At 41.5% G+C, this 57,671-nt stretch carries 56 protein-coding genes (2 of these 56 cut by a window edge); 15 read left to right on the top strand and 41 right to left on the bottom strand.

Translation table 11 applies throughout. The features are described from left to right. The 7 genes from trmD to rpsP all read right to left on the bottom strand — a co-directional run. Positions 1-326 carry the 5' portion of a tRNA (guanosine(37)-N1)-methyltransferase TrmD gene (gene trmD / locus EGX73_RS09810; protein ID WP_003127691.1) on the bottom strand. 430 nt of this gene lie to the left of the window's left edge, so the window shows 326 of its 756 coding nt (coding positions 1-326); its start codon is at positions 324-326; the stop codon falls past the left edge of the window. Then, on the bottom strand, positions 316-840 hold the full coding sequence (gene rimM / locus EGX73_RS09805; protein WP_003127690.1) for a ribosome maturation factor RimM: 525 nt from the start codon (positions 838-840) through the stop codon (positions 316-318). Before rimM ends, trmD begins: the two co-directional genes overlap by 11 nt. Before the next feature lie 48 nt (positions 841-888). Beyond that, positions 889-1,365 (bottom strand): N-acetyltransferase, encoded by a 477-nt coding sequence (locus tag EGX73_RS09800; protein ID WP_003127689.1) that lies wholly within the window; start codon positions 1,363-1,365, stop codon positions 889-891. Between the two features lie 30 nt (positions 1,366-1,395). Then, on the bottom strand, positions 1,396-2,196 hold the full coding sequence (locus tag EGX73_RS09795) for a hypothetical protein (RefSeq protein ID WP_005471940.1): 801 nt from the start codon (positions 2,194-2,196) through the stop codon (positions 1,396-1,398). A 74-nt stretch (positions 2,197-2,270) separates the two neighbouring features. Beyond that, positions 2,271-2,534 (bottom strand): hypothetical protein, encoded by a 264-nt coding sequence (locus EGX73_RS09790; protein ID WP_003127687.1) that lies wholly within the window; start codon positions 2,532-2,534, stop codon positions 2,271-2,273. 111 nt (positions 2,535-2,645) lie between these two features. Next, positions 2,646-2,891, bottom strand: a complete 246-nt coding sequence (locus EGX73_RS09785) for a KH domain-containing protein (RefSeq protein ID WP_003127686.1) — start codon at positions 2,889-2,891, stop codon at positions 2,646-2,648. 11 nt (positions 2,892-2,902) lie between these two features. Beyond that, complete coding sequence (gene rpsP, locus EGX73_RS09780; protein WP_003127685.1) at positions 2,903-3,178, bottom strand: 30S ribosomal protein S16; 276 nt, start codon at positions 3,176-3,178, stop codon at positions 2,903-2,905. A gap of 278 nt (positions 3,179-3,456) precedes the next feature. Between rpsP and EGX73_RS09770 the strand changes: the two genes are divergently transcribed. Then, complete coding sequence (locus tag EGX73_RS09770) at positions 3,457-4,008, top strand: NADPH-dependent FMN reductase (RefSeq protein WP_003127684.1); 552 nt, start codon at positions 3,457-3,459, stop codon at positions 4,006-4,008. 173 nt (positions 4,009-4,181) lie between these two features. Here the strand turns inward: EGX73_RS09770 and EGX73_RS09765 are convergent, their stop codons facing one another. Both EGX73_RS09765 and EGX73_RS09760 read right to left on the bottom strand, forming a co-directional pair. Beyond that, on the bottom strand, positions 4,182-4,697 hold the full coding sequence (locus EGX73_RS09765) for a dihydrofolate reductase family protein (RefSeq protein WP_123866908.1): 516 nt from the start codon (positions 4,695-4,697) through the stop codon (positions 4,182-4,184). A gap of 31 nt (positions 4,698-4,728) precedes the next feature. Further along, on the bottom strand, positions 4,729-5,286 hold the full coding sequence (locus EGX73_RS09760) for a DNA-3-methyladenine glycosylase I (RefSeq protein ID WP_005471934.1): 558 nt from the start codon (positions 5,284-5,286) through the stop codon (positions 4,729-4,731). Between the two features lie 96 nt (positions 5,287-5,382). Here EGX73_RS09760 and EGX73_RS09755 point away from each other — a divergent pair, with 96 nt between their 5' ends. Genes EGX73_RS09755 through EGX73_RS09745 form a run of 3 tightly spaced genes read left to right on the top strand, consistent with a single transcriptional unit; the run spans position 5,383 to position 7,817 of the window. Then, entirely contained in the window at positions 5,383-5,769 is a 387-nt protein-coding gene (locus EGX73_RS09755; RefSeq protein ID WP_003127681.1) for a GntR family transcriptional regulator, read from the top strand. Then, positions 5,766-6,647 (top strand): ATP-binding cassette domain-containing protein, encoded by an 882-nt coding sequence (locus EGX73_RS09750; protein ID WP_005471930.1) that lies wholly within the window; start codon positions 5,766-5,768, stop codon positions 6,645-6,647. The genes EGX73_RS09755 and EGX73_RS09750 overlap by 4 nt, the downstream gene beginning before the upstream one ends. 12 nt (positions 6,648-6,659) lie before the next feature. Beyond that, complete coding sequence (locus EGX73_RS09745; RefSeq protein WP_003127679.1) at positions 6,660-7,817, top strand: ABC-2 transporter permease; 1,158 nt, start codon at positions 6,660-6,662, stop codon at positions 7,815-7,817. A 76-nt stretch (positions 7,818-7,893) separates the two neighbouring features. On the opposite strand, the gene EGX73_RS09740 is transcribed toward EGX73_RS09745, so the two are convergent. The 4 genes from EGX73_RS09740 to EGX73_RS09725 form a co-directional block, all read right to left on the bottom strand. Continuing rightward, positions 7,894-8,097 carry a CsbD family protein gene (locus EGX73_RS09740; protein WP_096710927.1) on the bottom strand — a complete coding sequence of 68 codons (204 nt, stop codon included), beginning with the start codon at positions 8,095-8,097 and terminating at the stop codon, positions 7,894-7,896. 355 nt (positions 8,098-8,452) lie between these two features. Beyond that, the gene (ffh, locus tag EGX73_RS09735) at positions 8,453-9,871 is read right to left on the bottom strand and encodes a signal recognition particle protein (RefSeq protein ID WP_003127677.1); all 1,419 of its coding nucleotides are present in this window, start codon (positions 9,869-9,871) and stop codon (positions 8,453-8,455) included. Between the two features lie 14 nt (positions 9,872-9,885). Beyond that, complete coding sequence (locus EGX73_RS09730) at positions 9,886-10,224, bottom strand: putative DNA-binding protein (protein WP_003127676.1); 339 nt, start codon at positions 10,222-10,224, stop codon at positions 9,886-9,888. Next, complete coding sequence (locus EGX73_RS09725) at positions 10,214-10,687, bottom strand: DUF523 domain-containing protein (RefSeq protein ID WP_003127675.1); 474 nt, start codon at positions 10,685-10,687, stop codon at positions 10,214-10,216. Before EGX73_RS09725 ends, EGX73_RS09730 begins: the two co-directional genes overlap by 11 nt. A 143-nt stretch (positions 10,688-10,830) precedes the next feature. Between EGX73_RS09725 and EGX73_RS09720 the strand changes: the two genes are divergently transcribed. Next, positions 10,831-11,538 carry a response regulator transcription factor gene (locus tag EGX73_RS09720; protein WP_003127674.1) on the top strand — a complete coding sequence of 236 codons (708 nt, stop codon included), beginning with the start codon at positions 10,831-10,833 and terminating at the stop codon, positions 11,536-11,538. After that, the gene (pnpS, locus tag EGX73_RS09715) at positions 11,535-13,277 is read left to right on the top strand and encodes a two-component system histidine kinase PnpS (RefSeq protein ID WP_003127673.1); all 1,743 of its coding nucleotides are present in this window, start codon (positions 11,535-11,537) and stop codon (positions 13,275-13,277) included. The genes EGX73_RS09720 and pnpS overlap by 4 nt, the downstream gene beginning before the upstream one ends. Positions 13,278-13,474: 197 nt before the next feature. On the opposite strand, the gene EGX73_RS09710 is transcribed toward pnpS, so the two are convergent. The 3 genes from EGX73_RS09710 to EGX73_RS09700 all read right to left on the bottom strand — a co-directional run bounded on the left by EGX73_RS09710 (position 13,475) and on the right by EGX73_RS09700 (position 18,668). Next, positions 13,475-15,925: a GH25 family lysozyme gene (locus EGX73_RS09710; RefSeq protein WP_123866907.1), complete on the bottom strand. Its 2,451-nt coding sequence runs from the start codon at positions 15,923-15,925 to the stop codon at positions 13,475-13,477. A 120-nt stretch (positions 15,926-16,045) separates the two neighbouring features. Next, positions 16,046-16,957, bottom strand: coding sequence for a phosphate ABC transporter substrate-binding protein PstS family protein (locus EGX73_RS09705; RefSeq protein ID WP_005471921.1), 912 nt, complete (start codon positions 16,955-16,957; stop codon positions 16,046-16,048). A gap of 532 nt (positions 16,958-17,489) precedes the next feature. Beyond that, positions 17,490-18,668, bottom strand: a complete 1,179-nt coding sequence (locus EGX73_RS09700) for a pyridoxal phosphate-dependent aminotransferase (RefSeq protein WP_123866906.1) — start codon at positions 18,666-18,668, stop codon at positions 17,490-17,492. Between the two features lie 167 nt (positions 18,669-18,835). Here EGX73_RS09700 and EGX73_RS09695 point away from each other — a divergent pair, with 167 nt between their 5' ends. Continuing rightward, positions 18,836-19,570, top strand: a complete 735-nt coding sequence (locus tag EGX73_RS09695; protein WP_040013708.1) for a DUF2087 domain-containing protein — start codon at positions 18,836-18,838, stop codon at positions 19,568-19,570. 168 nt (positions 19,571-19,738) lie between these two features. On the opposite strand, the gene EGX73_RS09690 is transcribed toward EGX73_RS09695, so the two are convergent. The 5 genes from EGX73_RS09690 to EGX73_RS09670 form a co-directional block, all read right to left on the bottom strand. Then, positions 19,739-20,257: a type II toxin-antitoxin system Phd/YefM family antitoxin gene (locus EGX73_RS09690; protein ID WP_123866905.1), complete on the bottom strand. Its 519-nt coding sequence runs from the start codon at positions 20,255-20,257 to the stop codon at positions 19,739-19,741. Between the two features lie 196 nt (positions 20,258-20,453). Beyond that, the gene (locus EGX73_RS09685) at positions 20,454-22,550 is read right to left on the bottom strand and encodes a heavy metal translocating P-type ATPase (protein ID WP_123866904.1); all 2,097 of its coding nucleotides are present in this window, start codon (positions 22,548-22,550) and stop codon (positions 20,454-20,456) included. Between the two features lie 141 nt (positions 22,551-22,691). Next, positions 22,692-22,901 carry a copper chaperone CopZ gene (copZ, locus tag EGX73_RS09680; RefSeq protein WP_003127666.1) on the bottom strand — a complete coding sequence of 70 codons (210 nt, stop codon included), beginning with the start codon at positions 22,899-22,901 and terminating at the stop codon, positions 22,692-22,694. A 3-nt stretch (positions 22,902-22,904) separates the two neighbouring features. Further along, a complete protein-coding gene (locus EGX73_RS09675) occupies positions 22,905-23,351 on the bottom strand; it encodes a CopY/TcrY family copper transport repressor (protein WP_003127665.1) in 447 nt (148 codons plus the stop codon). A gap of 114 nt (positions 23,352-23,465) precedes the next feature. Then, complete coding sequence (locus tag EGX73_RS09670) at positions 23,466-24,452, bottom strand: aldose epimerase family protein (protein WP_005471910.1); 987 nt, start codon at positions 24,450-24,452, stop codon at positions 23,466-23,468. A 145-nt stretch (positions 24,453-24,597) separates the two neighbouring features. On the opposite strand from EGX73_RS09670, the gene EGX73_RS09665 reads away from it, so the two are divergent. Then, the gene (locus EGX73_RS09665; RefSeq protein WP_003127663.1) at positions 24,598-24,960 is read left to right on the top strand and encodes an iron-sulfur cluster biosynthesis family protein; all 363 of its coding nucleotides are present in this window, start codon (positions 24,598-24,600) and stop codon (positions 24,958-24,960) included. Positions 24,961-25,052: 92 nt separating this feature from the next. Here EGX73_RS09665 and EGX73_RS09660 read toward each other — a convergent pair whose 3' ends face one another. From EGX73_RS09660 to map, 3 genes are read right to left on the bottom strand one after another with little or no spacing between them, the layout of a single operon-like run. Beyond that, positions 25,053-26,264 (bottom strand): glycosyltransferase family 4 protein, encoded by a 1,212-nt coding sequence (locus EGX73_RS09660; protein ID WP_003127662.1) that lies wholly within the window; start codon positions 26,262-26,264, stop codon positions 25,053-25,055. 19 nt (positions 26,265-26,283) lie between these two features. Further along, a complete protein-coding gene (locus tag EGX73_RS09655) occupies positions 26,284-27,207 on the bottom strand; it encodes a YihY/virulence factor BrkB family protein (protein WP_003127661.1) in 924 nt (307 codons plus the stop codon). A gap of 32 nt (positions 27,208-27,239) precedes the next feature. Continuing rightward, positions 27,240-28,004 carry a type I methionyl aminopeptidase gene (gene map, locus EGX73_RS09650; RefSeq protein ID WP_003127660.1) on the bottom strand — a complete coding sequence of 255 codons (765 nt, stop codon included), beginning with the start codon at positions 28,002-28,004 and terminating at the stop codon, positions 27,240-27,242. Positions 28,005-28,175: 171 nt separating this feature from the next. Here map and EGX73_RS09645 point away from each other — a divergent pair, with 171 nt between their 5' ends. Beyond that, the gene (locus tag EGX73_RS09645; protein WP_003127659.1) at positions 28,176-28,616 is read left to right on the top strand and encodes a flavodoxin; all 441 of its coding nucleotides are present in this window, start codon (positions 28,176-28,178) and stop codon (positions 28,614-28,616) included. 68 nt (positions 28,617-28,684) lie between these two features. Here the strand turns inward: EGX73_RS09645 and EGX73_RS09640 are convergent, their stop codons facing one another. Further along, positions 28,685-29,272: a TetR/AcrR family transcriptional regulator gene (locus tag EGX73_RS09640; RefSeq protein WP_003127658.1), complete on the bottom strand. Its 588-nt coding sequence runs from the start codon at positions 29,270-29,272 to the stop codon at positions 28,685-28,687. 231 nt (positions 29,273-29,503) lie between these two features. Here EGX73_RS09640 and EGX73_RS09635 point away from each other — a divergent pair, with 231 nt between their 5' ends. From EGX73_RS09635 to EGX73_RS09610, 6 genes are all read left to right on the top strand, one after another. Next, positions 29,504-30,739 carry an aminopeptidase gene (locus EGX73_RS09635; protein WP_003127656.1) on the top strand — a complete coding sequence of 412 codons (1,236 nt, stop codon included), beginning with the start codon at positions 29,504-29,506 and terminating at the stop codon, positions 30,737-30,739. A gap of 194 nt (positions 30,740-30,933) precedes the next feature. Further along, complete coding sequence (locus EGX73_RS09630) at positions 30,934-31,581, top strand: metal-dependent transcriptional regulator (protein ID WP_005471905.1); 648 nt, start codon at positions 30,934-30,936, stop codon at positions 31,579-31,581. Positions 31,582-31,593: 12 nt separating this feature from the next. Further along, a complete protein-coding gene (zwf, locus tag EGX73_RS09625) occupies positions 31,594-33,117 on the top strand; it encodes a glucose-6-phosphate dehydrogenase (protein ID WP_003127654.1) in 1,524 nt (507 codons plus the stop codon). Positions 33,118-33,215: 98 nt separating this feature from the next. Then, positions 33,216-34,022, top strand: a complete 807-nt coding sequence (thiD, locus tag EGX73_RS09620) for a bifunctional hydroxymethylpyrimidine kinase/phosphomethylpyrimidine kinase (protein WP_005471903.1) — start codon at positions 33,216-33,218, stop codon at positions 34,020-34,022. Next, positions 34,004-34,483, top strand: coding sequence for an ECF transporter S component (locus EGX73_RS09615; RefSeq protein WP_041119487.1), 480 nt, complete (start codon positions 34,004-34,006; stop codon positions 34,481-34,483). The genes thiD and EGX73_RS09615 overlap by 19 nt, the downstream gene beginning before the upstream one ends. Before the next feature lies 1 nt (position 34,484). After that, positions 34,485-35,048: a TIGR01440 family protein gene (locus EGX73_RS09610; RefSeq protein WP_029487175.1), complete on the top strand. Its 564-nt coding sequence runs from the start codon at positions 34,485-34,487 to the stop codon at positions 35,046-35,048. A gap of 137 nt (positions 35,049-35,185) precedes the next feature. Here EGX73_RS09610 and EGX73_RS09605 read toward each other — a convergent pair whose 3' ends face one another. The 16 genes from EGX73_RS09605 to ftsL form a co-directional block, all read right to left on the bottom strand. Continuing rightward, a complete protein-coding gene (locus EGX73_RS09605; RefSeq protein WP_029487176.1) occupies positions 35,186-36,625 on the bottom strand; it encodes a glutamate synthase subunit beta in 1,440 nt (479 codons plus the stop codon). 1 nt (position 36,626) lies between these two features. Then, on the bottom strand, positions 36,627-41,114 hold the full coding sequence (gltB, locus tag EGX73_RS09600) for a glutamate synthase large subunit (RefSeq protein WP_029487177.1): 4,488 nt from the start codon (positions 41,112-41,114) through the stop codon (positions 36,627-36,629). A 371-nt stretch (positions 41,115-41,485) separates the two neighbouring features. Then, on the bottom strand, positions 41,486-44,281 hold the full coding sequence (gene ileS, locus EGX73_RS09595; protein ID WP_005471892.1) for an isoleucine--tRNA ligase: 2,796 nt from the start codon (positions 44,279-44,281) through the stop codon (positions 41,486-41,488). Positions 44,282-44,656: 375 nt separating this feature from the next. Further along, positions 44,657-45,406: a DivIVA domain-containing protein gene (locus tag EGX73_RS09590; protein WP_003127647.1), complete on the bottom strand. Its 750-nt coding sequence runs from the start codon at positions 45,404-45,406 to the stop codon at positions 44,657-44,659. Between the two features lie 19 nt (positions 45,407-45,425). Next, positions 45,426-46,208 (bottom strand): RNA-binding protein, encoded by a 783-nt coding sequence (locus EGX73_RS09585; RefSeq protein WP_003127645.1) that lies wholly within the window; start codon positions 46,206-46,208, stop codon positions 45,426-45,428. A gap of 18 nt (positions 46,209-46,226) precedes the next feature. Then, the gene (locus EGX73_RS09580) at positions 46,227-46,499 is read right to left on the bottom strand and encodes a YggT family protein (protein WP_029487179.1); all 273 of its coding nucleotides are present in this window, start codon (positions 46,497-46,499) and stop codon (positions 46,227-46,229) included. Positions 46,500-46,516: 17 nt separating this feature from the next. Beyond that, complete coding sequence (locus EGX73_RS09575) at positions 46,517-47,131, bottom strand: cell division protein SepF (RefSeq protein WP_005471891.1); 615 nt, start codon at positions 47,129-47,131, stop codon at positions 46,517-46,519. A gap of 13 nt (positions 47,132-47,144) precedes the next feature. Then, positions 47,145-47,819: a YggS family pyridoxal phosphate-dependent enzyme gene (locus EGX73_RS09570; protein ID WP_003127642.1), complete on the bottom strand. Its 675-nt coding sequence runs from the start codon at positions 47,817-47,819 to the stop codon at positions 47,145-47,147. Between the two features lie 12 nt (positions 47,820-47,831). After that, the gene (gene ftsZ, locus EGX73_RS09565) at positions 47,832-49,070 is read right to left on the bottom strand and encodes a cell division protein FtsZ (RefSeq protein ID WP_003127641.1); all 1,239 of its coding nucleotides are present in this window, start codon (positions 49,068-49,070) and stop codon (positions 47,832-47,834) included. Positions 49,071-49,101: 31 nt separating this feature from the next. Further along, on the bottom strand, positions 49,102-50,418 hold the full coding sequence (gene ftsA, locus EGX73_RS09560; protein WP_003127640.1) for a cell division protein FtsA: 1,317 nt from the start codon (positions 50,416-50,418) through the stop codon (positions 49,102-49,104). 154 nt (positions 50,419-50,572) lie between these two features. After that, positions 50,573-51,523 (bottom strand): cell division protein FtsQ/DivIB, encoded by a 951-nt coding sequence (locus tag EGX73_RS09555; RefSeq protein WP_003127639.1) that lies wholly within the window; start codon positions 51,521-51,523, stop codon positions 50,573-50,575. A gap of 86 nt (positions 51,524-51,609) precedes the next feature. Continuing rightward, positions 51,610-52,704, bottom strand: coding sequence for an undecaprenyldiphospho-muramoylpentapeptide beta-N-acetylglucosaminyltransferase (gene murG / locus EGX73_RS09550; RefSeq protein ID WP_003127638.1), 1,095 nt, complete (start codon positions 52,702-52,704; stop codon positions 51,610-51,612). Further along, positions 52,701-54,077 carry a UDP-N-acetylmuramoyl-L-alanine--D-glutamate ligase gene (gene murD / locus EGX73_RS09545; protein ID WP_003127636.1) on the bottom strand — a complete coding sequence of 459 codons (1,377 nt, stop codon included), beginning with the start codon at positions 54,075-54,077 and terminating at the stop codon, positions 52,701-52,703. Before murD ends, murG begins: the two co-directional genes overlap by 4 nt. Before the next feature lie 14 nt (positions 54,078-54,091). Next, the gene (mraY, locus tag EGX73_RS09540; protein ID WP_005471888.1) at positions 54,092-55,054 is read right to left on the bottom strand and encodes a phospho-N-acetylmuramoyl-pentapeptide-transferase; all 963 of its coding nucleotides are present in this window, start codon (positions 55,052-55,054) and stop codon (positions 54,092-54,094) included. A gap of 12 nt (positions 55,055-55,066) precedes the next feature. Continuing rightward, positions 55,067-57,274: a penicillin-binding transpeptidase domain-containing protein gene (locus tag EGX73_RS09535; RefSeq protein WP_005471887.1), complete on the bottom strand. Its 2,208-nt coding sequence runs from the start codon at positions 57,272-57,274 to the stop codon at positions 55,067-55,069. Continuing rightward, positions 57,275-57,671, bottom strand: partial view of a cell division protein FtsL gene (gene ftsL, locus EGX73_RS09530; RefSeq protein ID WP_003127633.1) — the 3' portion only. Its footprint extends 23 nt past the window's final position; 397 of the gene's 420 nt are visible here — the last part of the coding sequence; the start codon falls outside the window, past its right edge; it ends in the stop codon at positions 57,275-57,277.

Below are 57,671 nucleotides of genomic sequence, written 5' to 3'. Positions count from 1 at the left end.
AGATGCTCTTCTTGCGAAAAAGATTCGGCCATTTTTTGATCGAATTTCTTACCGGCAGGGTCTAACAAGATAATACGTTTTTTGGTTTGCGGGGTGGCAGTTTCGATCGCTTTTAAATTATCATAGATCGGCTGAACTTTCAGCAGCATCCCTGCCCCTCCGCCATAAGGGTAGTCATCTACTGTTTGGTGTTTGTTGTCCGAAAATTCGCGAAAGTTTGAGACATTGATTTCTAGAAGCTCTTTTTCCCGAGCTTTTCCAATGATCGATTCCCCCATTGGGCCGTCAAACATTCTTGGGAATAAGGTTAAAACATCAATCCTCATCATCCAACAACCCTTCTGGGATCTCAATATGCACTTCGCCTTTATCCAAATCAATTTGCTTTACCACTGATTCGATGTAGGGAATCAACGCATCTTTTTTGCCTTTGCGTTGGACTACCCAAACATCATTGGCACCGGGAGATAGGATTTCTTTGATTTTTCCTAGTTCTCTGGCTTGCTCATCAATGACGGTCAAGCCGATGATTTCATGATAGTAATACTCATTTTCTGTTAGTTCGCTTAATTCGTCTTTTGAAACTTTTAAGATACCGTCTCGCAAAGGTTCCACATCATTGATCGTGGGGTACCCCTCGAATGTCAATAAATCAAAATTCTTGTGTTTACGATGACCAGCGACGGTTAATTCCAGCGGTGCTTTATTTTCTCGAAACAGTGTTAATCGTTGCCCTTTACGGTAGCGTTCTTCTGGGAAATCGGTTTGCGAGATCACTCGTACTTCTCCCCGGATTCCGTGGGTATTGACAATTTTTCCTACATTTAAAAATTCAGTCACGATTGGTCCTCATTTCCTTTATAATCCTTCTCATTTTAGCATGGGGAGTTAAGGAATTCTAGTGTTTTCCCGAGGTGGAACTGCTTGGATCATCAACAAGCATGGATTTTCCGCTCCCCAAAGGGTGGGAAATGTTTCGACAGGCAAAAAACCCATCGCCTCATAAAAACTTCGTGTACGTTGATAGTGTTGGTCTGGATGCGTCTCTGCCAATGTCTTAACCTGTAAAAAGGCCATACTTTCTCGTTGGCACCAACGGATGGCTTCTTGGATCAATTGGCTGCCGATTCCTTGATGGTGATCGGCTTTCAATACGCCCATAACATAGATCTCAGCAGTCGCTGGACTTGTTTTTACAAGGGTCAAAAAACCTTTGTTCTCTACAACGATCATTTCTTGATAGGCACTTTTTTCAATATAATCGGCAGTGCTTTCAGGCAGGCCGAACCATTCCGGCAAATCAGCCAGAATGGTTTGTGCGATCTGTTTCTTTTCTTGAGGATCAGATAAATACGTAATCTGCATGACTTCCTCCTACACGTTAGATTGGCTCTTTTATTGATTCATTGAGACAGCCATTTTCAATGCGGATAAAGGATCTTGATGTTGCAAGGTATAAGTGATCTTACTGTCTTGCCAAGAAACGCTGTTAGCCGTGTAATCTGATTTTCCCATATCAATGGTGATTTGACCAATTCCTGGAGCGGGCAGCATAGCTTCTTCTAAATAGGCCACGATTTTTTTTGCTACTGGCACGGGATCTTGATTCTCTTGATTGACTGCTCGAACCGTCAAGTTCCAATTGCCTTCTTGCCAACTTAGATAACTGGAACCAGCTGCACCTTGCATATGACCAGTGATGTTATGTCCTAGATCGACCGCCTGTCCGCCTTCATCAAGGTTCGCATGTACAGCCTCCGCCGCTTGGTCTTCATTTTCGTAAGCAGCATTTTTGTAGCTAGCGATTGGTGTCTCATTGTTCAATGATGGATCATTCAATTCTCGTTGATCATTTAACTGATAATAGAGGATAGAGAGTTGATCTGCCCCTTCGTCGGTTGCAGCATTCAAGGTCTTTTGCTCCGTCACCGGCACCTCTGATGGCAAGCGATCCTGCGGAAAAGCAGCTGACAACTGATCCAGTGTTCCTGCTTGGGTAACTGTCTTACTTGAAGTTTGCGCGGCACTGCTGGAGGCTGCCTCACTACTACTGCTACTGCTTTCAGAAGAAATGGTTGTACTAGTATGAGTGCTTGAATGGGTTGACTCAGACTTATCCGTATTATTTTTCGTGTCGCATCCTGCTAATGCCCCAATGGCCAATACTGTCACTAGGAGACCTATTTCTTTTTTCATGATGATTTCCCCCTTTTTATAGAGCATACCTTTTCCAAAATAAAAAGACAAACAACTTTGCTTGTCTCCTGTTCCTAGCTAATCCTATTCGAAATCCAGCTTTGCAAGGCTTGCCAGCCGTCTTTTACCCATTGAATTCCTTGGTCCAAATAAGTTGGTAGTTGATCCCAGCGGAAATCTCGTGTCCATTGACTAACTTGTGTAAAGATGACATCCCGATAGATCCATAGTAAAAATAGCAAAAACAATACGCCTAATATGCGCCAGATAAATGACCCCACTTTATAAATAAAGATCAAAACAAAAATAAATAGGATCCATGCAATCACTTGTGACATACTCCCGCCTCCTTTTTCTTATTATCTCAAAAATCAGCCGATCTGTCATAGGTCTTGAGCATGAACTAACAGGATAGAAAAAAAGCATCACTCAATGAGTGATGCGATCAATTACTTTCCATCAATGATATTTAAACGGACCTTTTTGGGGCCGTTGGTGCGAACCCCGTAAACGATCGTCCGGATTGCTTTAGCCACCCGACCTTGTTTACCAATGATTCGTCCGATATCTTCCGGAGCAACTGTAAGATTATATTCAAAGAAATCTTCTGATTCAACCACATCAAGCTGGATCTCCTCAGGTTTGGTCACTAATGGTGAAACGATCGTTAAGACTAATTCTTGCAAATCATTCATCCGTCGTCACCTTATTTCTTAGTGAATTTAGCTTCGTGGTGTTTTTTCATTACGCCTTCTTTTGAAAGAATATTGCGTACTGTATCAGAAGGTTGCGCACCTTTTGATAACCAATCAAGAATCAAATCTTCTTTGATTGTCACTTCAGCTGGGTCTTGCAAAGGATTGTAAGTACCTACTGTTTCGATGAAACGTCCGTCACGAGGAGAACGTGAATCTGCTACGACAATACGGTAAAAAGGTTTCTTTTTAGAACCCATGCGTTTTAAACGAATTTTTACTGCCATTATTTACACCTCCATTGTTTTAATCACAAGAGCTAGTTTAACAGGTTTTACTGACGGTGTAAAGAGTTTTTTCTTTACAGTCTCTTTTTTTCTGTTTCTTTCTTCTATAGGTTATCTTTTGCCAGATTTTCCTGCAACGCGTATCATTAGAGAGAGACAGTCATTATAGCTGAGACATCGCTTTATGAATGGATTTTCTAGGCAAATGCTTTTTATTTGTCAGTTTTACTTACTTTTGGTAAGATAAAACATGTAAAAGATATGAGGAGGAATTCAACATGACAAAAAAAATTGGTTTTATCGTTGGTAGTTTACGCGAAGGCTCTTATAACAAGCTGGTAGCGAAGAAATTTGCAGAATTATTGCCAGAAGGTTTCGAAGCTGTCTTTTTAGAAATCGGCAATCTCCCATTTTATAATGAAGACTTGGAAGTAGAAGGCAAAGTGCCTACTGAATGGACAACATTCCGTAATGAATTGCAAAGTGTGGACGGTGTATTCTTCTTTACACCAGAGTACAATCGTTCTGTACCAGCAGCATTGAAAAATGCCTTGGATGTCGGTTCACGTCCTTATGGAGCAAGCAGCTGGAGCGGGAAACCTGCTTTAGTCGTAAGTGTTTCACCAGGTGCGATCGCTGGTTTTGGTGCGAACCATCACCTGCGTCAATCATTGGTATTCTTAGATATGCCGACTTTGCAACAACCAGAAGCTTATATCGGTGGAATCATGAACTTGATCGATGAAAACAATACGATCAAAGAAGATACCGTCAACTTCTTCCAAACAATCGTTGACAACTACATCGACTTGTTTAACCGTTACAACTAAAAACCGGTCACGATTTTGTGACAGTCAGATAAGAAACGCACACTCACTGATCTATCCCATAAGGGAAACCAGTGAGTGTGCGTTTTTTTGCTGGATGGTTCAATGTAAACTCTGAGTGAATCATAAGGAAGTATCTGCAACACAGAAAAAGAGAAACTCAGAAAGCAAGCCATCTATTTCCGTTGATAGTGGATCTCTACGAGTTCACCCATTTGCGTCATATCCACGAATTGTAAACGAGTAGTATACTCTCCTGGCTCAAACAAGCGCTTGCCTGTTCCTAATAACACAGGAGCGATCTGTACATACCATTCATCAATCAGATCTGCTTCCAATAAAGGGTGCAATAACTTTCCACCGCCAACCAACCAAACCGTTTTCTTTTTTTTCAATTGTGATAAAAAAGCAACCGGGTCTTGATCCACAACTACTGCGTCCGTTAAATCGGTCTGCATCTGACGGGAAAACACATAATTTTCTTTTTCTGGATAGAGCTTCTCCGTCGCCAACATTTTTTTGGCTTCTTCGTACGTCTTACGGCCCATCGCTGTTGCATCAATCGTTTCAAAAAATTTCTCATACGTAGTACTTGTCCCCGTATCGGTCTCCAACAACCAGTCCAATTGATCCTTTGCTCCAGCTAAATAGCCATCTAAACTGATAGCGCCATAAAAAACCAGTTTTCCCATATAAGACTCCTCCTCGATTTTTCTCTTCTTTCTAACGTTCCTCGTAACAGATACAGCTTGTCAGGTGATCGTTAACCATTCCTACAGCTTCCATGAATGCATAGATTGTCGTCGTTCCTACAAACTTAAAGCCACGGGCTTTCAAATCTTTCGCCAAGCGATCAGAAATTGGTGAATGGGTGGGTACTTCTGATTGTGTTTGAAAATGATTGATGACGGGTCGATGGTCGACATAACGCCATAAAAAATCAGAAAAACTGCCGATTTCTTGCTGAATCGCTAATACGAGTTGTGCATTATGAACTGCCGCTTCTATTTTTCTGCGATTACGAATAATACCGGGATCATCCATCAGTGCTAGAATTTTTTCCTCCGAATAATTGGCTACTGTCTCAATATCAAAGTGATCATATGCTTGATCAAAATTTGACATCTTGTTCAAAATCGTTTGCCAACTCAGCCCTGCTTGATTCATATCTAAAACCAACTTACGAAACAACTGCTGATCATCATACTCCGGTTTCCCCCAGACATGATCATGGTACTCTTGCATTGCGGGACTACTTGTTGCCCAACCACAACGAGTCATAGTCACTCCTCCTTTTTGTCTTATTTTAGCAAAAGTTCTTTACTTTTGATAGCGTACTACGTATACTAGTACACATAAATGAAAGGGGCTGAGTACATGGTCATGATCAACAAGACAAGCAGCAAACCTTATTACGAGCAGCTGATATTGAGCATCAAAGAAGACATCTTGCATGGTGTTTTGAGACCGGGTGATCAAATTCCTTCGGTTCGTGAGATGGCCAAACGCTTGTTGATGAATCCAAATACCGTCAGCAAGGCCTACAAAATATTAGAAAATGAGCAGGTCTTGATCACCATCAAAGGCAAAGGAACGTTTGTCAAAGCACTGGACAGTGTTCCACGCGACGAGCGGCGCATCCAACAATTAAAAGAACGATTGAAAGAATTAGTGATCGAGGCAGGACATTTGCAGATCAGCATCCAAGAAATCACTGCTTGGGTCACTGTTTTTGAAGAAGAACTGGGAGGGATCAATAAATGAACCTAGAAGGCGTTACAAAGAAAATTGAAGGGACTACTATTCTAGAAGATGTTACATTTTCATTGCGCAAAAATGAAATCGTTGGCTTGATTGGGCGCAACGGCTCTGGAAAAACCACGCTTTTCCGTACACTCTCAGGACAGTACGCTTTAGACGGCGGCGAAATCATGATTGATGGTCAATCATTGGCCCAGAAGCCACAACTAAAGGAAAACTTATTTTATATCGATGAAAAAGAGAACTTTTTAGCGGCGTATTCATTGAAAAAAATCAATGCCTTTTATCGTCTCGCTTATTCCCACTTTAATCAAAACCTTTATCTTGAGCTGATGCAGAGCAATGGATTGCCGCTTGGCCATTCGTATCGCCGAATGTCTAAAGGCATGCAAGGATTGTATAAAATGATCTTAGCCATTGCTTCAAATGCCGATTACTTGCTATTGGACGAACCTTTTGACGGTTTAGATATTATTGTACGCAAAAAGGTCATTGGCCTTTTGTTAGAAAACTTGAGTGAATCTAATCGCACAGCCATCATCGCTTCTCATAATCTAAATGAGCTTGAGAACATTATCGACCGAGCCCTTTTAATCAAAGGAAGAACAATCGCTAAAGATTATCGGTTAGAAACGATGCGGGAAAATGCCCGTAAAATTCAATTCGTCTTTCGTGGGAAACAGGTACCGCCAATGATCAAACAGCATTCGAAATTGATCAATCGTCAAGGGCGGGTGATTGTTGCTTTGTTCGAAGAATACGACGCGGCATTAGAAGAACAGATCCGGCAACTAGAGCCGTTGCTCTTTGAAGAACTCCCATTGACCTTGGAAGATTTATTTGAAGCCAATTTGAGTCAAGAATCCTTGTTGAAAGGTTAGAGGTGAAAGAAAATGTTAAAACAAATTTATTGCCAGCGATATGGCAAACTGTTGCTTGGCTTTTGTCTGATCTTGGTTTTGATTTATGCAGGAATGGGCTGGGATACCCAACGTTCTTGGCACAATCAAAAGAACTATTTTGATTCAGAAGAATTCAAGAAAGATTTCCAAGAGCATCCTGATTACTATATTAAGGACTATAACGGAGAAAAACCAGTCTATTACTCATCGATCGATGAATACAAGGATGAAAACTTGCTCATTTATAATAGTCCGGTACCAGAAAGTAATGGACAGGATACGTATATTGCTAATTTCAATACCTCAGGCGCTTATTTTATTCTTCCATTATTGTTTGTTTTTGGTTTTCTTAGTTTTTTCATTGATCAAAAGACAAATTTCAATCGTTTTTTATTCTCATTGCCGTTTAAAAAACGACAGATTTTCCGTCAAAAAGCGGTTTTCTTATTTGCACCGGTCAGTTTCGCTTTAATCATTGGTATTTTGAGCAATATTTGCATTCGCTACTTGATGATTCCCTCCGAATATTTCCAAATTCCGCTATCAGATCTATTCGCATCTGGTGTTGGTACGTTTGTAGGAAATTTGGCAGTGACAGCCATCGGATCCTTCTTAGGGGTGCTTTTGGGCAATCTCTTTTTCGGTCCATTAACGATCGTTTTGATTTTTTTCTTGATGAGCGGTTTTTACAGTTTTTACTATAATCTGCAAGAATTTCTGAGCTTTTTCTTCTATGGAAAAGGGGGGCACTTAGTATTGAACAATCTTTGGAATGACTGGCCCAATGGCTTACCAGTCAATTGGTGGGCAGTCTTCGCCACACTACTCCTATCCTTGTTGTTGATTGCTGCTGCTCAAGAAGTGTTTGCCCGCATCTCCTTAGAAAATGACGGCGACTATCTGACGGTTCCCGCCTTTCGATTGCCCGTCTTTTTAGTGATGGCCATTGGTACTTGGTTCTACTTGATCAATATGAATTGGTTGCTGGTCCAACTCTATTATGATGACTTCTCTCAAACGAGAACTATCGTTTCGATTTGTATTTACTTAGTGGTCTGTCTTGTAGTCAGCTTCCTATTGGTTTATCCGAAAGCAATCAAAAAATGGTGGCATGCTCGTCGCTTTATGAATAGCCGGACTGTCAGCTAGCACTTCTTTGACAGTCTTCCTTTTTAAAAGAAAAAAACAACCGTTAACGAAATCGTTAACGGTTGTTTCAGTTAAATTAGCGGTTAGGCTTATCTTTATCGTCATGTTTATCAAAGAAATGATTCACTTTGCGAGAAACGTCATCTGCAAAGTCTTCTACTTTATCTTTCACTTTACCGTATTCGTTTTGGGTTTTCCCTTTTAATTCTTCGGAGTCATCGCCCGTAACTTTCCCTTTTGTTTCAGTAATTTTACCTTCAACTCGATCTTTGTTTGTCATCGTCACTTGCTCCTTTCAATTACTATAAATAAATAGTAGCATCTATCCGTCTAAAGCACGAATATTTTGCCTTGCAACGCGTTCAAGTATTTAATGAATCTACTTGGATCAGCTAGTTAAACCATCTATCCTTGCTCAGCCGATACATGTTCAAAGGTCGCTATATTACGTTTCAGCTATCGATCCAACTGATAGGTATTCCCTTTCCAAACAAGCAACTGACGAACAGAAGACCGCAAACGAAAAAAGCAACCGTTGTCGACCAAACCATCTTCTAGTATCAGAAATGATCCTGGAATCTTTTCGATACTTTTCATGGTGATCAGCATAACGGCTGCTTGCTTATTTCAGTTAATTATTTACGTTTTTTCTTTTTCTTCTTTTGTTTTTTGACCATTCGGTTCATGGCCATTTTACCTAATTTTCCTTTAACACCGCCGCCAAACATTTGATCCATACCCGGGATATTCATATTCCCTTTGGTCATTTGTTGCATCATTTTTCGGGATTCTTTGAATTGTTTGATCATCCGATTGACTTCGACCACGCTATTTCCAGACCCCGCTGCGATCCGACGACGACGACTTGGATTCAGCAAATCAGGATTCTCCCGTTCTGCAGGCGTCATTGAATAGACCATCGCTTTTTGACGCGCGATTTGTTTCGGATCGACTTTGACGTTTTCGATACCTGGCATTTGACTCATTCCTGGAATCATCTTCAAAAGATCTTCGATAGGTCCCATGCCCATCACTTGGTCGATCTGCTCAACAAAGTCATTGAAGTCGAAGGAATTTTCTTTCATTTTTTGCGCTAATTCTTCTGCTTTTTTCTCGTCGTAATCTTGTTGGGCTTTTTCGATCAGCGTCAACATGTCTCCCATACCTAAAATACGGCTGGACATCCGATCAGGGTGAAAGACTTCTAAGTCTGTCAGTTTTTCCCCTGTACCGGTAAATTTGATTGGCGCACCAGTCACTTGTCGAATGGAAAGCGCAGCACCCCCACGAGTATCCCCGTCTAGTTTCGTAATAACGACCCCAGTAATACCTAATTGTTGATTGAAGCTGTCGGCGACATTCACGGCATCTTGTCCAGTCATCGCATCAACGACTAAGAGGATTTCATTCGGCTGTGCTAACTCTTTGATCTGCTTCAATTCATCCATCAATGTTTCATCGATGTGTAAACGACCGGCAGTATCGATTAGGACATAATCATTTTTCTTTTCTCTTGCCAATGCCATCCCTTGACGAACGATCTCAACAGGACTGACATCGGTTCCCATATCAAAAACTGGTACATCTAATTGTTGGCCTAAAACTTTCAGCTGATCGATCGCTGCTGGACGGTACACGTCCCCTGCGATCATCAAAGGCCGCGCATTTTCTGTCTTGATCAAATGGTTGGCTAATTTCCCAGCAAATGTCGTTTTACCGGCCCCTTGCAGACCAGCCATCATAATAACAGTCGGGATTTTTGGTGATTTCTCAATACCAACTGTTTCAGAACCTAATGTTTTGGTCAGTTCCTCATCAACGATCTTGACGATTTGTTGCGCGGGAGATAAGCTGTCTAAGACTTCTGCTCCAACTGCACGTTCACGAACATTTTTGGTAAATTCCTTGACTACTTGTAAATTAACGTCGGCTTCTAATAAAGCCAAACGAATCTCCCGCATCATTTCTTTTACATCTGCTTCAGAAACTTTCCCTTTCTTACGCAGTTTGCTCATCGCCTGCTGTAGGCGTTCTGTTAAACTTTCAAATGCCATCTTTTTTCATTCCTTTATTCTTCGATTTCTTGGATCTCTTCGATCAACGAGCGCAATGTTTCATCTTTGGGATAGTGCGTCTTGGTGTACTCAGATAATTGCTCCAACAAGTCTTCCCGCATCATATAATCCGAAAACATGTGTAGTTTTTTTTCATAGTCTTCAAGAATTTTTTCCGTTCGTTTGATATTATCATACACTGCTTGCCGACTTACATGGTATTCTTCTGCAATCTCACCTAATGAGAAGTCATCTGCATAATACAATTCCATATAATTCATCTGCTTCTCAGTTAACAGTGTAGAATAAAATTCAAACAACGCGTTCATTCGATTGGTTTTTTCAATCTCCATTATTTTCCTCCTGCTCAGCAAGCCAGTCGACATCCGACAGCACGGTCATTCCTTGTTGTTGAAAATAAGCACTGGCGACACCAACACCTTCTTTTTTGACTCCTGAAAAATTGCCGTCGTAAACAATCCGACTGCCGCAAGAAGGACTTTTTTCTTTTAAGATCAGTTGCGTGATCCCAAGATCGTGTAATTTTTGATAGGCAAGCTTTGCGCCGTTCATAAATTGTTCTGAGACATCTTCTCCAGTGACAGTAATGACTTTGGCTTTTTGTGACCAAACATCTCTACCGTCCCCACCAACAATTTCTGCTGGCTCACGAGGAATTGGCAACCCGCCAAGGACTTCTGGACAGACCATCACTGCTTGACCAGTTTGAACGAGTTCAACCAGTTGAGCAACCGCTTGATGCTGCCCGTCATAGCGGCACATGACCCCACCTAAACATGCACTGATTCCAATCATCGAACACCCTCAGCTTTCTTCTCAAATCGTCCTTTATTATAGCATTTATTTGTGGTAGACAATAGTACCAATTCTTTATTCATGCTAAAATATAGCTAGAACAACGTAAAATGATTGTTCCTTTGTTAAGAAAGGAGTTCATGATGAAAAAAATTCTCGTGGTAGATGATGAACCATCTATCGTTACTTTACTTACATTCAATTTAGAAAAAGAAGGATACCAAGTCGTTTCGGCTGTCGACGGTAAAATGGGGGTTGATCTGGCACTATCTGAAGATTTTGACTTCATTATCTTAGATGTGATGTTGCCGCAAATGGACGGTATCGAAATCACCAAGAAACTACGACAAGAAAAAATCGAGACCCCTATTTTAGTTTTAACCGCTAAAGATGATCCGATTGATCGGATTCTTGGGCTTGAAATCGGAGCAGATGATTATTTGACCAAGCCCTTTAGCCCTAGAGAAGTGCTTGCTCGGATGAAAGCAATCTTTAGACGGTTGGAACCGCGAGGCACTGCAGATCTTTCGGATCAGCCAGCAGAAATGTTGCAAATTGGTGACATTTTAGCAGACTTGACCAATTACCAAGTAAGCGTCAAGGGAGAAAAGATTTTTCTGACTCCAAAAGAGTTTGAACTGCTAATATACTTCATGAAACGGAAAGGCCGTGTGATCGACCGCGATACGCTGCTGAATCGCATTTGGAATTTTGACTTTGATGGCCAAAGCCGAATCGTTGATGTGCATATCAGTCATTTACGCGAAAAGCTGGAACGTGACCCGAAACATCCCGAGTATTTAGTGACAGTTCGCGGATTTGGTTATAAATTTCAGGAGCCTCATTCATGAAACGCTTTGGCTATGGCCTATGGAGTCTGCTATTAGCCGTACTGTTTATCATCTGCTGGCAATTTCTTAGCAGCTTCTATCGCCAGCAAGTGATTGCCCAACAAGTAGACTTCTTGGAAGAAAAAGCGGCGATTTTCTTGAACCTTTCTGATAATCAACCAGCGACATTGCAACAATTTGCTGATGCCTATGTACAGGATAGTTCCAGCCGGATCACTTTATTGGACAAGGATGGGCGGATCATCTACGATACTTACGATTCGTCTTTAAAAGAAAGCAGAGCCAACCGGCCTGAAGTGCAAGCAGTCTTAAAAGGTAGTAATCTAGGCCAGTCTTTGCGAAAAAGTGATACATTGAATGAAGAATTGCTGTATGTTGCGATCCCTGTCAAAGAAGATGGCAACTTGCAGCAAATTTTGCGGATCGCTGAACCAACGGCACCTTTTTTTGCTAAAAGCCAAACCATTCAGCGTTCGATCTTTTTCGTTTATCTCCTATTTTGTTTATTTGTCAGCTTTTTGACGTTTCATGCGTTACGTCAAAGAAATCGTCCTGTGCAGACTATTTTGCCTGTTCTAAAAAAAATGATTTCTTCTCCTGATCAACAGGCGATCATTATGCAAGAAACACCTGAGCATGATGACTTATACCAGACAATCAATCAATTGAGTGAACAAATGAGTCGAACCTATCAAGCTTATGCCGCTTCTGAGCAACAATTGTATGGCCTGTTGAATGAACTGATGATCGGGGTTTTTATCATTGATCAGGATGACCGATTGTTATTGCTGAACCCTACCATGCAAGAGCAGCTAGGGATCGAAGCATTGCCTCAATTGCCACAACCATTCACTGAAGTGATTCATGATACACAGTTGATTCAATTAATTTATCACATGAACGAGCAGACCCCTTCTTTACAAGAAGAAATTGCTTTGAGTGATGATCATCCGCGAGTTCTTGATGTAACATTGCGTCTCTTTAATGAAAATGAGTTGTTAGGGATCTCTTATGATCTGACTCGGGTGCGTCAATTAGAAAAAATGCAAAAAGATTTCGTCGGTAATGTTTCTCATGAATTGAAAACGCCAGTCACTTCTTTGATTGGTTTTACGGAAACATTATTGGATGGTGCCTTAGAAGATCGAGAAACATTGGTTTCGTTCCTTAAAATCATCCAAAAAGATGCCTATCGTCTAGAAAATTTGATTCAAGAGATTATTCTTTTATCCAAAGATAGTCATTCATTTGATTACACCGCACAAGAAATCAACCTTCGAGCATTGATTGAGCAAATCATCCGCTCCTATGAACCAATTGCACGAGAAAAACAGTTGTCCTTTATCATCAATGGTCCCGAAGAGTTGATTTTCATCTCAAAAAGAGAGCTACTGCAACCAATCTTAAAAAATTTGATTGAAAATGCAGTCAATTATTCCAAATCACAAGGGACCATCCAAGTTGACTATTCGTATCGAGCAAAACAATTACAGCTTTCAGTTCGTGACCAAGGGATCGGTATAGATCGAGAAGATCAAGTTCGGATCTTTGAACGTTTTTATCGCGTAGATAAAGCTCGTACGCGTAATTCAGGAGGAACCGGCTTAGGACTAGCCATCGTTAAAGATTATACGAAACTGTTAGGCGGCACTATCACAGTTGACAGTTTCCCAGGGGCTGGCTCAACGTTTACGATCACACTTCCTCTTGAGACCAAAAAAAATTCAGGACCTGCGTAATCTATACGCAAGTCCTGAATTTTTTAGTTTACTTGGCGAGTGGCCGATTCATTAATATAACCTTGCCAAATACCTTTGTTGTCACATAATACATAAAAAATTTATTTGATCTTTTTAATAGCCAACCGGGAACTCTCTTTTATACTGATCGTGACATACTTATTCTTAAATGAGAGTATTACGCTAGCATTTGTTTTCTATTTTACTCCCGTACTATTTATATATCCCTGCCATACTCCACGATTATCATATAAAGAATAGTAAGTACTACCATTAAAATGATTGTAATAACACTTTACTTGATACGTTTTTCCATAAATCTCAGAGCTTTTCATCTTCTCTTTTCCAGAAAAATTTTGCCATATAGAATAATTTTTCGTATTGATCGTTACATACTTATTGCTGGGTATAGCCATCCCTGCAGCACTTGTTCCCTCTTTTACTCCTGTACTATTGATGTACCCTTGCCATACTCCATGGTTATCGTATAAGGAGTAATAGGTACTTCCATTAAAATGATTATAATAGCATTTTACTTGATACGTTTTTCCATACAATTCGGAACTTTTTCTTTTTTCTTTCCATAAAAAGTTCTGCCATATGGAATAATTTTTGCTATTAATTGTTACATATTTGTTGCTAGATATAGCCATTCCTGCAGCACTTGCTCCCTCTTTTACTCCTGTACTGTTAATGTAACCTTGCCATATTCCGTGATTATCGTATAAGGAGTAATAGGTACTTCCATTAAAATGATTATAGTAGCATTTTACTTGATACGTTTTCCCATAAATTTTAGAACTCTTCATCTTTTCTTTTCCAGAAAAATTCTGCCATATGGAATAATTTTTTGTATTGATTGTTACATATTTGTTGCTAGGTATAGCCATTGCTGAAATATTATTACTTATTTTGGTTCCGTTAGCATTAATATATCCTATCCATTTGTCTTTATTATCATAGAGAGATAAATACACACTACCATTCAAATGTTTATAATGACATTTTATTTTAAATGTTCGATTGTAAAGAACGTCAGTATTTGAAAGAAATTTCCAAGAAAAATTTTGCCATATTGAATGATTTGCCCCAGTTATTGTTGCATAACGATTGTCTGCAATCGCTGAACCTTGATCGCCTTGAATCGTCAGTTTACTCTCTTCAACATACCCGATCCAATTACCATTTATATCCTTAATAGAATCATATATTTTTCCATTAAAGTGGTGATACTTTCCCGTAACTTTATAAGTATTTTTCAACATAGCAGCTGTTATCGGTGCGGTCGAATTAAAAGTAAAATCACGATAAACATTTCCAATGGATTGAAATTTTACATATTTTTCTTTTGCTTGCCAAGCGCCTTGCGCGCCATCTACTGTTTTTGCACCTGTGGAATTAAGATACCCAACCCATGTACCTTTCCTGTCATACAATGAATAGTACGTACTACCGTTACTATGTTCGTAACGACATTTTATTTGTAACGTTTGACCCAAATAATCTTTTGAATCTGCTTTTTTCTTCCAAGAAAAATTCTGCCAAATCGTGTAGTTATCTTTCGTAATCGTAGCGTAGCGGTTGTCTGGTATTGCTCCTCCTTGCCCCTGACCAGTAAAGTATTTCTTATAGTCAGAAGACATATCGAAGGTCCCACTGACTCCTGGGAAAGAAAGATTATAGGTCCACTGCCATGCACTATATTCCGTGAATTTTTGTCCTGCAGGAACATACGGATAATTCGCGATCCAGACATTACTATAGCCAAGTGCAGCAGGATCGATCGCTTTTTGAGTGACCCAAAGTACCCCAGTGTAATGATGGGTATTACTATAGCCTAATTCTTTGATACGATTGGCAAATACTTTAGAAAGTGCAGTATGATCTGCTTTTCCCATTATTTGATTGTCCTCGATATCATTAACCATCAAAGCTGAGGTTGGCAGCTTCAATTCTTTGGCATATTTGACAAAATACTCGGCTTCTGCTTTAGCTTGCGCTTCTGTCGTGAACCAACTGTAATGATAAGCATGTACTACCAGTCCTGCCGCTTGAGCATTCGCAATTTGAGATGCTGCTAATGGATTGCGATAAGAAGTAGCTTCTGTCAATTTCACAACCACGGAAGAAATACCATAACTTTTGATAATCTTGTATTGTTCCACGCTAATGATGCCATTGTGAGAAGAGACATCAATAAAATCCTGACTAGGAGTCGATGGGTCTCCGGCTTCAATAAACGCGACGTCTGCTGAACGCAGAGAACGCCGCTGAATGCCCACCTGTTCTTTCAAATCGGAACGATTTCTGCTCGATGGATCAAGTCCACTTTGAACATCATAAATTTTTTCGGGTTCTTCTTGTGTTTCTTGCTGTGATTCATCTGAAGCTTGTGTTTCTTCTTTTGTACTTTCTTGACTACTCTTTTCTGAACTACTGGTATTCGAAGCTCCCTCTGAATCTGATGTCACGGTACTTGTGCTATCCGTCGTTGAGGTGTTAGAGGCACTTGTTTCATTCATTGTTTCTGTAGTAAGTGTTTGACTGCTGCTTTCAATTTCTATAGCTAAAACAGTTCCTGTATCTCCTAAAAACAGTAGCGGCAAAAGTGCACAAATATATACAAAGTATTTTGTCTGTTTTGACATTTTTTTCCCCTTTCAATTTTACTCCTTTTCATTTTATAGGAAAAAAGCATAAAAATACAGAAAAAAAGGGCATTTATTTGCCCTTTTCGTCTCTGACTATTCATTGATAACTATAGTTTCTTAGTTTATATTCGTAACTTCCCCTTCAACACTACGTTCAACTTTCATTTCTGTGATTGGTAAGTATCCTAATTCTTTCACGACACCTTGTTGAATATCGTCACTCAACATGTAATCAAGAAATGTTTTGACGTTTGCATCTGGTTCGCCATTTGTATACATATGCTCGTAAGACCAAATTTTCCAGTCATTTGTAGCAATATTTTCTGGAGTTGCTTCAACACCATCAATCGTTAATGCTTGTAAAGAATCATCCAGATAAGATAGAGCAAGATAGCTGATTGCTCCTGGTGTTTCTGCAACGATTTTGCGAACCGTTCCAGAAGAGTCTTGTTCTTGGGTTTGAATTGTTTCGGCCCCGTCAAGTCCCCATTTTTCAAATGTTGCCCGTGTACCACTACCAGATGCACGGTTGATCACTGCGATCTCTTGGTCTTTTCCACCAAGTTCAGACCAATTTTTGGTTTTACCAGTGAAGATATCAATCAAGTCCTGTTTGCTGATATCTTTAACACCAACTTCTTTATTCACTACAGGAGCCATTCCAACTACGGCGACTTTATGGTCTACCAATTTGCTAGCATCTACTCCGTCTTTTTCTTCAGCAAAAACATCAGAATTACCGATTGTTACAGCACCAGCTTCTACTTGGCTCAGTCCTGTGCCGCTACCGCCGCCTTGAACAGTAATCATATAGTTTGGATTTTCAGAGGTGAAACTTTCTTGTGCAGCTTGAACTAATGGTTGTAGTGCAGTTGATCCAACAGCCAAAATTTCTACATTTCCAGACGCTGCTCCTGAAGCACTTGATTCATTTGATGCTTGACCGCTATCAGCAGCATTTGATCCGCTATTTCCACAGCCAGCTAGTAATAGTCCTGTTGCTAAAATTAAGAATCCCAGTTTTTTCATTTGTTAAATCTCCTTTCGTTATATGCTTAGTTTAGCAACCCCTTGTAAACCCATGATTGATTTAAAGTAAAGAATAGATAAACCCATGTAAATCTTTTGTAAACATTAAAATGTATCGCTCGTCATTGTTCCTCTCTTTTCATTGAAGTGAAAAGAGCTTGCCTGGTTCCTTCTTAAAAAGCAAAAGGTACAAGTGCCGCTGTGTGTTGTTCTTTATGACTCCATATTGGGGCTACACTTACTTTGCTTCGCACTGGCTTCTAGCGTGTTTGCGCTAAGACGAACTTACATGCCACTCTTCGAGTGTCAATCGCAGTGATTCATTTGAATGTGACTACGCTCTCTTTGATCGCCTAGTACTGCTCATCATCTGCTCTGCCACTCTTCGAGTGTCAATCGCAGTGATTCATTTGAATGTGACTACGCTCTCTTTGATCGCCTAGTACTGCTCATCATCTGCTCTGTCACTCTTCGAGTGTCAATCGCAGTGATTCGCAGCAAAAGAGCGTCCCATTGGGACGCTCTGATGTGTTTATTGATTTGGTTGTTTCTTCATATAATTACTTAGTCGCTTCATGGCTTCTTGCAGGTTCTCTTGGCTGGCTGCGTAGCTTAGGCGTACATATCCTTCGGCTTCGGGTCCGAATGCAATCCCTGGTATGATTGCTAATTGATTTTTTTCTGCTAAATCAACACAGAATGCCATCGAATCTTGTTCATAACCGGTTGGGATTTTTGCAAATAAATAGAAAGCTCCTGACGGCTTGGCGATTTCAAAACCTAATGCTGTCATTTTTTCATAGAGATAATCACGTCGCTGACGGTACTCGGCTTTCATAACTGCAGCATCATTGATTCCTTCAACTAACGCTCTTACAGCTGCTTTTTGTGAAATCGTTGAGGCTGCCGTTACTAAATATTGATGAACTTTGATAATTTGGGCAGTTAAGGCAACGGGAGCAAAGATAAAACCAATCCGCCAGCCAGTCATTGCATGTGATTTTGATAACCCATTGATCAAAATGGTCTGTTCCGGTAAATATTCTGCGATCGATACATGAGGTGCGTCGTAAGAAAGTTCACTATAAATTTCATCACTAACGACAAACACAGGATATTTTTTCAGAACTTCCGCAAGTGCTTGAACTTCTTCACGAGAATAAACCACGCCGGTTGGATTACTAGGATAATTTAAGATAACCGCCTTGACCTGATCCCCATGCTCAATCAAAGCCCCTTCCAACATCTCCGGTGACAATACAAAATCGTTCGCTGTGGTATCTAAATAAATGGGGGTAGCGTGAGCTAGTTGAATCACGGGCTCATATCCGGGATAAATAGGTGCTGGCAAAAGGACTTTATCTCCTGGTTCCAGAATTGCTAATAAAGAAGCAGAGATTGCTTCAGTTGCACCGATAGTCACTAATACTTCTGATAACGGATCATAACTCAATTGATATTTTTCTTTTAAAAAAAGGCTTGCGGCTTCTCGAACATCCGTTAACCCGGCCATTCCTGAGTAATGGCTGTAATTTTGCTCAATTGCTTGAACACCAGCATTTTTGACATGATCCGGTGTATTGAAATCCGGTTCGCCTAATGTTAATTTCAAAATATCTGGTATACCAGATACCCGCTCATCAAATTTTCGAATCAAAGAAACAGCAATTTGATAGACTTCTTTGTTAAAACGTTGACTGACATCTGTCATCGTATCACTCCTATCCACACAAAGTTACCTTTTGTTATTGCTGTTAATCCTATCACATTTTGATCCGTAATTTAATACTTTCGCTAAAACAAAAAATAAAAAATCCATCTGTTTATATATTTGCAAACGATATTTATAAATGTTAGTATATAAACAAACAAAAGGAGATGATTAAAGTGAAAACTATTCCCGCCACCTCTTTGTCTGACTATGAACATGGGTATCGTTCCACAAAAACACATTATCAATGCCTATTCTGCGATGTTAATTATGAAAAAGGACAGATTTATCCAACCTCTGATCGCTTTTATACCGCCAAAAAATGCATCTTATTACATCTAAATGAGGTCCATGGTGGTTTACTGAATGCATTGCTGTCATTAAGTCGCGAGCAGACAGGTTTGTCAGAAAGCCAACAAGAGATCTTATCATTATTTGCGCAAGGACTCAGCGATGCCGTCATCGCGCAACGTCTAGGTATCTCTAATTCGACAGTACGAAATCACCGCTTTAAATTAAAAGAAAAAGAACGGCAAGCGAAAGTCTTTTTAAGTATTATGGCACATTTAGAGGAACAAGATTTTGTTCTTCCCCATACAGGAGCAACCATGTTGGATGATCGTTATGCAATCACCAGCGAAGAAAGAGAAAAAATCATTGCGACTTACTTCGATCAAGATGGGGTGATTCATCAATTCCCAAGTAAGGAAAAACGCAAAATCGTGGTATTGAGTGTTTTGGCTCAAAAATTTGATTCTCAGAAAAATTATTCCGAAAGTGCCGTCAATGATATTTTGAAACAGTTTATTGCTGACTACGTCACTGTTCGCCGCTATTTGATCGAATACGGATTCATGCAGCGAACCAAAGATGGTAAAACCTATTGGTTGACGGTTGCTTAGTGGGTCGCTGAAAAAGGCTGAGACTTAGCTGTTATCTGATGGTACTTTTTGATCCTAATCAGGAGTATCCTTTTCACACCTTTTGTCTCAGCCATTATTTCTATCGGTATCGACTAAACTCACACTATTACACTTACGCAAAAAAACAGTTATGCTGCAGCATAACTGTTAGTTTTCTTTAAGGAATATTTTTTTGATGATCAATTTATCAAAAAGCTGCGTTTGATTGTCTTGCTCGCCGATGACTTCGGCACTGACAGATTTTCCATCGGGCTTTTTGCGCAATTGATAGACAATCTTTCCGGTTTCTTTTAATTCATTGATCATGTCAACTACACCGCCAAAGCCTGTTTTGCGGGTAATAAAGCCTAATGCGACCATTCGTTCGTCCAAATTTTTTGCAGAAATCGTTGCCCCTGTGATCAATGCTTGCCGCATAATCTGTAAGAATTCTTCCAATCCCGCCACAGCTGGTTGATCCGGCTCTTCTTCCACTAATGGCCGTTGATCCAGTTCCTGTAAGAGTGTTTCATATTGCTCTTGTGTCAGCATGACCCCCGCCACTTTTTCACGATTGAATACATATACTGCTGTTCCCGCTTCTCTCGCTTGATTAAATACATCCATCGGAGATTTTTTTACTTCAGTGATCGAAGTAGTGGGAACCTCTAACTTCTTCAGTTCCATTCTCAACGTCCTCCTTGTCTCAACGAACACATTATAGCATAAAGTCACTGGTCGATTGTAGGTTTATTTCGACGGCTTTGCCGTTAAATTACCAAAGAATCTTCGATTCTCAACTGACTAAAAAACCGAATCAGTTTGTTTCGGTCGTTCTCCTTCTTACAAGAGAATCAATGGAAACAAACGATTCGGTTTTTTGTCACTCATCAATTTTGAGTGTCATAGCATTGATTGCTACTACGATTGTGCTTAGTGACATCAAAACGGCGCCGACAGCGGGATTTAAAATGATACCAATTGGTGCTAGGATTCCTGCAGCTAAGGGAATCGTCACAATATTGTACCCTGCTCCCCACCAAAGGTTTTGAATCATTTTTCGTCTAGTTTTATGAGCCAGCTCAAGAAAATGCAGAATATCATTAGGGTTACTATTGGTCAAAACAACATCTGCGGAATCAATCGCGACATCTGTTCCAGCGCCGATAGCAATACCGATCGTTGCCCGAGCCAAGCTTGGTGCATCATTGATACCATCACCAACCATCGCTACCCGTTGTTTCTTATTCAGATAATCAGCAACGATTCGTTCTTTATCTTCTGGCAATAATTCAGCAAAATACTCATCGATGCCTAGATAAGTTGCCACTGCCTTAGCAGCTGCTTGATTGTCTCCAGTTAACATCACTGGTGTAATCCCCTGTTTCTTCAATGTTTCGATGAATTTTACCGCCTCTGGTTTGATTTTGTCTCCCAAAGCTACGAGCCCTTCGACTTGATTGCCTTTCACCAAGTAGCTAATGGTGTTCCCTTGTTCTTGATATTTATTCAATTGGTCCGGATCAATGGTTGTCTGATACTTTTCGATCCCTTTTTGATTGACGATCTGCCATTTCTCCCCAGCAATCATCCCTTCGATCCCGATACCAGAATGCGCTTGGATTCCAGTCGCTTCCTTCGGCTGAACATTTTCCTTTTTTGCTTGCGCTAAGATGCCATCAGCAATAGGATGATTGGCCGATTGTTCCAGCCCTGCTAGATAGGCTAGTAGTTCATCTGCTGTATAGTCACCAAAGCTTTCAATTCCTGTGACCGAGAAAGTTCCTTGTGTTAAAGTACCGGTTTTATCAAGTAACAAATAGTCTAGATCATGGGCATTTTCCAGTGCATTACGATTTTTTAACAATAAGCCGTTTTTAGCAGCAATTGATGTCGAACGTGCGACAACCAACGGAATGGCTAATCCAAGTGCATGAGGACAGGCAATGACAAAAACAGTTACCATCCGATCCAGCGCTGTTGGCAAATCCGCTGCGAACACCCAAATTACAAATGCGGTAATTCCGACGACCAATGCAATATAGAACAACCATTTTGCCACTTTATCTGACAAAGCTTCCAATTTTGATTTATCCGCCTGCGCTTGACGAACCATTTCCATTACTTTTGAAAGATAGCTCTCATCACCGGTTCCTGTTACTTCAATAGTAATCGTTCCATTTCCATTTACGGAACCCCCGATTACCTTCGAACCGGACTCTTTCGCTACTCTACGGGACTCACCCGTAACTGCGGATTCATCAATCGTGGTTGCCCCTTCTTTGATGATACCGTCTGTAGGGATTTTGTCACCCGCTCGTACGATCAAACGATCATTTTTCTTCACTGTGTCCAGTGGTATCTTTTCTTCAGAACCATCTGCCTTTTTGCGAGTTACTTCATCAGGCAATAATTCAGCTAATTTTTGCAATGCATTCCCTGCATTGGACACAGCGTTCATCTCGATCCAATGTCCTAAAAGCATGATCACGATCAATGAAGCCAGTTCCCAAAAGAAGTCCATGACATGTGCGCCATGCATGAAATGATTCGCGATAAACGCGTAAATACTATAGACATAAGAGACTGTGATCCCCATAGCAATCAACGTCATCATTGCTGGACTCTTTTGCTGCAGTTCCATCTTCGCTCCGCTCAAGAAAGGCTGACCGCCATAGAAGAACAAAATCGTGGCTAAAATCATCACTAGCCAGTCAGACCCTGGAAAAGTGAACTGAAAAGGCAATTCAAGCCCCATCATAGGGGATAAAAGAATAATCGGGATTGCTAAAACCAAGGAAAGCCAAAACTTTTGTTTGAAATTCCCCATATGCATACTATGATCCATTCCACTCATGCCATGATCCATGTGGCTATGATCCATCTTACTATGATCCATCTTACTGTGATCCATCTTACTGTGATCCATCTTACTGTGATCCATTTCCGAATGTCCTCCGTCCATTTCGTTATGGCTCATCTCAAACTCCTCCTTTTTGCTGGAAAGTTTTGCGCCCTGCTGGAACGCGTTGGGGGGTGACAGAAGTTGCCTACCGTCTTTCCGCAAACAATTAAATGAACTTTTTTCATTCCATATCTTTCAAGAACAGCAGCGAGAGACTTATTCAACCGTGGCTGTGTACCCCACCTCCGTTACTTTAGCGATGATGTCTTCATCTGTAACAAGTTGTTCGTCATATTTGACTTTGGCATTGGCTTTCTTTAAATTTACCTTTGCTTTTTTGACACCTGGCACTTCAGACAATGCTTTTTCTACCCGAGCAACACAGTGGTCGCAGCTCATTCCTTCAATGTGATAGATTTTTTTCATGATTTATTCTCCTTCATTCATTGTACATTGACATTGTCCCGGTATACAGTTGCAAGCAATAGCGGCTACCGGTTCTTTTTGCGCCAGTGCCTCTTCCAACATTGTTAGATCTTCATTCGTTAGTTCCGATTCACGAATCATTTCTGCCAATGTTTGGCCGATTTTTTTTGCACAGATATGAGAGAATAAACTCTCTGTGGCACTTTGAATCGTAGCATCCTCGGAAACCAAAGGATAATAAACAAATTTTTTTCCTTGGGTTTCTGTCCGCAATACGCCTTTTTTCACTAGACGGCCTAGTAATGTTTTAACGGTTGCTGTTTTCCAGTCTTTGGATTCGCTAAGAAGTGCCGTGACTTCTTGGGCATCGGATTTTCCTAATGTCCAAATCACTCGCATGATCTCCCATTCGGAATCACTGATTTTTATAGGAGCACTTGATGATTGCATATTTTTTCCTCCTTGCTTGTTCACGATTTAAGTTTACATCCGTAATCGAAAATTGTCAAAAAAAACCTCTGCAGTGTTTGAGATCAACTGACAGAGGTCATATATTATCTATGATTAATAAAAAACACGATAACGAGTCACAGAATGGAAAGGTTTTTCTGGACGTAAGAGGATCTCCCCAAACTGAGGATATTTTTCTGTTCCAGGAACGCCTTGGGTCTCAATAGCCATTCCGCCATGGTTTGCAAAAGGTCCGGTTTTCATTGGTGCTCCTTCTTCGCCATCTCGTGTGGTATAGATGACTACAGCCGGTCGATCCGTTGTAACTGTGATGGAAACTTTTTCATCAGGGCTCGTCACTTTCAAGTCCCAGTCCTGAGTATGATCCAATAAGAATGGATCATCAAGTAATGTTGTGCCCATTTTTCGCGCTACACGAAAGTCAAACTTCGTATCAGCAACAGGTTGTTTTTTTCCTGTTGTTGTGACATCAGGATTCGTTTCAGCCACATATTCTGCATTGATTTGAACCATGTGATCATCGATTGGATTTCTAGTGTCACCGGTCAAATTGAAATAGCCATGATTCGTGGGATTATATAGTGTAGGCTGATCGGTTGTGGCATCGTAAGTAATCGTAAATGAATCATCATTTTCCAATGTATAAGTCACTGTGTATGAAACATTGCCCGGAAATCCACTATCGCCGTCTTTGCGTTCTGTCCGATAAATTACGCCAGCTGCGGTTTCTGTTTCAAATGTTTCAGCTTTCCAAGTATCGGTATCCAATCCCTTAAATCCGCCATGCAATGTATTGCCATTATCATTATCTTCTGTTTGATACTCTTTCCCGTCGATAGTAAATCGGGTTCCTGCAATTCTGCCGGCAACTGGCCCAATCGTTGCGCCATAATAACGCGCTTTCTGGTGTCCTGCGATCGTATCATACCCAACAACTAAGTCTCGGCCGCCATCAATCGGCACGATCCAATCCAGTAAGCGTGCTCCTTCCGGGCTTGTTACAAGTTTGACACCGCTATCATTTTCAACTTCATAAACTGTTCCCATTTTTTCTGTTTCTCGTTGCTGTACACTTGGCATTGACCATCCTTCTTTCTTCACTGAAATAACTTCTCATTCAGTATAGACGTTTTAGCCTCAAGACGTCAATAAGCTGAAAGCAGATTACTTTTGTTCTGAGGGAAATGCTCTTAGAATGAAATTGAAGAGAAAGAAGGAGGAACACATGATGGAACTAAAAATGTCACAAGCAGTCATCAACAAACTAGAAGGATATCATAGCAATGAGGGTGCTTTACTGCTGGATCTGGATGACGGTGTCGGACCTTATTCGAAATTAGGGATCTGTTCTCTCGATACAAGTTTTCGTTTCTTGCTGGTCTCAGACAAAGAGGTTCCCGCACCTTACACCATTACTCTCTCATCTGCGGTTGGACCTATTTATATCAAAGACTATACAGCCAATTATTTCGACCAAGAACCAAAGCTTAATTTAAATGAGCGTTTCCAATCGATTATGTTAGAAACAGAATCTGGCGTTGTCGATCGTAACGTTGAAATAATCGATTTGCGCAAACAATCCTTTTAGGGATAGATACAAAAAAAGAACGACCCACACGTGACTTTCAGCTTCAACTGAACATGTCATGTAAGGATCGTTCTTTTACTGATGGACCGAGATTATTTTTTATGCCTAGCCCGTCGTTTTCTGCGCGAGGTCCGCTGAGGGGTTTTTGATTCTGTTGGTTCCTTTATTGGCTCCTCGGTTGTTTCTAGTGAGTCGCCTGTTCTCTTAGTCAAAACTTCCTGACGAAAGCGCCGATTACCTAGAAATTTCAAGGCGCACATCAATGGTTGGCGATTCTCTCCCACCAAACCAATCAATTCAATAAATAATTCAATCCCAAATGCGGTACTAATGATCAGTAGAATAATTGCCGTATTACTGGCATAGTTCATCAACAGTGCAATAAAAGAAAATACCATTGCTAACGCATAGATTGTCAATACTGCTCCCCGATGAGTAAATCCTAAAGAAAGCAAGCGATGATGAAGATGCATTTTATCAGCAGAAGAAATTTTTTGTTTGTTGAACTTCCGTCGAATCATCGCATAGACAGTATCGGTGATTGGTACGCCCAGAATCAGCATAGGCGTGATCACGGTAATAAACGTCGCATTCTTCAACCCTTGCAATGAGAGAACGGAAATCATAAACCCTAAGAATAAAGCACCCGTATCACCCAGAAAAATCGTTGCTGGATAAAAGTTATAGGGAAAGAATCCCACGATGGCAGCGACTAAAGTAAAGATCACCATTGAAACAGCTACTGAATCAGGCAAAAAGAAGTAACTGATAATCCCAATCGTTATCAAACTGATGATCGATACTCCACTAGCCAGTCCATCTAACCCATCAATCAAATTGACAGCATTTGTGATTGCCAATATCCATAAAATTGTCATTGGCAGGCCTAACCACCCTAAATCGAATACACCGATATAAGGAATCGACACAGTACTGATCTTGATCCCCGCCACAAAATAGATTTCTAAAGCCGCTAGCGTTAACCCACAGACCTTTTGTAATGGAGAGAGCTCAAAGATATCGTCAAGCAAACCAGTCACTACAACGATCGCGGCTCCTAAGAGCATTGGCCAGACATAGTTAAATGGGATCATTTCGCGAAATTCCCAAAGCAAGGCAAAAGAGAAGGACAGGAAAATACTAAGTCCTCCTGCTGTAGGCATTGTTTTGGTGTTGATTCGTCGTTCTCCTGGGCGATCGACTGCACCAATTTTAAAGGATATCAATTTAATGATGGGCGTCAATATCAAAGATATGATCATCGTGATGAAAAGACGTACAATAAATTTAAATGCAAATTCCATCGCTCATTCTCACTTTCATTTATTTCTCCTTATTGGAAAATGTATCTTCAAGTTTTGATGAGATACGTTCCACGGGATCTTTTCGTTCTTTGATCTCTTGTCCCGATAAATATTCTTCCACAACTGCGTTGATGATGCCGCCTAAAATAATGATCGTTGCTGCCAGATTCAGCCAAATCATCAACACAATGAAACTCCCGATGATTTGATAGCCGCTGATCCTAGCAGCAAAAAAGCGGGCATATAAGCCGAACACTTGCGACAGCAACATCCAGCCCGCCGTAGCAAATACTGCGCCAGGAAGCGTTGACCGAAGTTTTACTTTGGCATTAGGCACCAACCAGTAGATTAGCATCAAGATAAACAGCAACGCAATGATCGTCAAAGGCCATTTGACAGTTTGGAAGGTAGCAATCAAATCATCTTGAATATGGAAGATTGGTTGTAGAAAGTCCAAAATGATCTTCCCTAAACCAATAACCATCGTCACACCTACGATTGCAATCATAAACAAGAGAATAATGACAAAAGAGACCGCACGAACAACAATAAAGTTCGAACGCTGATCGACACCAAACGCTTTGTTCATGGCAATTTGTAATGCATTGATGCTTTGGCTGGCTGACCAAAGAGCTGCAAGTGCCGAAATAGACAACAAGCCGCCGGAACCAGAAGTCAGCAAATTCTCAATGGCCGGTCCGATAAATTCATACACTTGACCAGGAATCAATTCTTGGACATAGGGCAGCACGTTACTAGGAGCGATTGAAAGAAAAGGCAGCAAGTTTCCGATCGCGATCAGCAATGGAAACAAGGATAGTAATAAATAATAGGCTACGACAACTGAGGTCGTTCCCATTTCAGATTCCGTGATCCGCGTTTGTGTCGTTTCTATAAATCGCATAAGCTTTTGATTGCTTTTCGCCTTATCGATCCATTTCATTTGGGGTTCCTCCGACATCCGTCCATTCTTTTCTAGTAGGTTCCTTCTTCTCCTTGAGAAGTCAAGATCCGTGGACCATCTTTTGTGATAGCTAAGCTATGCTCATATTGACAACTCAATCCACCATCAAGTGTGTACGCTGTCCAACCATTTGGATCCATCTTCATTTTCCAAGTTCCTGTGTTGATCATCGGCTCGATCGTGATGACCATCCCTTCTTTCAAGCGCAGGCCTTTCCCTGCTTCGCCATAATGAGGAATCATTGGTGCTTCGTGGATCGTTGGACCAATGCCATGACCGACAAAATCACGGACAACACCATAGCCTTCACCTTCCGCATACGTTTGGATCGCATGACCAATATCACCGATTCGATTCCCAACTTGTGCTTGTTCGATTCCCAAATACATCGCTTTTTTCGTTACTTCCATTAAACGATCGATTTCTGGGGTCGATTCACCTACGACATAACTCCAGCAAGAATCGGAGATTCCGCCTTTTAGATCAATACACATATCTACTTTGATCAGATCACCATTTTTTAATACTTTTTTTCGGGGAAACCCATGACAAATCTCATTGTTGATGCTGCAGCAAGTCGCATATTTATAATCTTCAAAGCCGATCTGTGCAGCGATTCCGCCATGGCTTTCAATATAATTTCTCACAAATACTTCGATATCCCAGCTAGTGATCCCTGGTTTAATAAACGTACGAAGTTGTTTATGAACGTCCGCAAGTAATGCGCCGGACTCAGCCATTTGATCAATCTCTCTGGCAGATTTTAATGTTATCATTTTCTCGTCTCCCTTATTTAAATTCCTCTTATTTTACCATAGAAAGCAAGAATTTTACAAAGTCTGCTGATTCACCTAAGACTTTTTTCAAGAATTGTTATTCTTGACTGGGTTTGCTATAATCAGAGAGGGTTTTTACTGTTGACCGTTAAAGGATCGGAGGACTTATTTATGACTTTAGCTAAAATCGTTTACGCAAGCATGACAGGCAACACCGAAGAAATAGCTGATATCGTTGCAGAAGCACTTGAAAATCTGGCTATTGAGGTAGATATCAATGAATGTACGCAAGTAGATGCCGATGAATTCGAAGAGGCAGATATTTGCATTGTAGCCACTTATACCTATGGTGATGGTGAACTGCCAGACGAGATCGTTGATTTCTATGAAGACTTGCAAGAATTAGACCTGAGTGGAAAAACATTTGGTGTTTGCGGTTCAGGTGACACGTTCTACGATGATTTTTGCAAATCTGTCGATGATTTTGAAGCAGCTTTTGCCAAGACCGGTGCTATCAAAGGAGCAGAAAGCGTCAAAGTTGATTTGGCTGCCGAAGAAGAAGACATTCAAAACTTAGAAGACTTTGCGAAAAAAATCGTTGCATCTCTTTGATGCGCATACATAAAAAAGCATGTATCCCACGCTGGGTACATGCTTTTTTCTCTTTACGTATGATTTAATTATTGATCGAATGACTTGTATGAAATATCAATCGGTGTTTCTCGATGAATGATATTTTCTGCGGTCTCGGTCATCAATTTTGCAATTTGGTCTTCCGTCGGATGAAGAATTCCCGAAGACATCAATGCGGCTAATCCAGTGGCAACGATCCATACACCCGTATGCAATGATTTCAGTTCGACTTCTGTTAAATCCTGATATTTCGGATCTTTTTTCACAGATTTGACGAATAAATCAAAAGAAAATTTTTGCATGGAATCGCCACCGCCATACTCTTCCAGGTAAAGCGCGCGATACAAGCGTTTTTCTTTATTCGCAAAACCAATGTAATTCAAAGTTAGATCGACGATCACGTCCCCACGTCTCTCAATGGGAAATACTTCTGTTGCTAGATAATCATAAATTTGATTGATCAAGGCACTTTTAAGGTCATCCATGTTTTTGAATTCTAAGTAAATCGGTTGGGTTGAACACTTCATTTTCGCTGCAATATTCCGTGCGGTAAAACGTGTGAATCCTTCGGTTGCGACAACTTCATAGGCAGCTTTTAAAATCTGGTCTCTAGTAATTGTTTTCTTTCTTGCCATAATTTTTTAATCTCCTTAATTCTGCTATACATCGCTTTCAGAAAAACCTTTTATTCATTGTATCATGTTTTTTTAAGATTGCAAAACAACTTTTAAGATTGTCCTAGTCCCTATTTGCTTCCAATTCAGCATGAAAAAATCTGTTTTTTTGACTTCGATTTCATTTGTTTTCAAAAAAAAATAGTGCTATCATAGAGAAAGTTATAGTTAGAAAAATTAGGAGGAATTTTAATGGTTTTACCAAATTTTAATCAAAATCTTGAGAAATATGCCCAACTAATCACAGAAGTTGGCGTCAATGTTCAAAAAGGCCATACGATCGTCATCCAAATCGCTGTTGATCAAGCACCTTTGGCTCGCCTTTTGACAAAAAAAGCCTATGCATTAGGGGCAGCAGAAGTCATCGTTCAATGGACAGATGATGTCGTTCAAAAAGAATTTCTTGCCCACGCCGACAGCGATCGCTTGGAAACGATTCCTCAATACAAAATCGATCAAACAGACGATTGGGTAGCAAAAGGTGCGAGCCGTATCAGTGTGGTTTCAGCCAATCCCGATGCATTAGCAGGTGTAGATTCAGACCGCGTAGCGACTTATCAAGCCGCCTCGGGGAAAGCCATGATTAACTTGCGAAAAGCAACCCAAGCCAACAAAGTGAGCTGGACGGTTGTGGCAGCCGCTGGTCAAGATTGGGCACAAAAAGTCTTCCCTGATGCAACACCAGAAGAAGCGCAAGACTTGCTTTGGGATCAAATTTTCAAAACAACGCGCATCTATGAAGAAGACCCTGTGGCAGCTTGGAAGAATCATGATAAAACGTTGCAAGAAAAAGCCAATGAACTCAACGAAGAACAATTCACAGCGTTGCATTATACTGCCCCAGGCACAGACATTATTATCGGCTTGCCAAAGAACCATTTATGGGAAGGTGCCGGCAGCTTCAATGCCCGTGGCGAAAAGTTTATGGCAAACATGCCAACAGAAGAGGTATTTACCGCTCCTGATAGTCGCCGCATCGATGGCTATATCTCAAGTACGAAACCATTAAGCTATGCGGGAACGATCATCTCTGGGATGAAGTTCACCTTTAAAGATGGGAAAGTGGTTGATTTCTCTGCAGAACAAGGAGAAGAAGTTTTAGCAAAATTATTAGCCATTGATGAAGGCGCAAAACATTTAGGCGAAGTGGCTCTTGTTCCTGATCCTTCACCAATCTCACAATCCGGGATCATTTTCTTCAACACCCTTTTTGATGAAAATGCTTCAAACCACTTAGCTCTTGGTTCGGCTTATGCATTCAGCTTACAAGGCGGAACAGAAATGAGCGAAGAAGAATTGGCCGCTGCTGGTCTCAACCGCAGCCAAACACACGTTGACTTTATGGTAGGATCTGCCCAAATGTCCATCGATGGAATCAAAGAAGATGGCACAACAGTCCCAGTATTCAGAAATGGCGATTGGGCTTAATACACACTAAAAAGACTGAGAGGATGAATCATTCTCTCAGTTTTCTTCTTCTTAAAAAAACTGACTGTCAGAATAAGCGAATAAAGTAAAGCGGTTTATAAAAAACCTTCTTCCCACGGTTTTTTCCGTAGTAATCTGTGGCTTTTTTTGATAGAATTTAGTTTGATAGTCTTTGATAAGAGAGGATGAATACCATGACACCAAACCGCGAAGATTATTTGAAGCTCATCTTGGAATTGGGCGGTGATCAGAAGAAAATCAACAACAAACAAATCGTTTCTGGTCTGGATGTGTCTGCTGCTTCAGTAAGCGAGATGATTTCTAAGCTTTTAAAAGAAGGCTTAGTGGAACACTCTCCTTATCAAGGCGTCCAATTGACCGAAAGCGGACTAGCTTCGGCAAGTGCTCTCATTCGTAAACATCGTTTATGGGAAGTATTTTTAGTGGAGCATTTGAATTATTCTTGGAATGAAGTCCACGATGATGCGGAGGTACTTGAACATGTCACATCAGGGACATTGGCTGATCATTTAGAAGCCTATCTAGGACATCCTAAGTTTTGTCCTCACGGCGGAATGATCCCCGAACAGGGACAACCCGTCCACGAAGGAGAAAAAACGACGATGAGTGCTTACCCTGTCGGGACAAAGATCCGGATTGCTCGCGTGTTGGATGAACGGGAATTGTTGGACTATCTGGTAGCCATCGACCTGAATATTCATGAAGAGTTTGAGATCATTGATACGGCTGCCTACGAAGGACCGATCACCATTAAAAATGCGGATAAAGAAATTGCTGTCAGTTATAAAGCAGCTAGTACGATTTTTGTAGATAAATTGTAAGGAGTGAAAACGATGGAAAAAAAGGTGCTTTTTACTATTTTTGGCGGAACCGGTGACCTTGCACAACGCAAACTTTACCCTTCCCTCTTCCGTTTGTATAAAAAAGGCGATCTTAAAGAGGATTTTGCTGTAATCGGTACGGCTCGTCGTCCTTGGTCAGATGACCATTACCGTGAAGTTGTTATGGGAACGATCGAAGATTTGATCGAGTCAAAAGAACAAGCTGAGACTTTCGCTTCACATTTTTATTATCAGTCTCATGATGTGACAGATACCACTCACTATGACTCATTGAAAGAGCTTGCAGATTCTCTAGATCAGAAGTATCAGCTTGAAGGAAACCAACTGTTTTATCTGGCAATGTCTCCAAACTTCTTTGGTACCATCGTCTCACATTTAAAATCACAAGGCATGCTTGAAACCGAAGGCTACCATCGTGTGGTGATTGAAAAACCTTTCGGAAGTGACTATGCCTCTGCGAAACAATTGAACGAAGAAATCAATCAAGTTTTCAGTGAGCAAGAGATCTATCGAATCGATCACTATCTAGGAAAAGAAATGATCCAAAATATTTCTGCAATCCGTTTTGCCAATAATATTTTTGAATCGCAATGGAACAACCGCTATATCGACAATGTTCAAATCAATATCGCTGAAGATCTCGGCGTTGAAGAACGCGGCGGCTATTATGATAAGAGTGGTGCCTTAAAGGATATGGTCCAAAACCACATCTTGCAGATTCTCTCTTTGCTAGCTATGGAACCACCAGTCGCTTTCTCAGAAAAAGAACTCCGTACAGAAAAAATCAAAGCATTGAATGCGATTCGCATTTATTCAGAAGAAGAAGTCAAAACCAATTTTGTCCGCGGACAGTATGCTCACGGGCAATTAGAGGATCAGCAGTTTGCTGGGTATCGTGAAGAAATGAATGTTGCGGAAGATTCTGCCACCGAAACATTTGTCGCAGGCAAGTTTTTGATCGACAACTTCCGCTGGTCAGGAGTCCCTTTTTATGTACGCACAGGGAAACGTTTAACAGAGAAAGGCACCCGTATCAATATCGTTTTCAAGCAAGTTCCAGTGAATGTTTTCAAGAAAGATGTGACTGATTGCGAAAGCAAGAAGAAATTAGCACCTAATGTCTTGACGATTTATATTCAACCGACGGAAGGCTTTTCACTTTCTCTAAATGGCAAAGAAATCGGTCAAGGATTCGACACCCTTCCTGTTAAACTAGATTACCGCAATAGTACTGAAATCGTAGAAAATACGCCAGAAGCCTATGAAAAATTGCTCTTAGATGCTTTGAATGGGGACGGCACCAACTTTACTCATTGGGACGAAGTTGCTCAATCATGGCGCATCGTCGATGTCATCCGACATGCTTGGGATAAAGAAACACCTGATTTTCCGAACTATTCAGCAGGGACCATGGGACCAAAAGCCGCCTATGATCTATTAGCAGCTGATGGCTTTGAATGGATTTGGAAACCAGATGAATGGTATCGTGAACGGAACTTACTAAATAATCAATAAGCAGCAGCCAATTGGATGGGTAAAAAAACAGCCAATTGGCTGTTTTTATTTTTGCTCCATTCGCTATAATAAAACGAAAGACTAAAGGATGTGAATCAATGAAACAAGTATTGACCATTGCTGGCTTAGACAGCTTAGCAGGTGGTGGTGCCACTGCAGATATCAAGACCTTTGAAGAATTCAATACCTTTGGTCACATGGTGCTCACTTGTGTCGCAGCCATCAATGAGGAAATCACCATTTATGATATCCCTCCTGCAACGCTGAAGGACCAATTAGCTTCAGTTACAGCTTTCACCCGTTTAGCAGCCATCAAAATCGGCCTATTACATACACTGGAAACGATCGAATTAGTGAAAAATTTCCTAGTGACCCAAGACTGCCCGATCATCTTAGATCCAGTCTTAGCTTTTAAAGAAGGACAGACAAAAGCCAATCAAGAGTATCAACACGCCCTGCAATCCTTATTTTCTTTAGCCACTATCGTTACTCCCAATTTGGTTGAAGCAGAATATTTCGCAAATCAAGCCATTACTACTCGGGAAGAAATGAAGATAGCTGCCAAAAAAATCAAAGCACTTGGGCCTGCTTTTGTGTTGATCAAAGGTGGCGCTCGTCTGAACGGGCAGCAAGCCTGCGACCTGCTCTATGATGGGGATGACTTTTTCTTTTTTGAGACACCAAAATCACCCAAACAGACAACGAACGGCGCCGGTTGTACGTTATCCGCTGCCATCGCTGCGCTCTTGGCTACTGACCGCTCAATGACAGATGCTGTACAGCAAGCCAAAGACTTTGTTTTTGCCGGCATTGAAAATGGGCTACAGCTGACAGAATCTTTAGGAAATGTCGATCAACTTGCTTATTTTAGGAAAGGAGTTACCTCATGTCTACCAAGAAACTAACAAGGTTAGCTATGCTGACAGCACTGACTACCGCTCTTTCTTTATTATTTGTCCTGCCAGTTCCTCAGACAAAAGGTGTCGTGACCCTTTGCGAAGCCGGCATCTATACCACGGCTCTTTTATTAGGCGGTCCTTCAGGTGCGATCGTCGGCAGCTTGAGCGGCGGAATGATCGACTTTTTGTCCGGTTATCCAGAATGGGCATTGTTTTCTATTTTGATCCATGGCTGCCAAGGCTACATTACTGGTCGTTTTCGTCACTATCCCCTGCTGGCACTTTGTTTGGGAAGCGTGACGATGATTTTAGGCTATGCCGCAGCAACGACCATCATGTTTGGCTTTGGAGCAGGCATTGCTTCGATTCTCAGCAATAGCCTTCAAAATGTTTTTGGTATATTGGTAGCATTTCCGCTTGTCAATTATTTAAAACGAACGCAAAAATTTTCTTTGAATGAGAGGTAAGATTCCAATGAATGATTTTCATCAACTTAAAAATGACTTAGTAACCATCACAACTGAAGTAATTGACGCAGCACACTTAACGCAAAATGATTTATTTGTTTTAGGCTGTTCTACTAGCGAAGTCGTTGGCGGGATGATCGGCAAAAACTCCAGCGAAGAAGTAGGCTACATCATTATTAAGACCATTAAAGAGGTGTTGGATCCGCTTGGCATTCGCTTAGCGGTTCAAGGATGCGAACACTTGAACCGTGCATTAGCTGTAGAGCGTAGCACTGCTCAGTATTATCAATTAGAAGAAGTGGCAGTTGTCCCTGCACTTCATGCGGGAGGTGCTTGTTCTGTAGCGGCATTTCGCTTGTTTGATGATCCCGTTGAAGTGGAGCATATCGTTGCGAAAGCTGGCATCGATATTGGTGATACTGCCATCGGCATGCATGTCAAACACGTACAGATCCCTATTCGGCCAAGTATCAAAACGTTAGGTGCAGCTCATGTGACTGCATTAGGCTCACGCCCCAAATATATCGGCGGACCGCGGGCACAGTACAAAGTATCTGCTATGTGACGAAAGATTCAACAAAACCGAAGGATACCTGCTAAGCTTCTTGGACGATTCGTCCTTCGCGCAAGATTGCGCATCGCTTTTCAGAGATAGCCTTCGGTTTATTTGTCTTATCTGTCGCATTTTTCCCGTTGTTTTTGCTAAATTTGTTGATAAATCAAGGCCCTCAGCGATTGATCGACTTTCTCCGCAGCGAGCCGCCCCTCTCGAATTGCCCAAATCACTAAGCTAGGACCTCTTTTTGCATCACCAGCTACTAAAACCCGTTCATTATTGGTTGTATAATCATCATAGATTTCACGTACATTGAAGGTGTCTAACAAGTGTGTTTCTGGACCTAAGAAGCCCATTGCCAACAAAACTAAATCGGCTTTCATCACTTGCTCTGTACCAGAGATTGGCTGAAAATTCTCATCTACTTTGACTGTTTCGATCCCAATCACCTGTCCCCGTTCCGCTCCTACAAAAGCAGTCGTCGAAATGCTGTGATACGTATGTTCCTGTAGAACCGCAGCAACTTCTTCCTGACCATACCCGATTTTAGCTGTCATTGGGTATTCAGGCCATGGATTTTCAGCTAAACGCTGTGGTGGAAGCTGTGGCGTGATTTCCAACTGACGAACAGAAGCAGCCCCTTGGCGCATCGCAGTCCCTAAGCAATCATTTCCGGTATCTCCGCCGCCGATCACGACCACGTGTTTGCCTGCCAAGGATTCATTCGCAGCTTTTCCATGGTTCAATACCTCTTTGGTTGCTGCTGTCAAATAATCAACAGCAAACTGAATCCCTGTCAAAGACCTTCCTGGGATCTTTAAATCCCGCGGAACACTGGCGCCAGTAGAAATAATAACACGATCATAAGCAGCTTCTAATTCTTCAGCAGAAATGTCGCGGCCGACTTCGACATTCGTTAGGAACGTCACGCCTAGTTCTGCCATCAAATCGATTCTGCGCTGAACCACTGTTTTATCTAGTTTCATATTAGGGATGCCATACATCAGCAACCCCCCGCAACGATCACTGCGTTCATAAACCGTCACTTGATGACCTAACTGATTCAAGCGCCAAGCAGCGGATAGACCAGCTGGTCCACTGCCAATGATGGCGATTTTGAAACCAGTTGCTGCTTGCGGTTCTCCCGATGCTCGGACCCAATCATTCTCAAATGCAGTGTCGATAATGAAACGCTCATTGTCATGAATCGTGACCCCGCTCCCATTTAGTGCCTCCGTGCAGCCTTTCTCACAAGGAGCTGGACAAACCCGTCCGGTCATTTCAGGTAATGGATTCGTTTTCGCTAACCGTTCAAAAGCCGCTTGAAACCTGCCTTGATAAACAAGATCATTCCATTCAGGAATCAAATTATCGTTGGGGCATCCAGAAACTGTCCGTTGCCCGCCATAGAAAGAACCGGTATGACAAAAAGGAATGCCACAATTCATACATCTTGCTGCTTGTTCTTGCCGCTCACTTGCCGGCAATGGTTCTTGCAGTTCTTGCCAATCAGTGATCCGCTCTGCTACCGGACGATACGGATTTTCTTTTCGAGGGTATTTTAAGAAACCAAAAGGATCTGCCATACTAGTCATGCTCCTTTCCTGGGATCGTCATCTGAGGACCGACAACTGACTCAAAAGCTTTAGCGATCAGTTCATCTCCTGAGAGACCTTGTTGCGCCAATTGATGAGTCGCTTCCACCATTTGATGATATTCCTTAGGATAAACTTTGATGAACAACTGCTTATGATAGAGCCAATCGCTTAGAATCTCGGCTGCTTTTAAGGAATCTGTATAGGCAAAATGGTTCTCGATCAATTCTTTCAATACCGCATCATCCCCGCTCTCATCTACCTTAAACAATTCCACCATTTCTAAATTGCATTGAGCAGCAAACGCTTGCTCCGGATCGTACACATAGGCGACACCTCCAGACATGCCAGCAGCAAAATTGCGGCCCGTCTTGCCTAGAATAACAGCGACACCTCCAGTCATATACTCGCAGCCATGATCGCCGATTCCTTCTACAACCACTTTGGCTCCGCTATTTCGAACACAGAAACGTTCTCCTGCCAGACCTCTGAAATATCCTTCTCCTCGATTTGCCCCAAAGCAAGCCACATTACCTACAATGGGCGACTGTTCAATATCATAACTAGCATCTGCTGGCGGTACAATGATCAAACGGCCACCACTCAATCCTTTGGCTACGTAATCATTGGCTTCTCCAACCAATCTCAGCTCAAGTCCTTGCGTTGCAAAGGCACCAAAACTTTGACCCGCAATTCCTTGATAATTGAATTGCAGCAATCCTGGAGGAAGTTCATAGTTCCCAAAGCGTTCTGCAATCCATCCCCCTATGCGGGCACCAACAGAACGTTGAATATTGTTGATCGGTTGACTGATAGCAACAGGATGTTGTTTTTCAATTGCTGCTTTGGCAAAACTATCCAATTCTGGCCATTGTCGTTTCTCCAAAAAAGGATCCGTCACTTTACGTGCAATCGGAAGTGTCGTACCCAAGATGCGAGCGAAATCCAATGATTTTGCTTTCCCTTTGGCAATGAAACGAGGTACCAAGACTTCTGTGTGCCCCACCATCTCATCAATGGTACGAAAACCCAGTTCTGCCATGATTTCTCTGAGGTCTTCTGCTAAGAAAAACATAGTATGAATAATATGTTCCGGTTTACCAGCAAAAAACTTTCGTAAAGCTGGATTTTGGGTGGCAATACCCACGGGACAAGTATTCAGACTGCAGACTCTCATCATCACACAGCCGATCGCAACAAGGGCCAATGAAGCAAAACTGTACTCTTCAGCACCTAAAAGTGCCGCAATCGCAATATCCCTTCCCGTCATCAATTTACCATCCGTTTCTAAGGTCATCCGCTGACGAAGATGATTGAGTGCCAATGTTTGATGAGCTTCTGCTAACCCCATTTCCCAAGGCAAGCCCGCATCTCTGATGGAATTGCGGGGAGAAGCACCGGTACCGCCATCATAGCCTGATATTACAACAACATCAGCACCTGCTTTGACAACACCGGTTGCAATCGTTCCAACACCCGTACTGGCAACCAGCTTCACATTGATTCGCGCATAAGGGTTGATGGTCTTTAAATCATGGATCAATTGTGCCAAATCTTCAATCGAATAAATATCGTGATGAGGAGGTGGTGAAATCAAGCGAACCCCAGGGGTTGATCCGCGAATCTCAGCGACCCAAGGGAAAACTTTATTTCCAGGCAGTTGACCGCCTTCACCTGGCTTCGCTCCTTGAGCCATCTTGATCTGCAACTCATCGGCACTCATTAAATACTCCGCATTAACTCCAAAACGTCCAGAAGCAACTTGCTTGATCCGACTATTGTAATTTTTGCCGTTGACCGCTTTGAAACGCTCGCGATGTTCCCCGCCTTCTCCACTATTTGATTTAGCTCCGATGGCATTCATTGCCTCAGCAATACATTTATGAGCTTCCTCACTTAGCGATCCATAAGACATTGCTCCTACTTTGAATCGTTTGACGATTTGGACAGCAGGCTCTACTTCCTCCAATGGAATTGGCTGACGCGAAGGTGTGAACTCCCATAGTGAACGAAGTGTCGTGGGTGTGCTTAAAGCCTCTTGATTCATGACAGCTGCATACTCCTTGTACAACTGATAATCTCCTGTGCGCACCGCTTTTTGAAAGTGATAGATGGTTTTGGGATTAAAAAGGTGATGCTCACCTTCTGCTTTAAACTGAAAGCTGCCTCCCGAATCTAGATAATCCTGTTGTTTTTCACCATAGGCAGCTTCGTATCGCTCAAAATACTCTTGTTCGATTTGTTTCAACGACAGGCCGCCAATCCGAGAAACAGTTCCCGTAAAATAAACCTCAGTGACTTGTGGTGAGATACCGACAGCTTCAAAGAGCTGAGCACCATGATAACCGGCAATAGTTGAAATTCCCATACGAGACATAATCTTTATGAGTCCCTTCTCACAGGCCTGTCGATAATTTTCGACATGATCACTCATGTCATAATAATGCAGCGTTTCGTAAGCCCCGTAAGGATGAATCCCACTGGCACCGTAGCCAACTAACATAGCATAGTGATGAACTTCGCAGACTTCAGCCGTGTCAACAATGAGTGAGGCAAGCGCTCGCTTTCCTTTTCGCACCAAGTAATTATGCAAACCCGAAACAGCCAACAAGACAGGAATTGCCATCTTACCTAGTTGTGGTGCAATGGGTTCGCGATCACTTAACACGAGAATCGTAGCCCCTTGATCAATTTTGGCTTCACTTTCTTTAAAAAGAGTATCCAATGCATGGTGCAGTGTTTGCTGCTCATTGCCAGTCACAGAATAAAGAGTAGAGAGGACTGCCGCCGATTGTTGTTTCTGACTTAGATGTTTGATCTTCAGATACTCGCTTGTGGTTAAAATCGGACTAGCGATTTTTAATTTATGGCAATTTTGGCTAAGATCTTTTGTAACATCGCCATCTCGTCCCAGAAATAATTCTGTACCGATCACTAGCTTTTCGCGAATCGCGTCAATTGGTGGATTCGTTACCTGTGCGAATTGTTGCTTAAAGTACGTAAAAAGCGACTGGGGACGTTCACTTAAGATTGCTAATGGTGAATCAAATCCCATGGAGATAACCGGTTCCTCTCCTGTCTGAGCCATAGGGATCAGCAGTGTCCGGATGACTTCGTCGGTGTACCCGTGAAGTTTCCATAACCGCTGTAGTGTCTCTGTCGATAATCCATCAGAAAAAGGGGGTTCTGGTAAGTCATCCATCGTTAACAAATTTTCTGTCAACCATTCGCGATAAGGATGAGCTTGCGCATATTTTTCTTTGATCTCTTTATTTCTCAAAATCAAGCCATTTTTGGTATCGACCAAAAACATATTGGCTGGACCTAAAACCCCTTTTTCAATTACCTCTGCTGCGGGTAGATCAACCACCCCTGATTCGGATGCTACGACAACTAAGCCATCCCTCGTAATTGAATAGCGGGAAGGCCGCAACCCATTGCGATCCAAAGCAGCACCCACCAGCTCACCATCCGTAAAACAAAGCGCTGCCGGTCCATCCCATGGTGCCATAAAACTAGCATTGTACTCATGAAAAGCAACTAGTTCTTCTGGCAAACCGGCTTCTTTCGACCAGGCTTCAGGTACCATCATCAAAAGCGCCTGAGGTAAATCTCTCCCTTGGCGATACAAGAATTCCATGCAATTCTCAAGTTTTGCGGAGTCCGAATTTTCCTCATCATAGACTTCGATTTGATGACTATGCATCCAATTTTCGGCTCCTCTTAACGTATTGATTTCCCCATTATGGGCTAAAAAACGAAAAGGCTGCGCGCGATTCCAGCTAGGAAAAGTATTGGTTGAAAAACGAGAATGAGTCAATGCGATACTGGAAGTCATACGCGGATCTTGTAAGTCCGTATAAAACAGTCCGACCTGATAAGCATGTAACATGCCTTTATAGACGATTGTTTGGCTAGAAAGACTGCAGATGGCTAGTTCCTGGGCTGCATAGTTTTTTTCTAATTGTCGCCGCAAATGATACAAACGGTCCTCAAAATCTCTTCCGACTGTCACATCGAGAGGTTTTTCAATAAAGAATTGACAAAAACTAGGCATCACTTTTTGTGCTCCTGGACCACATTGCGAATAGTCATAGGGAACTTCCCGCTGCCACAACACCCGAAATCCCATTTGCTGAATATCCTGAGCAACGGCCTTTCTTAATTTGACTGCGGATTCTCGTTCTTGCGGCAAAAAAAACATGCCTACTGCATAGTGACCTTTCGGCGGTAAAACAATCTCTGCCGCTAAAGCAATTGCTTGAAAAAAAGGATCAGGTAATGCCATCAACACACCAGCACCATCCCCTGTATCTGGTTCGGCTCCTGTTCCGCCACGATGATTCATTCGTTCTAACATCGTCAACGCATTTTCAATCAGTTTTCTCGAGTATAATCCATCTTTTTGTACGATAAAGCCCATGCCACAAGCATCACTTTCAAAACGAGGATCATACATTAATGTCTCTTTTTCCCTCATCCCCTCATCCTTTCTTTAAATATTCTGAATATTCCAATTTTTAACAGTTTACCTTTTCTATGTAAATCTTGCAATCTTTTTCTGCAAGTTGGTCTAGCTTTCTCTCAAAAACGCTGAACGGGTAAAACCGATTGGGACAAAGCAAGCACGATTGCCTAGCGCTGCATTTTTGTCACTTCTATGCTTCTTATCATCAGTTGCTGTCGTCTAGTTGCTATTGCTAGGAGAAAACAATGAAAAAGACACAAAAGCTGATAACTAAGTCAGCACAATGAAATGATCACAAAAAACGTGTGCCATCGGACGATCTAAGTAGATCGTCCAACGGCACACTGATAATTTTTGGCTTACCTTTATTTCTCAGCTAATTTTTATTTCTCAAAGCCTTCAGCAACGGCTTCTGGATAATATTCTTCCACCAAATGAGCACAACGCCCGCAAAGTGTTGGCAGTTTCTCATCCACTCCGACATCTGTCCGCACTTGCCGACAACGGTCGCAAACTTCACCATCGGCTTTTTCGATCAAGATTGCACCATCTTCAAATTGTAACGCTGCTTCTGGAGCGGCACTTCCTGCCTCTTTGATTTCGAAGAAGTCTGGTGAAATGATCAATAATTGGGCCAAATCAGCATCAACAGCCGTTAATAGGTCTGCCAGCGGTTGTGATGGATAGATGGTCACTTTTGCTTCCAATGACTTACCAATCAGTTTTTCATTCCGTGCTTCTTCTAGTGCTTTCAGGACATTGTCACGGAATGAAAGAAATGCCGTCCACATATCAAGCAACTCAGCTTGATTCGCAAATGATTCATAACTTGGCAATTCAGCTAGTTGAACATAGGCTTCCTCTTCTTTTAAGTGAGACCAGATTTCTTCGGCTGTGTGAGGAATGATTGGCGTCAACAATTTTGTCAAAGCCACTGCCGTTTGGTAAAAGACAGTTTGCATTGCTCGCCGTTGTGGATCATTTTCCGCTTCGATATAAACAACATCTTTCGCAAAGTCTAAATAGAAAGCAGAAAGATCGCCAGTCAAGAAATTGATGATCGTCTTATAGATATGCAAGAAATTGTATTTCTCATACCCATCTTCACGAATGGTTTTGATCGTTTCGTTTAATCGAACCAGCATGTATTTGTCTACAGAGCGTAAGTTTTCATAAGAAACCATATCCGTTTTTGGATCGAAATCAGCCGTATTGGCTAATAAGAAACGCATTGTATTACGGATCTTACGGTAAACCTCGGAGACTTGATTCAAAATATCCATTGAAACTCGGACATCTGCTTCATAATCTACACTGCTAACCCAAAGGCGAAGGATATCGGCACCCATTTGTTTGATTACTTTCTCTGGAGCAATGGTATTTCCAAGAGATTTACTCATCTTCCGGCCTTCACCATCCAAGGTAAACCCTTGAGACAAGACTGATTTGTAAGGTGCTTCCCCATTGATCGCCACACTTGTGGTGATACTTGAGTTAAACCATCCACGGTATTGATCTGAACCTTCCAAATACATGTCAGCTGGGAAAGTCAACTCTGGACGTTGACGCAAGACTGCTTCATGAGAAGAACCAGAATCAAACCAAACATCCATGATATCTGTTTCTTTAGAGAATTTGCCATTTGGTGAACCCGGATGCGTAAAGCCTGCAGGCAATAATTCTTCGGCTTCTTTTTCAAACCAGATATTTGATCCGTGTTGTTCAAATAGCGTTGCAACATGTTCGATCGTTTCTGGCGTAATGATTGCTTCGCCGTTTTCGGCGTAGAAAATCGGCAGTGGTACCCCCCAGGCACGTTGACGTGAGATGACCCAATCGCCTCGATCACGAATCATGTTGTACAAGCGTGTTTTGCCCCAAGGAATGATCCAGTCCACTTTCTCGATTTCATCAAGGATGTTTTGACGGAATTGATCGATTGAAGCAAACCATTGTGGTGTTGCCCGATAGATAACAGGTTTTTTGGTCCGCCAATCATGAGGATAACTATGGACAAAGAAATCAAGTTTCAATAATGCACCTTTTTCTGCTAACAAATCGGTGATCATTGGGTTCGCTTTATCATAGAAGATTCCTTCAAATCCTGGTGCTTCTTCCGTAAACATCCCACGACTATCGACAGGAGATAGGACATCTAATTTGTATTTTTTGCTTACGATGTAGTCGTCTTCCCCGTGCCCAGGAGCAGTATGAACCAATCCAGTACCTGCTTCCAGCGTGACATGGTCACCTAGCATCACCAATGAAGTCCGATCATAGAAAGGATGCTGGCCAGTCATGTATTCTAGTTTTTCTCCAGCAATTTCTTGCAAGATTTCAACACTTTCCCATCCAATAGCTGCTTGAACAGTCTCCAACAAATCTTTGGCGATTACAAATTTACGGCCATCTGCCATGATTTGAACATAAGTAAACGTTGGGTTTACTGAAATTCCTAAGTTTGCTGGTAATGTCCAAGGTGTCGTCGTCCAAATAACGAAAGATGTATCTTCATCAAGGATTCCTTTTCCATCTGCTACAGGAAAAGCGACATAGATCGAAGGTGATTTGACATCTTTGTATTCGATCTCTGCTTCTGCCAATGAAGACTCGCTGGATGGTGACCAGTAGATTGGCTTTAATCCTTTATAGATGTAGCCTTTTTCTGCCATCTTTCCGAATACGCGGATTTCAGCAGCTTCGTAATCAGGTGTCAAAGTGATGTAAGGATGATCCCAATCACCTGAGATTCCTAAACGTTTAAAGTCCTCACGTTGGGTATCTACTTGTGTCAAAGCATACTCTTCGCATTTTTTGCGATATTCCGAAAGTGTCATTTCTTTGCGTTTGATGCCCTTGTTTGTCAGCACTTGTTCGATCGGCAATCCATGCGTATCCCAACCTGGTACATAAGGTGAGCGGAATCCTGACATTGATTTAGAACGTACAATAATGTCTTTACTGATTTTGTTTAATGCATGACCAATGTGGATATTGCCATTCGCATAGGGAGGGCCATCATGTAAGACAAATGTTGGTTTCCCTTCGTTCAGTGCTTGTCTTTGTTGATAGATATTTTGTTCTTCCCAATCTTTTTGCCATTCGATTTCGCGATTAGGCAAATTTCCCCGCATCGGAAAAGCCGTTTTTCCCAGATGCAATGTTTCTTTCATCTTCATTGTATTCGCTCCTTTTACTGATTACTCATGATTATGGCATGTGCAAGCACATGTCGATCAAACAATTTTGTCTATCCTGCCTCAATTTCAGTGAATTCACTCATTGAATCGACCAAATCCTTCTAATAAGCCCATAGGCTATGAAGCTATAAAAAAAACACATCCATCCCGGAAAGGGACGAACGTGTTCGTGGTACCACCCAAATTTTATTGTCAGTGACAATTCTTTGTTGATCGGTAACGAGATCAAACGTTGGACTCTACCACTGTTCAAGACCAAGACTAACAGATGATCTAATTTCTTACAGGGTTTTATCCGGCTTCCACTCTCCCAGACTCGCTTTAAAAGTATAAGAAATTTTTCTGTTCTGTATATTAGTCATTTGTTTTATTTAATTCATCTAGTAATTGACGTGCATCATCCAATGTTTTCACTTCTGGATTTTCTTCTACATCAATTTCTTTCTCACTGGATTCCACGATTTCTACTGGACTCTCCACTGCTTCTGAGTTTACTTCAGAATCATTTTCGCTGTCAAGTTCTTTTGATAAAACTTCTTTGATTACTTGATGAGAATCTTTTACATAGCTAGAAAATGGCGCCAAAATTTCTTCCCATTCTGGACTTTTTACTTGCTCTAATTGTGTTTGCAGCATAACCAAAAGATTGTTGTGGAAAACACGCGTTTTCTTCTTCAAATCATTGGTTTCAGTTGCCAATTGACGCGCATTATTGGTTGCATCCGTCAGAATTTCTTTGGCTTTTTCTTCTGCAGCTGTTGTCAATGCATGAGCGCGTTTTTCGGCATTCGTTACTAATTCATCTGCACGGTTTTGAGCAGAAGTAACGATCACTTCAGATTCTTTGCTTGCGCTCGTTTTTACTTTGTCTGCGGTATCTTGAGCCACGATGATCGATTGGTTCAATGCATCTTTCAATTCATTGAAATACTCAAGTTTTTCTTCTGCATGCTTCAATGATTTTTCTAGTTCACGGTTCTTTTGAACAGCTTCTTCATAATCACGAACGATCATATCTAAGAAGTCATCGACTTCATCCTGATTGTAACCGCGCATTTTTACTGAAAAGCTTTTGTTTTGAATATCTAATGGAGTTAATGCCATAAGTTTACACCTCTTTGTTTTATTTACGTAATACACCTAATAACAATCTAACTTTTTCTTTTTTTGTCGTGCCTTCTAACCCCTGAATCTGGATACGCCCAAATCCTCTGATTGATACGATATCCAGTAGATCCAACATAAAATCCGGACGTAATGTTTCTGTCCAATTGACTTTCACTTTGCCAGACTCGATGAGTTGTTTGGAACGCTGGCGCGAAATATTATAGACAGCAGAAATGACAGTATCCAAACGGAGAGAGCTGACCGTTTCTCGTTCTTCGCTCCAGCCGTCTTTTGGTACGATCAATTCCGTGTACTTCGTTTCTTCGAGGCGAACTGAGACATTCCCGATTTTATCGACCTGTGTTTGGACAAAATGACTGATTTCGCTTGCCACAAATACTTGCCAATTTTCCCCATCAGAAATGATGTCACCAAAGTATTCCCTTTTGACCCCTGTGCCCATTAACGTTCCTAAAACCTTCCCATGACTTAAAACCGTGAATTTTTTTGGATAGATAATGGTGAATAATACCAAATCAAATTCTTCACTTGCTGGTTGGTAATAGTCTGGGTAGATCAGGCACCGTCTTCTTTCAGCAGCTTCATATCCGCCAAAAAATTGAAAACTCAAATCGGTTGATTGCCGAATCAGACTTTCTAAAATATAGGCTTGCCGCGGATCAAGAAAATCTGTTAAATAGGGTGCGTATTGCATCTGCACTTGTTCGATCCAGCCTTGCGCAGAATCAATAAAAGGGTGCTCATCGCTTCGAAAATGCTGATAGACATTTGCGTTCATCGATATTCACCCCTTACGTTAGAATAAGATTGCTTGTAGAAGAACGAACAGACCTTGCGTTGCTAGCTGCAGAACGATAATGGCAAATGCAATCGTAAAGTCGATGCCAGCGAAACTCAGATTTAGACGATCAAACAAACCTAGATATGGTTCACAGATTTTTGCTAAGAAACGTCCAAATGCTGATTGGTATCCTCCCGGAAACCAAGAAAGCAAGGCATAGATCACTAATAATACTGTATAGAGATATACTGCATCACTGAATAGATTTAATAACCTAAAGACTAAAATATGCTTTCCTCCTTGACTCAGATATCGAAGAAATTACTATCTGCTAATGTTTGAGCAGTTCCCTCGATCTCCATTCCTTTTGGCGTACATAAGAAGATTTCATCTCCAACACGCTTGATATCGCCATCTTCAGCGTACACTGTTCCCGTCAAAAAATCAACTATTCGCCGTGCTTGGTACTCCTCAATTAAATGAAAATTAACAAGTACTGCATCGCCATTGATCACTTGTTTCGCGATTCCCATCGCTTCTGAATAAACTCTTGGTTCTACGATAGTAATCTTGCCTGCAGCCTTGGACTTTATTTCTTTTGTTTTGGGATTACTGCGTTGTTGGGCCATAGAAACGACCTTTTCCTCTGTCTTCTGGACAGGGCGTTGTTGTCTTTCAAAGGACGCACTTGATGCTGTTGAACGCTGCGCTTGCGCTTGCTGTGATGGCATATGGCTTCGTGAAAATGTATTCGTTGGATTTTCAGCACGAGTCGTGCGTGGTGCAACATAAGAACTACCTTGATTGACGGCGATATTTTGCGGGGATCGCACAGATTCTTGAGCTACCACGCTTTCTTCGTAATAATCTTCTTCATCTGTCAATCCAAAAAAATTGGTCAATTTCTCTTTTAAAGACATATGTCAACCTCCTTTACTCCTGAAATAATGCGGTGCCGATGCGAACAACTGTCGCACCCGCTTGGATCGCAACGGCAAAATCATTACTCATTCCCATACTTGTTTCTGTACATGGAGCATGTGCCAAGTGCAGCGCTGCGATTTTTTCTTGTAATTCTTTCAACTGATGAAAATAATGGAGCTGCTCTGCTTCTGAAGAAGCAAGTGGTGCCATGGTCATCAAGCCGATGACATTGATTTTATCAAAGGGCTGCAACTCTTCAATAAATGAAACAACGTCGTCTGGTGCAATTCCTTGTTTACTTGCTTCACCTGAAATATTGACTTCTACAAAACAAGCAATCGTTTTTGCTGCTCGTTTTTGAATTTCTTGCGCCAATTTCAGCGATTCTAACGCATGGAAATAATCAACTTCATTTATAATTGATTTTACCTTTCTGCGTTGCAAATTACCAATAAAATGCCAGTTTACTTCTGGAAAGTCTGCTAGTTGCTGCTTTTTTTCCAGGAGTTTTTCTACTCGGTTTTCCGCACAGTCAGTGACACCGGCTTCGATGATCTTCCGTGTTTTTTCACTATCGACAGATTTTGTCACAGCAACCAGACGAACCTCACTTGCTTTTCTAGAAACAAGAGCACAAGAATCCTGGATCTCTTGCTGGATCTTGTGCAAGTTCTCAGAAATCATGTGCTCTGCCTCCTAGCGTTTGCGACGGAAGAATGGTGGTGTACTTAATTCATCGTCGTCATTTGTTTTTACTTCATCTCTATTGAATGTATCAAATTCTTTTTTTTCAACATTCTCAAATTGGCTTTCTTCTACTTTAGGACGAACGTTTTGTTCTTTACGAATATCCCAATCACCAAAGCCATGATCATCTTCTACGTGTGAAGGTTTCGCCTGATCCATATCTAACGTTGGTTTTTGTGGAATTGAATGGATTTGACTTTGTCTGCTTGTACGAGAAGAGCGTTCCTTTTTTGAAGGATCGATACCTGTTGCAATCACAGTCACACGGATTTCATCTCCTAAGTCTTCATTGATTGAAGTTCCTAGAATAATATTTACGTCGCCTGTTGCAGCACTTGCTACGATATCAGAAGCATCTTGTGCTTCAAATAAAGTCATGTCTAATCCGCCAGTGATGTTCAGTAAGACTTGTTCTGCACCATCGATAGATGTTTCTAGCAATGGAGAAGAGATCGCCTTTTTCGTTGCTTCGATGACACGTTCTTCGCCGCTAGCAACACCAATACCCATCAATGCTGTTCCTTGATTTTCCATTACTGTTTTCACGTCAGCAAAGTCCAAGTTGACATAGCCTGGTGCAGTAATCAGATCAGAGATTCCTTGTACCCCTTGACGCAATACATTGTCTGCTTCACGGAATGCTTCCAGCATTGGTGTCTTCTTGTCAACAACTTCCAATAAACGGTTGTTGGAGATGATCAATAATGTATCGACGTTTTCTTTTAGTTTTGCAATTCCTTCAGCTGCGAAACGGCCGCGTTTTGGTCCTTCAAATGTGAATGGACGAGTTACTACGCCGACTGTCAATGCACCGATTTCTTTGGCAAGTTTTGCAACGATCGGAGCTGCCCCAGTTCCGGTACCTCCACCCATGCCGGCAGTGATAAAGATCATATCAGCGCCTTGCAAGGAATCACGAATTGCGTCTTCACTTTCTTCTGCTGCTTTTTCTCCAACTTCAGGTTGAGAGCCAGCACCTAGACCGCGAGTATATTTAGGGCCTAATTGGATCACTGTTTCAGCTTTTGAATTTTTCAATGCTTGCACATCTGTATTGGCAGCGATAAATTCGACACCTTTAACGTTTTCTTCGATCATACGGTTGACAGCATTGCCGCCGCCGCCGCCGACACCGATAACTTTGATTACAGCGCCATCATTGATATTGTTATCAATTGAAAATTCCATAGTTTATCTTCCTCCTGAGTATCGTTTTAGATTATTCAAAGATATTTGAGAAGAAATCTTTTACACGATTCGTGATCGATTCGCCTTTCTTCTCTTCTTCTGGTTCTTCATAAGTTTCTTCTGGAGCCTCATACTGCTCATAAGAAATCTCTTGTTGAACAGCAACAGGTTGTTGCGTCGTACGTTCACCCGTGATTGCGCTTTTAGCAAGCTGATAAACTTCACTTAAATTAGCAGAATAATCAACGATACTGATCACATTAGTGAAAACCGGATTTCTCAATCCCATATGGTTTGGCACGTATAATTTCACATTTGTTTCGAAGACTTCCTGTGCTAAATCGACAACGCCAGGTAAGCTAGCAGCTCCGCCAGTCAAAATAATTCCGCCTGGTAATTCAAACGCATCGATTTCATTCAAGACATCTTTTGATTTATTAAAGATTTGCTCCATCCGTGCTTCGATGATTTCAGCAAGATACCGTTCATCGATTTTGACAGGTTCAGATTTACCAATGACGTCCACTGGGAATTCTTCGCTTGCCGATGTACGTTCAGGATAAGCATCACCATAATTGATTTTTAGCGCTTCTGCATTATTGAAAGAAGTATTCAACACAGTAGAGATGTCTTTTGTTACAAATTCTCCACCTTCTTGATTGACATGGGTGAATTTCAACTGTTTGTCATGCATTACCGAAGTTGTTGTTTGACCGCCACCAATATCAATCACGATCGTACCAAAATCTTTTTCGCCATCTGATAAAATCGATTCAGTCAAAGCTAGTGGTGTGATCACAAGTTCGTTAACAATCAAGCCGGACTTTTCAACACATTTGCGAATATTGTGCAAAATCGTTTTAGGGCCTGTATAAACTACCCCAAACATCTCCAAGCGGACACCGATCATTCCGCGAGGATCTTTGATCCCTTCAAAGCCATCCACAGTAAACTCTTGCGGTAAAATGGCAATGATCTGTCTTTCAGGAGGTGTAGATCGAACGAGCGCTGCTGATGCTACGTTACGCACGTCGTCATCTGTGATTTCTTTTGATTCGCTGTTGACAGCAATCATCCCTTGGCAATTTTCAACTTCTAACAGATTGGCTGGCACACCCACGCTCACACTGCGAATTTGGATACCCGCTTTTTCTTCTGCTTGTCTTACTGCTCTTTGGATGGCTTGAACCGTCTTGTCAATGTCTACAATGATTCCGCGGTTGATTCCTTCTGATTTTGCATTTCCTACACCAATAATGTTCATTTGGCTATCAACGTATTCAGCTACAACAACTTTCACAGATGTCGTACCAATATCGAGGCCAACATACATTCCCGTTTTTGCCATGGATGGGGTTCCCTCCTACTTAATTTGCATATATCGCGAACCTTGAAAAGTTCGTATTTATATCTAATTAGAATAATTTGTTCACTGTTACCAATTCTACCATATAATAGCGATTTTTAGAAACAAGTTAATGAAAAAAACTCTTGAATTTTTCCTAAGAATCCCCTTCGGTCGATTGTTCTGTTGCCGAGTCACTGTCTTTTGTATTGGAAATCGGATAAGTAAAGATGCCCACTTCCATATCGATGATACTGTCTTCTTTCAAATCTTTTGCGATTTGCGGATAATACTGCATTTGACTAGCCATATTTGAAATGTTCACAATCACTTGGTTACCATCATTCATATAGATCGTTAACAACTCGTCATTACTGTCCCGAGGCGTGTACTTGATTTGAGAAATTCCTTCACGAATCTCTTGACTGAGCTTCTGATAAGCAGTCAGTACTTCTTTGATTTTTGACTGATCTGAAAAGCTCTCTAAAATAGGTAGTCCTTCCAGAGGCTGGTCACTCGGTTCATTGACCACGACACCACTTTCAAGAATAGGTGAATAATGATTATCGCTTGCTAGCAATGCCACCTCTTGGTACTCCGATACCCGAATCTTGAACTGGTTTAAAGAAGTGATTGTCACTTGAACATTTTTGACACGAGGCAACGCTTTTTTGATGGCTTGTTCCGTTTGTTCGCTGTCAAAATACTGCGGCCATATTTCTTCTCCAGTCGTTAATTCCGAATGTTCAATAATTGATTGGGCGGACACTTGATCATTGCCCACGACTTTAACATCCGCTAACTTACTCAACGGGGAGACGTAATACAGAATAAATAACAACGGGATCAGCAAAACACCAATAATCAACAGCAATCGGCGCAACAATACTCGATTACGGTATTTTTTTAAATTGGGCAATCGATCAGCAAAAGAGCGGGGAGCTTGTTCTGAATCTTCAGTCTCTGCGCCTTCTTCGTGCTTTTCTTCTGTTTGGTCTTCTGATTGTTCTTCATCTGAGTGAATCCCGGAAATGACAGAGGGTGACCATACAGGTTGATCGCCTTTTTCTTTTTGATAACGCAGATTTTCTTTCTGCCAAGGGGTCAATTCTTCAGTCGTGGGGGTGGTTTGATTATCATGAGATTTCTTATCTTTACTGATGACAATCTCTCCTTTCTATCCAACACATTGTACTATTTGATTACCTCTTGCACAAGTCGAAATAGTCGCTCAGATGCATCACCGATTCCTTGCTCTTTCGACGCCTTTGCCATTTCCATCCGTACGTTTTCATCACTCATGATCGCATCGACACACTCAATTAGATTTTGACTGTTCAACTCATTGTCCGCAATCATCTTGACTGCCCCAGCATTGACTAAGCTTTGCGCATTTTTTGTTTGATGATCATTCGTCACATAAGGACTAGGAATCAAAATCGCTGGTAATCCCAATGCAGTAAATTCAGCGATCGATGTAGCGCCAGCTCGTCCGATCAACAAGTCACTATTCGCCATGACTTCTGCCATTTGATCGATGTAGGGGCGAATGCTGATATTTGGAAAGGCATCTTTCGACATACCGATCTTCTCTTCGATTTCTTGGTAATAACGGTCACCAGAAGCATATAACAGTTGATAATCTTTCTTTGCAAAAAGCGGAATTGCTTCGATAATCGCTTGATTGATTTTCAGTGCTCCTTGACTGCCGCCAAAGACTAAAACAGTTTTTTTCTTAGGGTCAAGGTCATAGGAAGCAAGGATCGCAGACTTCTGACTGTTTTTTACTTCTTGCCCGCGGGGATTCCCCACCAAGACCGTCTTCTTATCCGGAAAATAGTGCGCTGCATCCTGAAAAGCAATAGCAATCTTGTCCACATATCTGGTCAAAAATTTATTAGTGATTCCAGGAACACTATTTTGTTCATGGATGATCGTTGGGATCTTAAGTACTGATGCCGCGTAGACCACAGCACCAGAGACATAGCCACCTGTCCCGATCACTACATCCGGTTGAAATTCTCTGAGTATTTTCTTTGCTTCACGATAACTTTTCAGGAAAAGTTGGACTGTTTTGACATTGTCCAATGAAAGTTTTCGTTTAAAGCCTTGTATTTCTAACGTCTTAAAAGGAATCCCGGTTGGTGGAACGATTTTGTTCTCTAATCCACGGGTAGCCCCAATATATAAAAATTCAGCTGTTGGATCAATGGAACGAACATAATCGACAAAAGACAATGCCGGATAAATATGCCCGCCGGTTCCACCGCCAGTTACTAGTATTTTCATTCACTTCGCTCATTTCTGTTAAGTTCTGCTACTGCCGCCATAAATTTATCCCCCCGTACTTCAAAGTTCGGGTATTGGTCCCAGCTTGCATTGGCCGGTGATAATAAAACGGTATCTCCCGGTTGGCTTAATTGATAAGCCAAAGGAACAGCTGTAGTTACATCTTCTGTCAATTTAATCGTTTTGATTCCTGCTTTACGTGCGGCTTCAGCAAGTTTCTCTTTTGTTTGTCCGAACAAAACAATCGCTTTGAGATCTTGCAGTGATGGAATCAGCTCATCAAAGGAGTTGCCGCGATCCAATCCTCCAGCCAACAAAATCAACTGATCCTTTTGGAAACCACCTAAAGCCATCTCTGTCGCCAAGCTATTTGTGGCTTTCGAATCATTGAAAAAGCGAACCCCTTCAATCGTATCAACATACTGAGTACGGTGAGGTACACCGCTAAATGTATGCAATGCTTGAACGATAGCCTCATTTGCTATCCCTTCTAATTTTGCCACTGCGATTGCAGCTAATGCATTTTCAACATTGTGACTGCCGGGAACGCCCAGTTCAGAAACAGGCATGATTGCCTCATCTTTGAAATATAACTGCTCTTCAAAAAGATACGCACCGGCCACTTTTTGTTGTGTCGAGAATGGAATCACTTTTGCTTTTGTTTGTTGAGAAAGTTCGACTAATTCTGGCTGGTTCCAATTGATGACTAGAAAATCTTCTGCTGTCATATTTTGCTGCAGCCGCCATTTAGCCCGCACGTATTCGGATCGATTGCCATGATAATCTAGATGAGCTTCATAAATATTCGTGATGACTGCAATCTTGGGATGTAATGTTTCGATCCCCATCAATTGGAAGCTGGAAAGTTCCATGATCAAGCGATCTTTAGCGCTAGCGGTTTGGGCGACGTTACTTGCTGGAAAGCCAATATTTCCAGACAACAATGCCCGGCCTTCACTAAATCCCGTATTTAAAACATTAGCGATCATCGTAGTGGTCGTGGTCTTTCCATTCGTTCCAGTGATTCCAATGATCGGTGCTTCCGAAATTTTGTAAGCTAACTCTACTTCCGTAATGATTGGGATATTTTTCTCGATCGCTTTTTGGACAATAGGCTGATCATAAGGAATCCCAGGATTTTTGACCACAAGTGAAAAACCCTCATCCAGTAGTTCAATTGGGTGACTGCCGGTGATTACTTTAACGCCTAACGCCAAAAGATCCTGTGCTTCTGGATTTTCGGCAAAGGGTTTTCCGTCATTAACAGTAACAAGCGCGCCCAAATCATGTAACAATTTAGCCGCACTGAACCCACTTTTTGCTAATCCTAGCACAAGAACTTTTTTATTTTGATATTCATTTATATTTTTCATATGATTCCTCTCTCCTACCATACAATCACTAATGTGATGATCGAACATCCTAAAGCAATCAGCCAAAAAATTGTATCGATCTTCCATTCCGACCAGCCACTCATTTCAAAATGGTGATGAATAGGCGACATTTTAAAAATTCGTTTACCAGTCAATTTGAAAGAAGCGACTTGCAGCATGACACTTGCTGTCTCAATCACATAGACAAGTCCGACAAGTAATAATGTCCATTCTTGGTGAAGCAGTATTGAAACTGCTGCTAAAAGACCGCCCAATGCAAGGGAGCCCACATCACCCATGAAAATTTTAGCTGGTTTACGATTGTAAGGGAAGAAGCCGATCAATCCTCCAATGACCGCTAAGCAGACGATCAGGATATCGATTTGATCTTGACGCCAAGCAATGAGGCCATAAGTTGCAAATGAGATCGTACCGAGTCCAGCAACCAAGCCGTCAATCCCATCTGTTAAGTTGACGGCGTTTGAAAAGCCAACTAACCAAAAAATCACAAATGCGCCGTAAAAGATCGATAGCGGCAGCTCAAATCCAAAGAGATTCAAAACATTCGCATTGCCTTCTGATAAAAAGACCAGATAAAAGACAATCCCACCGATGATTTGTCCGATCAATTTTTGTAAAGAGTTTAAACCCATGTTGCGTTTCTTGAAAATTTTGATGAAATCGTCCAAGAATCCAAGCGCACCATAAACCAAGATAATAAATAACAAAATGAACAGCGATGCGGTCAACTGCTTTTGCCATGCGCCAACCCAAACTGCTGTGATCAATGCCGCAATCAAAAATACGAAGCCGCCCATTGTAGGAGTGCCAGCTTTGACATTGTGCCATTTTGGCCCTTCTCCTCGAATCTCTTGTCCGTATTTTTTCATTTGAAAATAGCCGATAAACAGCGGCATTGCAGCAGTAACGATTGCAAAACTACTGGCAAGTGGCAATATCATCTCTGTCCATTCCATAGTGTTCTCTCCCTATTCTTTTTCGCTCAATTTGAAGGTAATTGTTTGATCCGTGATTTCCTCATAAGATGCAAGACTTTGGGAAACACAATACCCGTCGCCCTCAAATTTGACATCAACATCCAACATGTTGCCCAATTTGACTAAATCAGCTTTTGACCATGTGGTGGTGTCAGGCATATAAATTTTGTCACTATCCGTTAGCAAAAGAAGTCTTTCTCCTGGCAGTACTTTCGATCCACTGTCCACAGACTGATCGATAACTGTTTTTCCATCCCCTAATACTACAGGTGCTAGACCAATTTTTTGTACATCAGTTGCCGCGGTAGTTGTATCTAATTTACGATAATCATTGACGGTTACTTTCTGACTATTTTCTGTTGCTGTTTCTTCTAATGTTGCTTTCTTTAAATCCATCACGCGTTTCATCAACGGATTGGCGATTTTTGCCAATGCTTCGCTGTCGTGGTGTTCTGGTAATTTAATTGTTAGATAAAGAATGTATTCAGGGTCTTCTGAAGGAACCATTTCTACGATTGAGTACAAGTAATTGGAATCCCCAGATAAGTATTTCCCAGTTTTTGGATCAGCTACTTGGGCAGTCCCAGTTTTTGCTGAAATATTGTAACCAGGTACACTATAGACACCATACGCACTTCCGTAGTTTTCACTTTCTACCACATCACGCATATATTCTCGAACTTTCGTCGCTGCTTGTTCCGTGATAGGGTGTCCAACAACTTCTGGCTGTGTTACAGTCTCTTCACCTGTTTCATTGTCCACGATTTTGCTGATGTATTGCGGCTTGACCATCGTGCCGTTATTTGCGACTGCGGTAAAAGCCTGCATCATTTGAAAATTCGTCACACCGATTGCTTGACCAAATGAAGTCATTGCTTGACTGACCGGATTATTTTCCGGCATGATCCCAGTATTCTCATTTGGCAGACCCGAGTACGTACTGCGACCAAATCCAAACTGTTGCAAGTATTGTTGCCAACGGTCTGTCATTCGTTGTTCCAAAGTAACCATCCCAATATTACTTGACCAAGAAAGAGCTTGACGCATCGTCAATGTTCCTTTTTGACCAAAGTCCCAGTCATTGATTGTCGCATCATACAGTTTCAATCCGTCCGGACTTGGTGTAAAAGTTTCATTTTCATCGAATATCCCTTGATCGATAGCAGCAGCTGTGGTTAAGACTTTCATGGTCGATCCTGGTTCATAGTTGTCTTCGACCAATAAATTCTGCCAGGTTTTGATGGTACTTAAATCATCAGGATCATAGGTTGGCCTTTGTGCCATCGCCTCGATTTCTCCTGTTTTTGCATTCATTAATGTGGCAGTCAGATCTTCTGGCTTGTATTCTTTGAACACTTTATCCATGAGCGTTTCTAAATAGCTTTGAATCCGGCTATCAATCGTTGTATAGATATCTTTGCCATCTACCGCTGCCACTGATTCTGCCACCGTTCCCGGTAGCGGGTTTTGATTGTTATCCTTTTGATAGACGATTTTCCCGTCTGTTCCGGATAATACATCATCATAAGCAGCTTCTAAACCAGTTTTTCCTACTAAGCCAGAAGAGTCGTTCTCCTCATTTTCTGCTAGAGCATAGCCGATAAAGTGAGAAGAGAAAATTCCATTAGGATACATTCTAGAAGGATGATCTGTAAAATAAAGGCCAGCGATTCCTTCTTTTTTCATTGCTTCTTCGATCGCTGTCTTTTTCTCCAGCGTCATTTTACTTCCTTGGCTACCGAATTCCACTTGCCAACGTTCTTCTTTTAGACCTTTTTCCAAAGTTTGCACAGCCTCATTCTGATCAATACCTAGTTGCTCATTCAGAATTTTGGCTAATTTATCAAAGTTCTTCTCTTCAGCATATAAATTCTTTTTCCCACTAACGTAGGATTTTGACAAAATAGCATAAACAGAATAAGAAGTTGCATCTTCTGCGATTGCGATCCCGTTGCGATCATAGATTGTCCCGCGTTTTGCTTTGACAACTTCGCTTCCTTGATAAAGGCTCTTGGTTTTCTCAGCCAATGAAGTACCTGCCACATTACCTACGATAACAATGTAGCTCAAACGCGTGACAAACAAAAAGAACAATCCAATACTCGTAGCAAAGAGAATAATACCTACTTTTTTGCGATTGTTCGTTGTAGTTTGGTTTTTCTTTTTCAAGTATTGCTTGAATTTATCTGTTAGCTTCATTTAATCCACTTTCCTTAAATTGTCATCATCGATCGACAATCCATTATCCTCAGCAACCTTTTTGATACGCTCAGTTTTAGAAAGTTCGTTTCTTTCTTGCTCTAATTGTTCTGCTTGACTATTTTTTTCATTGATGTCTGATTGGATCAGTGAAATATCATGTTCGACTTGACTGATCGTAGTCCGAATATTGATCGTCAGGATCGCTAATGTCAAAACGGCAATGATCACAAATGCTGCAATCAGTTTTTCTAAATTAGAGATACTTTTTAACCGGCGAGCAGGAGATGCTGGTACACGGATAACCTCAGGACGCTCAGGTTCGCTTGGCAGCTGTTCAATTGTCGGTTCAGAGTGAGCATAAAACTCTTGTTCAGACGTTTCTTCAAATTCATAA

It is taken from the genome of Enterococcus sp. FDAARGOS_553 (assembly GCF_003812305.1).
GTDB classification, from domain to species: Bacteria; Bacillota; Bacilli; order Lactobacillales; family Enterococcaceae; genus Enterococcus_D; species Enterococcus_D gallinarum.
Note: the sequence above shows the minus strand (reverse complement) of the source record. Positions and strands in the feature narration are given on the sequence as shown.

What these genes read in the sequence shown, in the direction of transcription:
- EGX73_RS09800 (WP_003127689.1), bottom strand. Translation starts at nt 1,365, where the DNA reads ATGCAGATTACGTATTTATCTGATCCTCAAGAAAAGAAACAGATCGCA.
- EGX73_RS09795 (WP_005471940.1), bottom strand. Translation starts at nt 2,196, where the DNA reads ATGAAAAAAGAAATAGGTCTCCTAGTGACAGTATTGGCCATTGGGGCA.
- EGX73_RS09790 (WP_003127687.1), bottom strand. Translation starts at nt 2,534, where the DNA reads ATGTCACAAGTGATTGCATGGATCCTATTTATTTTTGTTTTGATCTTT.
- EGX73_RS09785 (WP_003127686.1), bottom strand. Translation starts at nt 2,891, where the DNA reads ATGAATGATTTGCAAGAATTAGTCTTAACGATCGTTTCACCATTAGTG.
- rpsP (WP_003127685.1), bottom strand. Translation starts at nt 3,178, where the DNA reads ATGGCAGTAAAAATTCGTTTAAAACGCATGGGTTCTAAAAAGAAACCT.
- EGX73_RS09770 (WP_003127684.1), top strand. Translation starts at nt 3,457, where the DNA reads ATGACAAAAAAAATTGGTTTTATCGTTGGTAGTTTACGCGAAGGCTCT.
- EGX73_RS09765 (WP_123866908.1), bottom strand. Translation starts at nt 4,697, where the DNA reads ATGGGAAAACTGGTTTTTTATGGCGCTATCAGTTTAGATGGCTATTTA.
- EGX73_RS09760 (WP_005471934.1), bottom strand. Translation starts at nt 5,286, where the DNA reads ATGACTCGTTGTGGTTGGGCAACAAGTAGTCCCGCAATGCAAGAGTAC.
- EGX73_RS09755 (WP_003127681.1), top strand. Translation starts at nt 5,383, where the DNA reads ATGGTCATGATCAACAAGACAAGCAGCAAACCTTATTACGAGCAGCTG.
- EGX73_RS09750 (WP_005471930.1), top strand. Translation starts at nt 5,766, where the DNA reads ATGAACCTAGAAGGCGTTACAAAGAAAATTGAAGGGACTACTATTCTA.
- EGX73_RS09745 (WP_003127679.1), top strand. Translation starts at nt 6,660, where the DNA reads ATGTTAAAACAAATTTATTGCCAGCGATATGGCAAACTGTTGCTTGGC.
- EGX73_RS09740 (WP_096710927.1), bottom strand. Translation starts at nt 8,097, where the DNA reads ATGACAAACAAAGATCGAGTTGAAGGTAAAATTACTGAAACAAAAGGG.
- ffh (WP_003127677.1), bottom strand. Translation starts at nt 9,871, where the DNA reads ATGGCATTTGAAAGTTTAACAGAACGCCTACAGCAGGCGATGAGCAAA.
- EGX73_RS09730 (WP_003127676.1), bottom strand. Translation starts at nt 10,224, where the DNA reads ATGGAGATTGAAAAAACCAATCGAATGAACGCGTTGTTTGAATTTTAT.
- EGX73_RS09725 (WP_003127675.1), bottom strand. Translation starts at nt 10,687, where the DNA reads ATGATTGGAATCAGTGCATGTTTAGGTGGGGTCATGTGCCGCTATGAC.
- EGX73_RS09720 (WP_003127674.1), top strand. Translation starts at nt 10,831, where the DNA reads ATGAAAAAAATTCTCGTGGTAGATGATGAACCATCTATCGTTACTTTA.
- pnpS (WP_003127673.1), top strand. Translation starts at nt 11,535, where the DNA reads ATGAAACGCTTTGGCTATGGCCTATGGAGTCTGCTATTAGCCGTACTG.
- EGX73_RS09710 (WP_123866907.1), bottom strand. Translation starts at nt 15,925, where the DNA reads ATGTCAAAACAGACAAAATACTTTGTATATATTTGTGCACTTTTGCCG.
- EGX73_RS09705 (WP_005471921.1), bottom strand. Translation starts at nt 16,957, where the DNA reads ATGAAAAAACTGGGATTCTTAATTTTAGCAACAGGACTATTACTAGCT.
- EGX73_RS09700 (WP_123866906.1), bottom strand. Translation starts at nt 18,668, where the DNA reads ATGACAGATGTCAGTCAACGTTTTAACAAAGAAGTCTATCAAATTGCT.
- EGX73_RS09695 (WP_040013708.1), top strand. Translation starts at nt 18,836, where the DNA reads ATGATTAAAGTGAAAACTATTCCCGCCACCTCTTTGTCTGACTATGAA.
- EGX73_RS09690 (WP_123866905.1), bottom strand. Translation starts at nt 20,257, where the DNA reads ATGGAACTGAAGAAGTTAGAGGTTCCCACTACTTCGATCACTGAAGTA.
- EGX73_RS09685 (WP_123866904.1), bottom strand. Translation starts at nt 22,550, where the DNA reads ATGAGCCATAACGAAATGGACGGAGGACATTCGGAAATGGATCACAGT.
- copZ (WP_003127666.1), bottom strand. Translation starts at nt 22,901, where the DNA reads ATGAAAAAAATCTATCACATTGAAGGAATGAGCTGCGACCACTGTGTT.
- EGX73_RS09675 (WP_003127665.1), bottom strand. Translation starts at nt 23,351, where the DNA reads ATGCAATCATCAAGTGCTCCTATAAAAATCAGTGATTCCGAATGGGAG.
- EGX73_RS09670 (WP_005471910.1), bottom strand. Translation starts at nt 24,452, where the DNA reads ATGCCAAGTGTACAGCAACGAGAAACAGAAAAAATGGGAACAGTTTAT.
- EGX73_RS09665 (WP_003127663.1), top strand. Translation starts at nt 24,598, where the DNA reads ATGATGGAACTAAAAATGTCACAAGCAGTCATCAACAAACTAGAAGGA.
- EGX73_RS09660 (WP_003127662.1), bottom strand. Translation starts at nt 26,264, where the DNA reads ATGGAATTTGCATTTAAATTTATTGTACGTCTTTTCATCACGATGATC.
- EGX73_RS09655 (WP_003127661.1), bottom strand. Translation starts at nt 27,207, where the DNA reads ATGAAATGGATCGATAAGGCGAAAAGCAATCAAAAGCTTATGCGATTT.
- map (WP_003127660.1), bottom strand. Translation starts at nt 28,004, where the DNA reads ATGATAACATTAAAATCTGCCAGAGAGATTGATCAAATGGCTGAGTCC.
- EGX73_RS09645 (WP_003127659.1), top strand. Translation starts at nt 28,176, where the DNA reads ATGACTTTAGCTAAAATCGTTTACGCAAGCATGACAGGCAACACCGAA.
- EGX73_RS09640 (WP_003127658.1), bottom strand. Translation starts at nt 29,272, where the DNA reads ATGGCAAGAAAGAAAACAATTACTAGAGACCAGATTTTAAAAGCTGCC.
- EGX73_RS09635 (WP_003127656.1), top strand. Translation starts at nt 29,504, where the DNA reads ATGGTTTTACCAAATTTTAATCAAAATCTTGAGAAATATGCCCAACTA.
- EGX73_RS09630 (WP_005471905.1), top strand. Translation starts at nt 30,934, where the DNA reads ATGACACCAAACCGCGAAGATTATTTGAAGCTCATCTTGGAATTGGGC.
- zwf (WP_003127654.1), top strand. Translation starts at nt 31,594, where the DNA reads ATGGAAAAAAAGGTGCTTTTTACTATTTTTGGCGGAACCGGTGACCTT.
- thiD (WP_005471903.1), top strand. Translation starts at nt 33,216, where the DNA reads ATGAAACAAGTATTGACCATTGCTGGCTTAGACAGCTTAGCAGGTGGT.
- EGX73_RS09615 (WP_041119487.1), top strand. Translation starts at nt 34,004, where the DNA reads ATGTCTACCAAGAAACTAACAAGGTTAGCTATGCTGACAGCACTGACT.
- EGX73_RS09605 (WP_029487176.1), bottom strand. Translation starts at nt 36,625, where the DNA reads ATGGCAGATCCTTTTGGTTTCTTAAAATACCCTCGAAAAGAAAATCCG.
- gltB (WP_029487177.1), bottom strand. Translation starts at nt 41,114, where the DNA reads ATGAGGGAAAAAGAGACATTAATGTATGATCCTCGTTTTGAAAGTGAT.
- ileS (WP_005471892.1), bottom strand. Translation starts at nt 44,281, where the DNA reads ATGAAGATGAAAGAAACATTGCATCTGGGAAAAACGGCTTTTCCGATG.
- EGX73_RS09590 (WP_003127647.1), bottom strand. Translation starts at nt 45,406, where the DNA reads ATGGCATTAACTCCATTAGATATTCAAAACAAAAGCTTTTCAGTAAAA.
- EGX73_RS09585 (WP_003127645.1), bottom strand. Translation starts at nt 46,208, where the DNA reads ATGAACGCAAATGTCTATCAGCATTTTCGAAGCGATGAGCACCCTTTT.
- EGX73_RS09575 (WP_005471891.1), bottom strand. Translation starts at nt 47,131, where the DNA reads ATGTCTTTAAAAGAGAAATTGACCAATTTTTTTGGATTGACAGATGAA.
- EGX73_RS09570 (WP_003127642.1), bottom strand. Translation starts at nt 47,819, where the DNA reads ATGATTTCTGAGAACTTGCACAAGATCCAGCAAGAGATCCAGGATTCT.
- ftsZ (WP_003127641.1), bottom strand. Translation starts at nt 49,070, where the DNA reads ATGGAATTTTCAATTGATAACAATATCAATGATGGCGCTGTAATCAAA.
- ftsA (WP_003127640.1), bottom strand. Translation starts at nt 50,418, where the DNA reads ATGGCAAAAACGGGAATGTATGTTGGCCTCGATATTGGTACGACATCT.
- murG (WP_003127638.1), bottom strand. Translation starts at nt 52,704, where the DNA reads ATGAAAATACTAGTAACTGGCGGTGGAACCGGCGGGCATATTTATCCG.
- murD (WP_003127636.1), bottom strand. Translation starts at nt 54,077, where the DNA reads ATGAAAAATATAAATGAATATCAAAATAAAAAAGTTCTTGTGCTAGGA.
- mraY (WP_005471888.1), bottom strand. Translation starts at nt 55,054, where the DNA reads ATGGAATGGACAGAGATGATATTGCCACTTGCCAGTAGTTTTGCAATC.
- EGX73_RS09535 (WP_005471887.1), bottom strand. Translation starts at nt 57,274, where the DNA reads ATGAAGCTAACAGATAAATTCAAGCAATACTTGAAAAAGAAAAACCAA.